The 57,671-nt window shown below is 36.5% G+C and carries 58 protein-coding genes (2 of these 58 running past the window's edge); 39 read left to right on the plus strand and 19 right to left on the minus strand.

Features of this window, described 5'->3' with window-relative positions; all coding sequences use genetic code 11:
* Together ACZ47B_RS00615 and ACZ47B_RS00620 are read right to left on the minus strand one after the other, a co-directional pair.
* On the minus strand, positions 1-145 hold the beginning of the coding sequence (locus tag ACZ47B_RS00615) for a cation:proton antiporter (RefSeq protein WP_464894742.1). The gene continues 1,130 nt to the left of window position 1, outside the view; 145 of the gene's 1,275 nt are visible here — the first part of the coding sequence; it begins with the start codon at positions 143-145; its stop codon lies beyond the left edge, outside the window.
* Between the two features lie 30 nt (positions 146-175).
* A complete protein-coding gene (locus ACZ47B_RS00620; protein ID WP_464894743.1) occupies positions 176-1,090 on the minus strand; it encodes an EI24 domain-containing protein in 915 nt (304 codons plus the stop codon).
* Positions 1,091-1,300: 210 nt separating this feature from the next.
* Here ACZ47B_RS00620 and ACZ47B_RS00625 point away from each other — a divergent pair, with 210 nt between their 5' ends.
* From ACZ47B_RS00625 to ACZ47B_RS00695, 15 genes are all read left to right on the plus strand, one after another.
* Positions 1,301-1,501, plus strand: a complete 201-nt coding sequence (locus ACZ47B_RS00625; protein WP_464894744.1) for a hypothetical protein — start codon at positions 1,301-1,303, stop codon at positions 1,499-1,501.
* Between the two features lie 30 nt (positions 1,502-1,531).
* A complete protein-coding gene (locus ACZ47B_RS00630) occupies positions 1,532-2,101 on the plus strand; it encodes a DedA family protein (RefSeq protein WP_464894745.1) in 570 nt (189 codons plus the stop codon).
* A gap of 150 nt (positions 2,102-2,251) precedes the next feature.
* Positions 2,252-3,388 (plus strand): YfdX family protein, encoded by a 1,137-nt coding sequence (locus ACZ47B_RS00635; protein WP_464894746.1) that lies wholly within the window; start codon positions 2,252-2,254, stop codon positions 3,386-3,388.
* A 123-nt stretch (positions 3,389-3,511) separates the two neighbouring features.
* Positions 3,512-4,909, plus strand: a complete 1,398-nt coding sequence (locus ACZ47B_RS00640) for an MBL fold metallo-hydrolase RNA specificity domain-containing protein (RefSeq protein ID WP_464894747.1) — start codon at positions 3,512-3,514, stop codon at positions 4,907-4,909.
* A 19-nt stretch (positions 4,910-4,928) separates the two neighbouring features.
* Entirely contained in the window at positions 4,929-7,577 is a 2,649-nt protein-coding gene (locus ACZ47B_RS00645) for a plasma-membrane proton-efflux P-type ATPase (RefSeq protein WP_464894748.1), read from the plus strand.
* 11 nt (positions 7,578-7,588) lie between these two features.
* Complete coding sequence (gene ppk2, locus ACZ47B_RS00650) at positions 7,589-8,347, plus strand: polyphosphate kinase 2 (RefSeq protein ID WP_464894749.1); 759 nt, start codon at positions 7,589-7,591, stop codon at positions 8,345-8,347.
* Between the two features lie 97 nt (positions 8,348-8,444).
* Complete coding sequence (locus ACZ47B_RS00655; protein ID WP_464894750.1) at positions 8,445-9,386, plus strand: tripartite tricarboxylate transporter substrate binding protein; 942 nt, start codon at positions 8,445-8,447, stop codon at positions 9,384-9,386.
* 21 nt (positions 9,387-9,407) lie between these two features.
* Positions 9,408-9,866: a tripartite tricarboxylate transporter TctB family protein gene (locus tag ACZ47B_RS00660; protein WP_464894751.1), complete on the plus strand. Its 459-nt coding sequence runs from the start codon at positions 9,408-9,410 to the stop codon at positions 9,864-9,866.
* On the plus strand, positions 9,863-11,344 hold the full coding sequence (locus ACZ47B_RS00665; RefSeq protein ID WP_464894752.1) for a tripartite tricarboxylate transporter permease: 1,482 nt from the start codon (positions 9,863-9,865) through the stop codon (positions 11,342-11,344). The genes ACZ47B_RS00660 and ACZ47B_RS00665 overlap by 4 nt, the downstream gene beginning before the upstream one ends.
* An 11-nt stretch (positions 11,345-11,355) precedes the next feature.
* On the plus strand, positions 11,356-12,594 hold the full coding sequence (locus ACZ47B_RS00670; protein WP_464894753.1) for an MgtC/SapB family protein: 1,239 nt from the start codon (positions 11,356-11,358) through the stop codon (positions 12,592-12,594).
* 19 nt (positions 12,595-12,613) lie between these two features.
* Complete coding sequence (locus ACZ47B_RS00675; RefSeq protein WP_464894754.1) at positions 12,614-13,573, plus strand: LOG family protein; 960 nt, start codon at positions 12,614-12,616, stop codon at positions 13,571-13,573.
* Entirely contained in the window at positions 13,570-14,358 is a 789-nt protein-coding gene (locus ACZ47B_RS00680; RefSeq protein ID WP_464894755.1) for a sensor histidine kinase, read from the plus strand. The genes ACZ47B_RS00675 and ACZ47B_RS00680 overlap by 4 nt, the downstream gene beginning before the upstream one ends.
* Before the next feature lies 1 nt (position 14,359).
* Positions 14,360-15,034, plus strand: a complete 675-nt coding sequence (locus ACZ47B_RS00685) for a response regulator transcription factor (RefSeq protein WP_464894756.1) — start codon at positions 14,360-14,362, stop codon at positions 15,032-15,034.
* Positions 15,035-15,054: 20 nt separating this feature from the next.
* Positions 15,055-15,516, plus strand: coding sequence for an NfeD family protein (locus ACZ47B_RS00690; RefSeq protein ID WP_464894757.1), 462 nt, complete (start codon positions 15,055-15,057; stop codon positions 15,514-15,516).
* Positions 15,506-16,372 (plus strand): SPFH domain-containing protein, encoded by an 867-nt coding sequence (locus tag ACZ47B_RS00695; protein WP_464894758.1) that lies wholly within the window; start codon positions 15,506-15,508, stop codon positions 16,370-16,372. The genes ACZ47B_RS00690 and ACZ47B_RS00695 overlap by 11 nt, the downstream gene beginning before the upstream one ends.
* A 3-nt stretch (positions 16,373-16,375) precedes the next feature.
* Here the strand turns inward: ACZ47B_RS00695 and ACZ47B_RS00700 are convergent, their stop codons facing one another.
* Genes ACZ47B_RS00700 through sufB form a run of 5 tightly spaced genes read right to left on the minus strand, consistent with a single transcriptional unit; the run spans position 16,376 to position 20,547 of the window.
* Positions 16,376-16,729 carry a metal-sulfur cluster assembly factor gene (locus ACZ47B_RS00700; RefSeq protein ID WP_464894759.1) on the minus strand — a complete coding sequence of 118 codons (354 nt, stop codon included), beginning with the start codon at positions 16,727-16,729 and terminating at the stop codon, positions 16,376-16,378.
* The gene (locus ACZ47B_RS00705; protein ID WP_464894760.1) at positions 16,726-17,145 is read right to left on the minus strand and encodes a SufE family protein; all 420 of its coding nucleotides are present in this window, start codon (positions 17,143-17,145) and stop codon (positions 16,726-16,728) included. The genes ACZ47B_RS00700 and ACZ47B_RS00705 overlap by 4 nt, the downstream gene beginning before the upstream one ends.
* Entirely contained in the window at positions 17,145-18,359 is a 1,215-nt protein-coding gene (locus ACZ47B_RS00710) for a SufD family Fe-S cluster assembly protein (RefSeq protein ID WP_464894761.1), read from the minus strand. Before ACZ47B_RS00710 ends, ACZ47B_RS00705 begins: the two co-directional genes overlap by 1 nt.
* Positions 18,359-19,117, minus strand: a complete 759-nt coding sequence (gene sufC / locus ACZ47B_RS00715) for a Fe-S cluster assembly ATPase SufC (protein ID WP_464894762.1) — start codon at positions 19,115-19,117, stop codon at positions 18,359-18,361. The genes ACZ47B_RS00710 and sufC overlap by 1 nt, the downstream gene beginning before the upstream one ends.
* Positions 19,114-20,547 (minus strand): Fe-S cluster assembly protein SufB, encoded by a 1,434-nt coding sequence (gene sufB / locus ACZ47B_RS00720; protein WP_464894763.1) that lies wholly within the window; start codon positions 20,545-20,547, stop codon positions 19,114-19,116. The genes sufC and sufB overlap by 4 nt, the downstream gene beginning before the upstream one ends.
* A 148-nt stretch (positions 20,548-20,695) precedes the next feature.
* On the opposite strand from sufB, the gene gcvT reads away from it, so the two are divergent.
* The 8 genes from gcvT to ACZ47B_RS00760 all read left to right on the plus strand — a co-directional run bounded on the left by gcvT (position 20,696) and on the right by ACZ47B_RS00760 (position 28,595).
* Positions 20,696-21,766: a glycine cleavage system aminomethyltransferase GcvT gene (gcvT, locus tag ACZ47B_RS00725; protein ID WP_464894764.1), complete on the plus strand. Its 1,071-nt coding sequence runs from the start codon at positions 20,696-20,698 to the stop codon at positions 21,764-21,766.
* Positions 21,767-21,820: 54 nt separating this feature from the next.
* Complete coding sequence (gene gcvH / locus ACZ47B_RS00730) at positions 21,821-22,189, plus strand: glycine cleavage system protein GcvH (RefSeq protein WP_464894765.1); 369 nt, start codon at positions 21,821-21,823, stop codon at positions 22,187-22,189.
* On the plus strand, positions 22,189-23,520 hold the full coding sequence (gene gcvPA, locus ACZ47B_RS00735; protein ID WP_464894766.1) for an aminomethyl-transferring glycine dehydrogenase subunit GcvPA: 1,332 nt from the start codon (positions 22,189-22,191) through the stop codon (positions 23,518-23,520). Before gcvH ends, gcvPA begins: the two co-directional genes overlap by 1 nt.
* The gene (gene gcvPB, locus ACZ47B_RS00740; protein ID WP_464894767.1) at positions 23,517-24,959 is read left to right on the plus strand and encodes an aminomethyl-transferring glycine dehydrogenase subunit GcvPB; all 1,443 of its coding nucleotides are present in this window, start codon (positions 23,517-23,519) and stop codon (positions 24,957-24,959) included. The genes gcvPA and gcvPB overlap by 4 nt, the downstream gene beginning before the upstream one ends.
* A complete protein-coding gene (locus ACZ47B_RS00745) occupies positions 24,947-25,606 on the plus strand; it encodes a lipoate--protein ligase family protein (protein WP_464894768.1) in 660 nt (219 codons plus the stop codon). Before gcvPB ends, ACZ47B_RS00745 begins: the two co-directional genes overlap by 13 nt.
* Positions 25,578-26,423, plus strand: coding sequence for a lipoyl synthase (gene lipA / locus ACZ47B_RS00750; protein WP_464894769.1), 846 nt, complete (start codon positions 25,578-25,580; stop codon positions 26,421-26,423). The genes ACZ47B_RS00745 and lipA overlap by 29 nt, the downstream gene beginning before the upstream one ends.
* 9 nt (positions 26,424-26,432) lie before the next feature.
* Positions 26,433-27,785 (plus strand): dihydrolipoyl dehydrogenase, encoded by a 1,353-nt coding sequence (gene lpdA / locus ACZ47B_RS00755; protein WP_464894770.1) that lies wholly within the window; start codon positions 26,433-26,435, stop codon positions 27,783-27,785.
* 159 nt (positions 27,786-27,944) lie between these two features.
* Positions 27,945-28,595 carry a hypothetical protein gene (locus ACZ47B_RS00760; RefSeq protein WP_464894771.1) on the plus strand — a complete coding sequence of 217 codons (651 nt, stop codon included), beginning with the start codon at positions 27,945-27,947 and terminating at the stop codon, positions 28,593-28,595.
* A gap of 3 nt (positions 28,596-28,598) precedes the next feature.
* Here the strand turns inward: ACZ47B_RS00760 and ACZ47B_RS00765 are convergent, their stop codons facing one another.
* Both ACZ47B_RS00765 and ACZ47B_RS00770 read right to left on the minus strand, forming a co-directional pair.
* Positions 28,599-29,477 (minus strand): DMT family transporter, encoded by an 879-nt coding sequence (locus ACZ47B_RS00765; RefSeq protein WP_464894772.1) that lies wholly within the window; start codon positions 29,475-29,477, stop codon positions 28,599-28,601.
* Positions 29,470-30,279, minus strand: coding sequence for an AraC family transcriptional regulator (locus ACZ47B_RS00770; protein WP_464894773.1), 810 nt, complete (start codon positions 30,277-30,279; stop codon positions 29,470-29,472). Before ACZ47B_RS00770 ends, ACZ47B_RS00765 begins: the two co-directional genes overlap by 8 nt.
* A gap of 133 nt (positions 30,280-30,412) precedes the next feature.
* Between ACZ47B_RS00770 and ACZ47B_RS00775 the strand changes: the two genes are divergently transcribed.
* Entirely contained in the window at positions 30,413-31,360 is a 948-nt protein-coding gene (locus ACZ47B_RS00775) for a permease (RefSeq protein ID WP_464894774.1), read from the plus strand.
* Between the two features lie 16 nt (positions 31,361-31,376).
* The gene (locus tag ACZ47B_RS00780; RefSeq protein WP_464894775.1) at positions 31,377-31,616 is read left to right on the plus strand and encodes a thioredoxin family protein; all 240 of its coding nucleotides are present in this window, start codon (positions 31,377-31,379) and stop codon (positions 31,614-31,616) included.
* Between the two features lie 2 nt (positions 31,617-31,618).
* On the opposite strand, the gene ACZ47B_RS00785 is transcribed toward ACZ47B_RS00780, so the two are convergent.
* The 3 genes from ACZ47B_RS00785 to ACZ47B_RS00795 all read right to left on the minus strand — a co-directional run bounded on the left by ACZ47B_RS00785 (position 31,619) and on the right by ACZ47B_RS00795 (position 34,743).
* Positions 31,619-32,413, minus strand: coding sequence for an ABC transporter ATP-binding protein (locus ACZ47B_RS00785; protein ID WP_464894776.1), 795 nt, complete (start codon positions 32,411-32,413; stop codon positions 31,619-31,621).
* Positions 32,413-33,228: a nitrate ABC transporter permease gene (gene ntrB / locus ACZ47B_RS00790; RefSeq protein ID WP_464894777.1), complete on the minus strand. Its 816-nt coding sequence runs from the start codon at positions 33,226-33,228 to the stop codon at positions 32,413-32,415. Before ntrB ends, ACZ47B_RS00785 begins: the two co-directional genes overlap by 1 nt.
* 129 nt (positions 33,229-33,357) lie before the next feature.
* Positions 33,358-34,743, minus strand: coding sequence for a CmpA/NrtA family ABC transporter substrate-binding protein (locus ACZ47B_RS00795; RefSeq protein ID WP_464894778.1), 1,386 nt, complete (start codon positions 34,741-34,743; stop codon positions 33,358-33,360).
* 150 nt (positions 34,744-34,893) lie between these two features.
* Here ACZ47B_RS00795 and ACZ47B_RS00800 point away from each other — a divergent pair, with 150 nt between their 5' ends.
* Entirely contained in the window at positions 34,894-36,873 is a 1,980-nt protein-coding gene (locus tag ACZ47B_RS00800) for a molybdopterin oxidoreductase family protein (RefSeq protein ID WP_464894779.1), read from the plus strand.
* Between the two features lie 100 nt (positions 36,874-36,973).
* Here ACZ47B_RS00800 and ACZ47B_RS00805 read toward each other — a convergent pair whose 3' ends face one another.
* The 3 genes from ACZ47B_RS00805 to ACZ47B_RS00815 all read right to left on the minus strand — a co-directional run bounded on the left by ACZ47B_RS00805 (position 36,974) and on the right by ACZ47B_RS00815 (position 39,492).
* Entirely contained in the window at positions 36,974-37,243 is a 270-nt protein-coding gene (locus ACZ47B_RS00805) for a Txe/YoeB family addiction module toxin (protein WP_464894780.1), read from the minus strand.
* Positions 37,237-37,482, minus strand: a complete 246-nt coding sequence (locus tag ACZ47B_RS00810) for a type II toxin-antitoxin system Phd/YefM family antitoxin (protein WP_464894781.1) — start codon at positions 37,480-37,482, stop codon at positions 37,237-37,239. Before ACZ47B_RS00810 ends, ACZ47B_RS00805 begins: the two co-directional genes overlap by 7 nt.
* Positions 37,483-37,575: 93 nt before the next feature.
* A complete protein-coding gene (locus ACZ47B_RS00815; RefSeq protein ID WP_464894782.1) occupies positions 37,576-39,492 on the minus strand; it encodes a nitrite/sulfite reductase in 1,917 nt (638 codons plus the stop codon).
* Positions 39,493-39,643: 151 nt separating this feature from the next.
* Here ACZ47B_RS00815 and ACZ47B_RS00820 point away from each other — a divergent pair, with 151 nt between their 5' ends.
* Positions 39,644-40,432 (plus strand): formate/nitrite transporter family protein, encoded by a 789-nt coding sequence (locus ACZ47B_RS00820; protein WP_464894783.1) that lies wholly within the window; start codon positions 39,644-39,646, stop codon positions 40,430-40,432.
* A 32-nt stretch (positions 40,433-40,464) separates the two neighbouring features.
* On the opposite strand, the gene ACZ47B_RS00825 is transcribed toward ACZ47B_RS00820, so the two are convergent.
* Genes ACZ47B_RS00825 through ACZ47B_RS00835 form a run of 3 tightly spaced genes read right to left on the minus strand, consistent with a single transcriptional unit; the run spans position 40,465 to position 42,981 of the window.
* On the minus strand, positions 40,465-41,061 hold the full coding sequence (locus ACZ47B_RS00825) for a SpoIIAA family protein (RefSeq protein WP_464894784.1): 597 nt from the start codon (positions 41,059-41,061) through the stop codon (positions 40,465-40,467).
* On the minus strand, positions 41,058-42,380 hold the full coding sequence (locus ACZ47B_RS00830) for an APC family permease (RefSeq protein WP_464894785.1): 1,323 nt from the start codon (positions 42,378-42,380) through the stop codon (positions 41,058-41,060). The genes ACZ47B_RS00825 and ACZ47B_RS00830 overlap by 4 nt, the downstream gene beginning before the upstream one ends.
* A 40-nt stretch (positions 42,381-42,420) precedes the next feature.
* Entirely contained in the window at positions 42,421-42,981 is a 561-nt protein-coding gene (locus tag ACZ47B_RS00835; RefSeq protein WP_464894786.1) for an HdeD family acid-resistance protein, read from the minus strand.
* Between the two features lie 137 nt (positions 42,982-43,118).
* On the opposite strand from ACZ47B_RS00835, the gene ACZ47B_RS00840 reads away from it, so the two are divergent.
* Positions 43,119-44,417 (plus strand): APC family permease, encoded by a 1,299-nt coding sequence (locus ACZ47B_RS00840; RefSeq protein ID WP_464894787.1) that lies wholly within the window; start codon positions 43,119-43,121, stop codon positions 44,415-44,417.
* Entirely contained in the window at positions 44,407-44,940 is a 534-nt protein-coding gene (locus ACZ47B_RS00845) for a DedA family protein (RefSeq protein WP_464894788.1), read from the plus strand. Before ACZ47B_RS00840 ends, ACZ47B_RS00845 begins: the two co-directional genes overlap by 11 nt.
* A 1-nt stretch (position 44,941) precedes the next feature.
* Here the strand turns inward: ACZ47B_RS00845 and ACZ47B_RS00850 are convergent, their stop codons facing one another.
* Positions 44,942-45,649, minus strand: a complete 708-nt coding sequence (locus tag ACZ47B_RS00850) for a Crp/Fnr family transcriptional regulator (RefSeq protein WP_464894789.1) — start codon at positions 45,647-45,649, stop codon at positions 44,942-44,944.
* Between the two features lie 200 nt (positions 45,650-45,849).
* Here ACZ47B_RS00850 and ppsA point away from each other — a divergent pair, with 200 nt between their 5' ends.
* The 10 genes in view from ppsA to ACZ47B_RS00900 are tightly spaced (at most 10 nt apart) and all read left to right on the plus strand, a layout consistent with a single transcriptional unit that may run on beyond the window.
* Positions 45,850-48,264, plus strand: a complete 2,415-nt coding sequence (gene ppsA / locus ACZ47B_RS00855; RefSeq protein ID WP_464894790.1) for a phosphoenolpyruvate synthase — start codon at positions 45,850-45,852, stop codon at positions 48,262-48,264.
* Positions 48,261-49,172 (plus strand): aldolase, encoded by a 912-nt coding sequence (locus ACZ47B_RS00860; protein WP_464894791.1) that lies wholly within the window; start codon positions 48,261-48,263, stop codon positions 49,170-49,172. The genes ppsA and ACZ47B_RS00860 overlap by 4 nt, the downstream gene beginning before the upstream one ends.
* On the plus strand, positions 49,172-50,554 hold the full coding sequence (locus ACZ47B_RS00865) for a dihydrolipoyl dehydrogenase family protein (protein WP_464894792.1): 1,383 nt from the start codon (positions 49,172-49,174) through the stop codon (positions 50,552-50,554). Before ACZ47B_RS00860 ends, ACZ47B_RS00865 begins: the two co-directional genes overlap by 1 nt.
* Before the next feature lie 10 nt (positions 50,555-50,564).
* A complete protein-coding gene (gene eno / locus ACZ47B_RS00870; RefSeq protein WP_464894793.1) occupies positions 50,565-51,839 on the plus strand; it encodes a phosphopyruvate hydratase in 1,275 nt (424 codons plus the stop codon).
* Positions 51,840-51,841: 2 nt separating this feature from the next.
* A complete protein-coding gene (gene glgP / locus ACZ47B_RS00875; RefSeq protein WP_464894794.1) occupies positions 51,842-53,968 on the plus strand; it encodes an alpha-glucan family phosphorylase in 2,127 nt (708 codons plus the stop codon).
* A complete protein-coding gene (gap, locus tag ACZ47B_RS00880; RefSeq protein ID WP_464894795.1) occupies positions 53,965-54,975 on the plus strand; it encodes a type I glyceraldehyde-3-phosphate dehydrogenase in 1,011 nt (336 codons plus the stop codon). Before glgP ends, gap begins: the two co-directional genes overlap by 4 nt.
* A 2-nt stretch (positions 54,976-54,977) precedes the next feature.
* On the plus strand, positions 54,978-55,676 hold the full coding sequence (locus ACZ47B_RS00885) for a 2,3-bisphosphoglycerate-dependent phosphoglycerate mutase (RefSeq protein ID WP_464894796.1): 699 nt from the start codon (positions 54,978-54,980) through the stop codon (positions 55,674-55,676).
* Positions 55,673-55,909, plus strand: a complete 237-nt coding sequence (locus tag ACZ47B_RS00890; protein WP_464894797.1) for a hypothetical protein — start codon at positions 55,673-55,675, stop codon at positions 55,907-55,909. Before ACZ47B_RS00885 ends, ACZ47B_RS00890 begins: the two co-directional genes overlap by 4 nt.
* A gap of 9 nt (positions 55,910-55,918) precedes the next feature.
* Positions 55,919-57,559 carry a phosphoglucomutase (alpha-D-glucose-1,6-bisphosphate-dependent) gene (pgm, locus tag ACZ47B_RS00895; RefSeq protein WP_464894798.1) on the plus strand — a complete coding sequence of 547 codons (1,641 nt, stop codon included), beginning with the start codon at positions 55,919-55,921 and terminating at the stop codon, positions 57,557-57,559.
* Positions 57,556-57,671 carry the beginning of a glucose-6-phosphate isomerase gene (locus ACZ47B_RS00900; protein ID WP_464894799.1) on the plus strand. Its footprint extends 1,153 nt past the window's final position, so 116 of the gene's 1,269 nt are visible here — the first part of the coding sequence; it begins with the start codon at positions 57,556-57,558; its stop codon lies beyond the right edge, outside the window. Before pgm ends, ACZ47B_RS00900 begins: the two co-directional genes overlap by 4 nt.

Here is a 57,671-nt window from a genome sequence, read left to right on the forward strand (position 1 = left end):
GGGTATAGTATATGCCCATAGCGACAAATAAAGCAGATATGATCCCTGGGATTTTTACTCTCTCTAGAAATCCAGTTAAAAAGTAACTCAAGCCGAAAAGTAACGCTATAAGGAGTAAAAATTCTCCAAGGAGTTGATCATTCATAAAAATCCTTTTGGTTAGGAAGTTTACATTTTAGAGATGCCCTTTATTTTTATAAGCCTCCAGATAATAATATGTTGCAAATTCTCCAAAATATGGACCAAAGATATTTAGTACCGGCACAAGGTTGAACAGTGATGCTACGAAAGTTATCGTCCATATGGGAAATCTGTGCTCTTTTTGCATCTCTTTCAATTCATCTTTATCATAAAAAATAGTGCCCATATCATAAGAAAAAGTATTTTTACCAAGCCACATCCAAACACCTATCTGTATAAAAAAGTTTAAAATAGGGATAAAAAGCAGAGGAAAAAACAGTAGCGAAAGTATCAGATATATAGCGCCGTCTTTTAGTGTATAGGTTATGATTTTTATCTCGGAAACTTTTTTTAAAGAGTAGCCAAGGGCGCTATCAAGGATATTTTCACTAAACATACCGACAAAAAGTAAAAGTGAAACTATAAAAAGACTGTACAAAAGATATATAGCAAAAAGGTATGCCATCGACTGTTCAACCGTTTCAAAAGGAAGCCATGTCAAAAGTCTTGCAAGTGCGTTATGAATGGCAGTATGGTTAAGATACCATATTAAAGTCCAAAAAAGTATGACGGCAAATGCCGTAGTTATGATATAAAGTGGATACTTTTTGACCTTTGATTCTTCCATGATAAAAATACCAAAAACTATGATGATAAATGCAAACGATATAAATATAGCTTGTATAAATATAACAGAAGAGAGCATCCATGCTCCGTTTGACTTGATAAGAGCAAAAGGAACGAAGTCTAAAAGTGAAGCAGTGAAGCTAACAAGTGGGTGCCAAAGTATATATCCTATACCGAACCAAACAACCATAAGACCTATACCGCTTAAAAGTGCAAATTTTGCAACATTCCATTTTATTATGGTTTTAAAACCTTCCATTAAAGCATATAAAAGCTCATTCATCTGCATATCTCCTAAATCTATATTTCGTGAGTAGTGAGTAGTGAGTAGTTAGAGGATAGGGTAATTATTCTCCTTTTCACTCTTCACCACTCATCACTCGCTCTTCACCACTCACTAATTATACCACTTTTTAACTTTTATACCTGTTTTTGAGTTAACATCAGTTAAAATGTGATAAAATGTTGTTTAAAATTATTGGAGGTGATTTAAATGAAAGCAAAACTTGAAAGATTAAAAGAAGAAGTCAAAAAAAGCGACAAGATAAAAGAGGAAGAAAAAGAACAGGCTCTTAGCAAGATACATGAGTGGTATTTGGAAGACCAGGCGGAAGCAAAAGGTGTCATAAGTAAAGAACTTTTGAAGATTTCAAGTGAACTATCTCCCATCTTGGAAGAATTGGGTTTGATGTAGCATCAACACTAAAAAGATATAGATACTTTCATGGATATACTTTTAAACCTGCTGCTTCAATTTGTCGACAAGATAGGGTATACGGGTTTGTATGTATATATGTTCCTTGTCGGAACTTTCGTACCGGTTCCAAGTGAACTGGTACTGATACCAAACGGTTATCTCGCATCTATCGGGGATAAAAATTACTTATCTCTTTTGATGGTAGGATCACTAGGCAGTTTAAGCGGTGCAATGTTCAATTACTATTTTGCTTTGTATGTCGCTAAAAAATTCTTAAAAGGCAAAAGAGTACTTGGTAAAGTAACGAGGTTTTTTAGAAAACATGGTAAGATATCTGTTTTTTTAGCACCTTTGACCCCCGGAATGGGGCAGTACATCTCCATACCCGCCGGTCTTTCGAGACTTAAACTAAAGTACTTCATACCCTTGACATTTTCAGCAAATCTTATATGGGTAAACTTCATGCTTCTTATAGGATACATCTTCGGCAATACCAACGACAATCATCAAAAAGTCGTCTATGTCACACTTGGGCTGTTATGCTTGGTCATACTGATTTCAACCATCTATGTATATAGAAATATAAAACAAAAATAAAATATCAATATACTTTAGCTTATAACTATCAAGATAGCTTATAAAATAAGTTAAAAATCATAAAATTTCATACTAAACTAAGTTTGAGTTTACTTTTGTTTACCTTATATATTTTATAATTACAACATATAAATTTTTAAGGAGTAGAAGATGAAAAAAAGATATATACTATCTACAGTTTTGGCGGGATTATTGTTTGGTGCGAGCGGGCTTTATGCAAGTAGTGGAATGAAAGACAGTGTTTCTAAGCAAGAACAACAAGCTTTATCAAACCCAAGTTATGTACAAGGGCATAAAAAAGCGGATGCAAAAGTTGAAGAAACCATATCTAAAGATGAGTTTATGGCAAAATTAAAAACCAATGCTTTCAATAGTGAAGTTTCAAAAGATGAAGCCCAAAGAATCAGAAATGTCATAAACAAAGAAGCTGCTCATAGCAGAGCCATGTTTAAAAAGGCTCCAAAAGAGGTAACCGAGGGTTTGGCTCAAACAGTTGTGGCATTGGAAGCTTTGGGGCATAAGGATACTAAAACAGCAGCAAAAGCTTTGCAAAAAGCTACAAAATATTTTGATAAAGCTTTAAAAGCTGATCCTAATTTAGGACTTGTTCCGATAGAGCAAGATGTGGTTGCTTATGAGTTCTTGGGTTCAGCCAAAAGTGTTTTGGTAGCGGAAGATATCGCTAGAAGTGCCATAAAAAAATATGATGTTCAACTTGCTGTTGATATGTTGGCGCCTTTAAAAGATGAAGTGGATATCACTGTTCACTACTTGCCTATGGATTTATACCCAAGTTCTACTAAAATCGCTCAAAGATTGTTAAAACAAGGAAAGATAAAAGAAGCTGCAAGAGAGCTGATTTTGGGATTTAGTACTGTGGTCGCAGATGAGGTTGTAGTGCCTATACCTCTTATTTCCGCTCAAGATTTGGTTATAAAGGCTTCTAAACTTAACAAGAAAAATAAAAAAGAGGCAAGAGCTTTACTTGAAGAAGCAAAAGATGAACTCTTAAAAGCAAAATATCTTGGCTATACAAAAGGTTATGAAACTGCATATAAAGAGTTAAGAAGCAAGATAAACAACATTGAAACAGAAATCAAAGGTAAAAACAGAGTTGAAGCACTGTATGAAGATATAAAACATAAATTTGACTCACTTTTACACAAAAACAGAAAAAATAAAAAAAGTATAGGCAGTTCTTTGGCAAAAGAGCACAGAAGTGCCAAAAAAGAGGAAAATCAAGATGTAGTCAACTTTGTAAACAAAGAAAGACTTGACGCATTTTAATGTGAAACACTTAGAGGGTTTATATCCTCTAAGTGATAAAGTGGTATAATGCCGTGAAGGTCAGTTGACTAACAGACAAATTCAGGAGAGTTATTGGATAATATAAGTTAAAAAGGATATACCATGGCACTTGTCCAATCATTTGGGGCGGCGGAAGTAGTTACAGGGTCTTGTCATCTTTTGCAGATAGAAAATGAACCAAAGATTATGGTTGACTGCGGGATGTTTCAAGGAAGAAATGAAGAGAAAAATTTCGAGCCGTTTGGGTTTGAGCCAAGAGATGTTGATATACTTCTTATAACTCATGCTCATTTGGATCATGTTGGGAGGATTCCTAAACTTGTAAAAGAGGGGTTTAAAGGTCGTATTATATCTTTGCGTTCTACCATAGACTTGGCTGAAGTCGTTCTTTTGGACAGTGCTCATTTGATGGAAGAAGAGTTTAAAACTAGATACAAAAAGGCTCAAAGAAGAGGTGAAGAGGAGAAGGTTAGAAAACCTTTATATACCGTTGAGGATGTAGAGGATGCTTTAAGCCTTCCTATAGAGTATATAAGTTATGATGAAGAGATAAAACTCTCCCCCAGTATCACGGCAATTTTTAGAAACGCGGGTCACATACTCGATTCTGCCATCATAGAGATAAATTACAAAGAAAACGATGCGGATAAAAAGATAGTATTTAGTGGAGACCTTGGCAATCACAATGACCTCGTGATGCCGGACCCTGTAAAGATAAAAGATGCCGATACACTCTATATCGAATCAACCTATGGCGATAGAAATCACAAAGGTATCAAAGACAGCCTCGAAGAGTTCAAGCAAGTTATAACAAGCACTCTTTTAAATGAGGGTAATGTTCTTATCCCCTCTTTTGCGATAGAGCGAACCCAGGAAATTCTTTGTATATTGAAACAAATGTATGACAAAAAAGAGTTGCCTCTTTGTGAGATATATATAGACTCTCCTATGGCTATAAGGGCAACTAAACTTTATGACCTCTACCATGAAGAGCTTAGTAAAACCTGCAATGACTACCTAAAAAGAGACGGCAATATCTTTGAATTTTCTTATGTAAGATATACTCTAAATCCTGATGAATCAAAAAAGATCAATGAAAAAAGAAGCGGTTGTATCATCATAGCAGGAAGTGGGATGTGTACGGGAGGACGGATACTTCACCACTTCAAACACAGACTTTGGAATGATAGAAATGCACTATTGTTTGTCGGCTATCAGGCGGAAGGAACACTTGGTAGAAAGATAGTTGACGGGGCAAGAACTATAAAAGTATATCATGAAGAGATAGCGGTAAAGGCAAGCATATATACGATAAACGGTTTTTCAGCTCATGCGGATCAAAATGACTTGATAGAGTGGATGAAAAGTTATGAAAAATTGGGTAAAGTTTATCTTATCCATGGAGAAAAAGATAAGCAACTTGTTTTTAAAGATGTGATAAAAGAGAAACTTGGCAAAAAAGCCCATATAGTAAAACAGGCTGAAAAGATATGGATATGAGAATATAGGAGGAGATGCAATGAGTGATGAAAAAAAGAGTGAAACTCAAGATGTGGATAATTTAAAAGGTTTAAGTGAAAAAGAGGTCAAAGAGAGGCTTCAAAAGTTTGGATATAACGAAATAAATGAAAAAGAAGAAACATGGCTGCATCGTCTCTTTAAAAAGTTTTGGGGTCCGATTCCCTGGATGATTGAGATAGCAGCTATTCTTTCTGCAGCAGCACAGAGATGGGAAGATTTTTCCGTTATTGTGTTTATGCTTTTAGTTAATGCTTTTGTTGATTTTTATCAGGAGTCAAAAGCTTTGAGTGCCATAGCAGTACTGAAAAAAAAGCTTGCAAGAAAAGCCATTGTACTGCGTGATGGAGAATGGAAAACTATTGACGCAAGAGAAATTGTTCCTGATGATATTATAAAGGTCAAAATCGGAGATGTTGTTTCTGCAGATTGTATTTTACTCGGCGGTGGGGATTTCTTACAAGTCGACCAGTCTGCATTAACAGGAGAATCCCTTCCTGTAGATAAACAAGCCGGAGAAACGCTTTATGCGAATGCAATTGTAAAACAGGGTGAAATGATAGCCCGTGTTACTGCAACAGCACTCAATACTTACTTTGGAAAAACAGTAGGACTTGTTGCAAAAGCAGAAAAAGAAGAAAATGGACATTTTCAGAAGATGGTCATAAAAGTAGGGGATTACCTCATTATTATGACACTCTTTTTTATCGCAATAATAGTTTTACATGGAGTGGCATATCATGAACCTCTTGTAGATTTACTCATATTTGCACTTATCTTAACTGTTTCTGCCATTCCGGTAGCTATGCCGGCAGTCTTAACGGTTACTATGGCTTTAGGCGCCAGGGTTCTTGCTAAAAAAGAGGCAATTGTCACCAAACTTTCAGCTATTGAAGAAGCTGCGGGTATGGACATTTTGTGTTCAGATAAAACGGGAACACTTACGCAAAATATAATGAGCCTTTCAGACCCTTATCTTGCAGCCAATCATACAGAAGATGAGCTTATGCTCTATGCTGCGTTTGCAAGTAAAAAGGAAAATCAAGATCCTATAGAAAAGCCTATATTTGATTATCTTGATGCACATAAGCTTACAGATAAATTAACAGCAAAGAAAATGAAAAAATATGTGCCTTTTGACCCTGTAAGTAAAAAAACAGAGGGTATTTTTGAAGATGATCTGATTTATACAAAAGGCGCACCTCAGGTCATCATTGAACTGTGTGATGAAAATGAGTTTGACAAAAAAGAGGCCTATGCAACGGTTGAAGATTTTGCCAACAAAGGTTTTAGGGCTCTTGGTGTAGGCTATAAAAAAGAGGGCGAAGATAAGTATCATTTTGTTGGATTGATACCTCTATTTGACCCTCCACGTGAAGATTCTAAAGAGGCTATTGAAGAGGCAAATGCAAAAGGCGTTGCAGTTAAGATGGTTACAGGTGATAACATTGCTGTTGCTAAATATATTGCAGGAATCTTAAATATTGGTCAGGATATAGAAAATATTAAAGAGTTAAAAGGGCAAAGCACAAAAGAGTATGTCTATCTTGCTGATGTCATCTCCCGTGCAATTGTAAAAACAGTTGAAAAAGATGCAGATGAAGCACAGATAAAAAGAGATGTAGAGCAGATCGTAAACAGTGTACAAAAAGAGCTAGAATCAAAACCTCTACCTGAAGGCAGTGTCAGACAGCATGAATCTGAGATCATTAAGATCATAGAAAAAGCAAATGGTTTTGCACAGGTTTTCCCTGAAGATAAGTATTTCATTGTCGATAAATTGCAAAAAGCAAACCATATCGTCGGTATGACAGGTGACGGTGTTAATGATGCACCGGCACTTAAAAAAGCGGACTGTGGAATCGCCGTTAGTGGTGCAACAGATGCGGCTCGTGCGGCTGCAGATATTGTTCTTATGGCTCCGGGACTACGTGTTATCGTCGATGCAATCAAGCAGGCCAGAATTGTTTTTGAGAGAATGAAAAGCTATGTTGTTTACAGAATCGCTGAAACCGTAAGAATTATTATCTTTATGACGCTCTCTATTGTAATTTTTGACTTCTATCCGATTACGGCTATTATGATTATCCTTTTGGCACTGTTAAATGATATCCCAATCATGACGATTGCGTATGACAATACAAAAGTGGAGAAAAAGCCGGTTCGTTGGGATATGAAAGTTGTTTTCGTCCTCTCTACATGGTTAGGTGTTGCCGGAGTTTTAAGTTCGTTTACTATTTTCTATATCGTTATGATCTATTTAAAATCACATCCCGATACGGCAATGTTTTTACCGCAAGTGCCTGCATGGGTAGATATGAAAGATGACAAATCATTTTTAGGTTTTGTGCAGACACTCTTTTTTGTGAAGTTGATTATTGCAGGGCACTATACGATTTTTAATACACGTATTGCAGACTGGTTCTTCAAAAAACCATATCCGTCATGGCCGCTTGTCACGGCATCACTTGTAACTGCTTTGGCAGGAACTGCTATTGGATTATATAGTTTTGGTTTAATTCCAAGAATCAACTGGCAATGGGCACTCTTCTTATGGGGATATGTTACATCTTGGTTTATTTTTAATGATGTTGTTAAGATGGCTGTTATCAAATACTATAAAAAACGTTATGGCGAAGACGCTTTATAAAAGGTTTTATTATGAAGAAAAAAGAGTATAAAAAAGAGCTTTATGAGCTTCAAGTGGAGCTTGTGAAGTTTCAGAAGGAAGTTATAAAGAAAGACTTGAAAGTCTGTGTTGTCTTTGAGGGACGTGATACCGCAGGCAAGGATGGGACTATCAAAAGATTTACCGAGCATTTAAGTCCAAGAGAAGCAAGAGTTGTAGCTCTTGGAAAACCAAGCGATGAAGATAAAAAGTCTTGGTATTTTCAGAGATATGTACCACATTTGCCAAGAGGAGGTGAGATAGTATTTTTTAACCGAAGCTGGTATAACAGGGCAGGAGTTGAAAAAGTGATGGGCTTTTGTACAAAAAAAGAGTATAAAGACTTTATGGCTGAAGTTGAAAGTTTTGAGCATTTACTGGTTCATTCAGGCATCATTTTCATAAAATACTATCTTGATATCAGTAAAGATGAGCAGCAAGAAAGACTTAAAGCTAGAAAAACCGACCCGCTAAAACAGTGGAAGATAAGCCCCATAGATGAACAAGCCCAAAAGTACTGGGATGCCTACTCGAAAGCGAGAAATGATATGTTCGATAAGACATCCTTTGCCTTTGCCCCATGGTGTATAGTTCATACCGATGAAAAAAAAGAGGCAAGGATAAATGCGATGAAACATTTTCTCTCATCAGTGGATTATCCCGATAAAAAAGAGGATTTGTTAGTCTATGACCATGATATATTGTGTAGGTTTGATTCAAGTTGTTATAAGAGGGGATTGATATTTCCATAATATTAAAACAAACATTTTATTTTTTTTACATTTATTTTTGATAAAGTTTTATAGTATTTATGGTAACATAATAAAAACTTTCCCCAAAGGAGAAAATATGAGAAAACTTATCTCAGTTGTACTGTTTATAGTGACAGTCATGGCAGCCAGTAGTTTTGCGGCTTATCCCTCAAGAACCGTGAAGCTTATCGTTCCTTCAAAAGCCGGTGGATCAACCGATACCACAGCCAGACTTTTTGCGCAAACCGCAAAAAAATACTGGAAAGGCATAGACTTTATCATAGTTGACAAACCAGGTTCAGGCGGTCTTATGGGCTTTGAAGCGGAAGCAAGGAGCAGAGCTGACGGTTATACTCTTGGCTTGATGTTCACCCCTCAGATAGTAGCTCACATAGTAGCTAAAAGAGCTCACTACACACTTGACAGTTTCAAGATAGTAGGCAACATAGCCGAAGATCCCGAGATCGTTGTAGTTCCCGCACAAAGCAGTGTAAAAAATCTTGATGATTTGGTAAAATTGGCAAAATCAAAAAAGATAACCGCTGCGGTAAACGGTATAGGAAGTGATGACTTTTTAGCAGCAAAGAATTTTGAAGCGCTAACCGGTGTCAAGTTCAACCTTATGCCTACAAAAGGATCAACCGAAGAAAAAGCTGCGATTCTTGGAAACCACATAGAAGTAGCTTTTATGAACCTCTCTCAAATGTTAGCCCAGCATAAAGCTGGAAAAGCGAGGATCATCGCCATAATGGCTGATAAAAGAGCGGATGTGGCACAAGATATCAAAACTGCGGCAGAGCAGGGTTATAAAACCTATATGACCGCAACAAGAGGTATGATAGTCAGTGCAAAGGTAAAAAAACCTATCTTTGACAAGATCGAGGATCTATTTAAAAAAGTCGTAAACGACAAAGACTTTAAAGCAAAATGTAAAAAAGCTTTTATCTTTTTGAAACCTATGTATTCAAAAGAGTACAGAGCGTATCTTGAGCAGTTGCAAAAAGATACACAAAAGGTATATGACTCTTCTCCATGGTAAGAGAAGGGATAAAGAAACAATATGAGTAAAAAATATATAGATATATCGATCAGTATATTTTTTATCGTTTTAGCGGTACTTCTTTACAGGAGTACCGCCACATTTCCAAAATCGGCACTTTTTACAACAGCCGTTTACGTTAAATTTTTAGCTTATGCTTTGGGTATTGCCGCAACTATTCAACTCTTTTTTTCTTTTTCCATAGACTCCAATCAAAAAATAATATTTGCAAAAGAACCTAAAAAATTCTTCATACTTATAGTATTGCTGATATTATATGTATGGATAATGAGATATATCGGATTTATCATTTCAACTTTGATATTTTTACCTTATACTATGAGATTCATGGGATATAAGAAAGTGATAAAATCGATCATCATCTCGGTAGGTGTCACCCTTTTTGTTTATATACTATTCGTTAAAATGTTCGAGATACAACTTCCTGAAGCCACTATATTTTTTGGAGCTTCGTTATGATATTGCTTGATGCTTTGCATGCGGTATTTACATTTGATGTTTTAAGCGCGGTTACTATCGGCTCCATTGCCGGTATCATCATAGGCGGTATGCCTGGACTTACGGCTACTATGGCTGTTGCACTTTTGATACCTATAACCTTTTCTTTCTCTCCTCTTATAGGGCTTTCCTTGATGGGTGGAGTGTATGCCGGGGCAATGTATGGAGGCTCCATCGCGGCCATACTTCTCTCTACTCCAGGAACTCCGGCAGCAGCAGCAACCGCTATAGAAGGATATCCTCTTACAAAACAGGGAAAAGGAGGTTTGGCTCTTAAGGTCTCAGTTGTAGCAAGTTTTATAGGCGGAACATTTTCTGTCATAGTTTTACTTTTAGTGTCACCTCTTCTTGCCAAATTTGCTTTGAAGTTCGGACCACCTGAGTATTTTTTGCTTGCTTTGATGGGTTTGACGGGTGTTGTATCTGTTTCAAGCGGAGGACTAGTGAAGGGTATCATTTCCGGACTTATAGGGCTTATCATAGCATTGATAGGCACAGATGCCATGAGTGGGATGCTCAGATACACTTTCGGTCAGGTAGAACTTTATGAGGGTGTATCTTTTATGCCGGCACTTATAGGTATGTTTTCCATAGCCCAAATGCTAGAGCTTACAGGTGAAAAAAGGATAGCCAATGATGACATAGATCTCTCTACTATAAAAAGAGAAAAGATGCCAAAAGGGATGGCTCCTTTCATAGCTTTGGGAACGGCAGTAGGTACGCTTGTGGGTATCATACCCGGTGAAGGTGCTACCATAGCGGCATTCGTATCTTATAACATGGCAAAACAAAAATCAAAACTAAAACACCTTTTCGGAAAAGGAAACCCTGAGGGCATAGCAGCGGCAGAAAGCGGGAATAACGCCTGTGTGGGAGGCTCACTCGTACCTCTTTTGACTCTTGGAATCCCCGGCAATACAGTTTCAGCAGCACTCATGGGAGGCTTGATGATACAAGGTCTCATACCAGGTCCGGAGCTTTTTACAAAATATGGACAGATAACTTACGGATTTATACTATCACTTTTTATAGCGAATATCGTCTTTTTGATCGTAGGTCTGTTTTTCGCTCCATATTTTGCAAGGATCGCTCTTATACCGGCACCCATTCTCATAGCTGCTATCAGTGTTTTTTCAGTTGTAGGCTCATATGCCATCAACAACAGTATGTTTGATGTGGGTATTATGCTTGTTTTTGCTATAGGCGGTTTCTTTTTGAACAAACTGAACTTTTCTCTGAGTGCTATCATACTCGGTATGATCTTGGGACCTATCGCTGAGTCGGGATTTGCCCAGGCTCTTACTATCTCAGGAGGCGGGTACGGGATATTTTTTGCTTCGGTGCCGGCTAAAATACTATGGGTTATCATTATCGTACTTTTGGTGCAGCCACTCATAGGACACTATAGAAGCAAAAAGATAAAAAATACGGCGTCGTAAGAAGGGAAAATATGCATATTGAAAAAAGTTTGATAGACTTTGCTATAACTATCGTATTTAGCTTTTTGATAGGTTTGGAAGTAAAAACCTATAAACTTCATTTTCATGAAAAATCATCCAATTACTTTTTTGGAAGTGCCAGGACTTTTGCATTTGTGGGAATACTTGGTTTTTTATTTTATCATGTAAGTATATATGCGTATCTCATGGTTTTGGCGTCTTTGAGTGTTTTGTATGCTATGTTTTACTATCAAAGACTTTTAAAAAACAAACAAAGTATCATACTTTTTCTTGTTTTGTTGATAGTTTACAGTTTTGGACCCATCAGTATAAACAATCCCATATGGATGACATCGCTTGTTTTTGTTTTGGTGATCTTTATACTAAATGCGAAAGTCGGTATCCAAAACTTCAGCAGTTATGTAAATAAACAGGAATTTGAAACTTTTGGAAAGATGGTTTTGCTTTCCGCTGTCATACTTCCTTTATTGCCAAATAAAGATGTGATACCTTATATACCGATATCGCCTTTTAAAATATGGCTGGTAGTGGTCGTTGTTTCAGCTATAAGTTACGGCGGATATATCGCTCAAAAGTATTTTTTCCCATCAAAAGGCTACTTTTTAACAGGACTCATCGGAGGAGTTTACTCTTCTACGGCAACTACGGTAGTGTTGGCAAGAAAAGCGAAACTATCAGAGTATAATCCGGTTATAAATGGAGCCATTATCATCTCTACTTCCGTTATGTATCTAAGACTGATAGTCGTGGCATTTATCTTCAATGCACAAATGGCAAAGTCTATCATGATACCTTTTTTGGTTTTTTCTGTTATAGGTACCGCTATATCAATTTTTTATCTATATGCAAAAAAAAGTAGAGATGTAACACACGACTTTGTAGATGATAACCCTTTAGAACTTAGAACGGCATTTATCTTTGCCATACTCTTTATAGCCATGATGGCTTTGACAAAGTATATCACGAGTGAGTTTGGCTCCATTGGGCTTCAGATATTTTCTTTCGTTGCCGGTTTTACAGATATAGATCCTTTTATCTTGTCACTGTTAACAGGAAAATATGCCATAACTTCGCATGAAGTATTCAATGCCATACTCATAGCCGCAGGCAGCAACAATCTTTTAAAAGCTGCATATGCTCTATGGTTTGGAGGCTGGAGAAATACCCATAAGGCTGCTCTTTGGATATCACTTCTTGGTATCGGAACGATAACATGGAGCTTTATATAAACAGAAAAAAGGATAAAAAATGCAAAATAAATCACAAGAAAAAGACAATAATTCCACTCGCGACTTACGACTTATGACTAACAATTCAGAGCTTCCTTGGGAGCATCCAAAACTAAAAGACGAAGACCCGAATGCTTTAAAGCTCATCAAAAAGATAATGAGTAATCCAAGTTACAAACTTGCCGAAGAGGATGAGGATTTTATATACGGTGATGATGCAAGAGCCATAAGACTTGAGCTTGATTATCTAAAAGCTGATGTTGCTATGAGAAAGTACGGTATAGAGCATACTATAGTAGTTTTTGGAAGTGCCAGGATAGTTGAGAGGAAAACTGCCCTTAAAAGGTTGAAAAATATCCAGGAAATGGTTGAGAAAAAACCGGATGACAGAGAGCTTTTAAGAGAATTGTATGTGGCTGAGAGGATGGTTGGAAAAAGTATATACTATGAAGATGCCAGAAGGTTCGGACAATTGGTTGGAAAAAGTGGAAAAGGAGTGGATGACTGTAAAGTCACACTTATGACAGGCGGAGGTCCCGGTATCATGGAGGCTGCAAACAGAGGAGCGTATGATGTGGGAGCAAAAACCATAGGGCTCAATATAAAGCTTCCCCACGAACAGTATCCAAATCCTTATATAACACCTGATCTTTGTTTTCAGTTTCATTACTTCGCTATAAGAAAGATGCACTTTTTAAGCAAGGCAAAGGCTTTGGTGGTATATCCGGGAGGTTTTGGAACATTTGATGAACTTTTTGAGACATTGACTCTCATTCAAACCGGCAAATCAGATGATATCCCAGTAGTATTGGTTGGAAAAAGTTACTGGGAAAAAGCCATAGACTTTGACTTTTTAAAAGATGAGGGAGTGATAGCTCCAAACGATACAGATATATTCAAATTTGCCGACAATGCGGCTGAGGCGTGGGAGCATATACTCTCATGGCACAAACAAAAAGGCAATCCTCTTTTTCAATGACGTTGTGCTATATCATTATCGCCGTAGCTATAACTGCGGCAGTATACTTTTTTTTAAAGTATACCGGTTTGAAAAAAGTTGTTGCCAACAAAGACAAGCTTCTCATACGCCAGGCAAAACTGGCTTCTATCGGAGAAATGCTTGAACATATAGCTCATCAGTGGAAGCAGCCCCTGGCACAGATAAATTCTGTAGTTTTAAATATCGAATCAAACTATGAAGATGGCAAGTTGAGTAGAAAAATACTCGATGATGAGTTATCGCAGATAGAAAATTTGACTCTTTTCATGTCTCAAACCATAGAGAGTTTTAGAAATTATCTGCACCCCGATAAAGAAAAAACGACTTTTAGCATAAAAGAGGTGACGAATGAAACACTCTCTTTGATAAAACCTCTTTTAAAACATAAAAAGATAGAGTGCAATGTAGATATAAAAGATAATGAAACGATAAAGGGGTATAAAAAAGAGTTCGTTCAAACACTTTTAGTGCTTTTGAACAATTCAAAAGATGCTCTGCTTGAAAACAGTGTCAAAGAGCCTTTTATAAAAATCAGTTCATATAAAAAAGATGCACATACGGTTATATCCGTTTGTGATAACGGTGGAGGGATAGATGCAAAGATAATGGACAGGATATTTGATCCCTATTTCACGACAAAACAAAAAAGCAAAGGTACCGGGCATGGTCTTTCTATGGCAAAAATGATCATCGAAGAGAGTTTTAAAGGCAGTATAGAAGCTAAAAATACAAAAGACGGTGTCTGTTTCGAGATAGAGATATAAGATGGATATACTTTACGCTGAAGACGAAGAGGTAACCAGGAAAAACTACGCCAATTATCTAAGCAGGTTTTTTGATAATGTATATGAAGCAAAAGATGGAAAAGAGGCTTTGGAAGTTTATGAAGCCAAAAAACCGGATATTTTGTTGCTTGATATAGATATGCCTTGTGTTGACGGGCTTGAAGTAGCCAAAAAGATAAGAAACAAAGATAAAAGATGCCGCATTATAATGCTTACAGCCATAAAAGATGTGGATAAACTTATAACGGCAACAGAGCTAAATCTTACAAAGTACCTACCAAAACCCATAAACAGAAAAGAGCTCAAAGAGGCGTTATCTTTGGCACAAAATCAGCTTGGGGAGTATGAGCGGGTATCAAGAAAAATCCTTATCTCAAAAGATTTATGGTGGGATATGCTCGGTTTTGAACTATTTTATAAAGATAAAAGAATAAAACTGACCAGATATGAGACGGTATTTTTTAAACTTTTAACAAGCAGACCAAACCATACCTTTGGACAGGAAGAGATCATAACTTATGTGTGGGGAGAAGATGCTTTGCTTGATTATAATCCCACAAAATTAAAAGATTTGGTCAAAAGAGTAAGAAAGAAGCTTCCAGTCAACTGTATAGAAAATATATATTCACAAGGCTATAGGATTGTTGTGATATAATATATAAAAGGGTTGAATAAATGGATAATCTAATTTTATGGTGGCACTGGATAATTTTTGGTATATTGCTATTATTGGGTGAACTTCTTACGGGTACTTTTTTCATACTTGGTCTTGGAGTTGCCGCACTTTTAGTGGGTATTATCAGCTTACTGTTTGTCATTACTTTCAATACGGCATTTTTTTTATGGATTATTTTATGTATTGTTGCTATCTTTTTATGGTTCAAATACGTAAAAGACAAAACCGTATCTCATGCCGGCCAGTCAAACTACAGGTTGGATACTTTGGGCGTAGTTACAAAAGATATAGAGCCTGGCAACATGGGAGAAGTACTTTTTGAATTCCCTGTACTTGGCAATACGAAATGGAAAGCGCTATCAAAAGAGCCGATAAAAAAAGGCGAAAAAGTAAAAATAGTCCAAGTGGACGGCGAACTTGTAGAGGTGCAAAAGATAAAGGAGGATCAACATGGTAGGTGAATACGCAGCACTTAATATCCTTATAATTCTTGCGGTATTGGTACTTGTAACTTTATATAAAGGTATCAATATAGTTCCGCAGGGTGAAGAGTGGGTTGTCGAAAGACTTGGAAAGTATAAAAAAGTTTTAACTCCCGGACTTAATATAATCATACCCTATATAGAAAAAGTAAGAGCGAAGATCTCTACCAGAGATATCATTTTGGATGTTCCTCAGCAAGAGGTGATCACAAGAGACAATGCTGTGATTCTTACAAATGCCATAACATTTATAAGAGTTACAAATCCTGCAAATGCTCTTTATGGAGTGGAGGATTTTAAGTTGGCTATCATCAATCTTGTCATGACCACCCTTCGTTCCATCATAGGAGAGATGAAGCTTGATGAAGCACTTTCAAACAGAGAGAGTATAAAAGCAAAACTAAAAGAGCAGATACTTGATGATGTAGCTGACTGGGGAGTTACCGTAAAATCAGTCGAAATTCAAGATATCAGTCCGAGCAAATCAATGCAAGCTTCCATGGAAAGGCAAGCAGCGGCAGAACGGGAAAGAAGGGCTATAGAGACAACAGCCGAGGGCAATAAAAATGCGACGATTTTGAAGGCTGAAGGAAAACTTGAAGCCGCAAAAAAAGAAGCGCAGGCCCAAGTTGCTTTGGCAAAAGCTTCATCTGAAGCCATTGAGATGATAAGTAGGCAAATTCAAGATAAAGAGTTGCCTGCTATGTTTTTACTCGGTGATAGATATATAAATTCCATTGAAAAACTAAGCAGTTCAAACAATTCAAAATTTGTCATTTATCCAGCCGATATACAAGCCTCTATAAAAGGTCTTTTGGGGACGGTATTTAAGTAGAGATTACAGTAGTCCCATTTGTAACTTTGCTTCATCACTCATCTTCTCCTGAGTCCAGGGCGGATCGAAAACAACTTCAACATCTACCGATTCTATGGAGTTGTCTTGTATCCTGCTTGGGATGGTTCTAACAAGATCTACTAAAGTTTCAGACATAGAACAAGTCGGGGAAGTCAAAGTCATCGTAACTTTGCAATTATTTAACTTGCTTATTTCATCTTTTTCACATTTAACCCCGTATATAAGTCCGAGATTGTATATGTCAACGGGAATCTCGGGGTCATATATGTTTTTCAACTCTTCTATGATTCTCTCTTCACTCTCTTTTGGTGTTACTTCTCTTGGATCTTTACTCATTTAGCTTCCTTGCATTTTTTAGCGTAGGTATAAACTTTTTCCAAAAATGCTTCAAGACTTTTTTGTCTAACAGGAGATAAAAGTTCAACGATACCAAGTTGATGCAGTTCTTGAGGATTGAAGTTTAAAATCTCATCAGGAGTTCTATTGCTAAATATATCCAACAGCAGTGTTAGCATACCTTTTGCCATCTCTGAAGTTCCCTCACCCTTAAGTATGAGTTTGCCGTCTTTACACTCATAATCCAGCCATGCCGGAGATGCACACCCCTCTATGAAAGTATCGTCATTTTTTCTCTCTTCGGGCAAAGTAGTATGTTTTTTGCCAAGGTCAAATATATACTCCAACTTTTCATTTGCACCTTCAAAAAGGTCAAAATCCTCTTTATATTCTTTTAGTGTTTCCTGTATTGACATTATTTCTCCTTAAATACCATCTCTTCACAATTGTGACAGGTTGATAAACACTCTAACTGGATTTCATCATAATAAGCCCTGTCAAACGATTGGTGAAGGTACTCTTTTATCTTGTCATTCTCCAGATTGTCTATCATTTCATTGGCAAATGCCAAGATGAGAAGTTTTTTTGCTTCGGTCTCCTGGATGCCTCTGCTTCTTAGATAAAACAACTGGTCTTTGTCAAGTTCTCCTATGGTTGAGCCATGACTTGCCTCAACATCATCTATATATATCTCAAGCTGAGGTTTGCTTGCCATGAAAGCCCCGTCATTTAGCAAGATTGCTTGAGAGTTTTGATGAGTGATACTTCCTTTTGCACTGTTTTGTATATTTATAAGTGCGTCAAATATACCTTTTGCTTTGTCTTGAAGTATATTTTTAGCTTTTTGGGTACTTTTTGAGTTTTTTCCCTGATGTACTATCTTTGAAATCGTACCGATGTTTGCCTCTTCTTTGGCAAAAAGTAAATGATAAGAGTTGATGTTTGCCTCTTCTTTGGCTTTTGCATTTATAAGTTGAAGGCTTCTTCCCTCTCCAAAGTCAAATGTATGTAGATTGAAAGTGCCAAAAGGCTCTACATTTGCATCATGGGAAAATATATAAGTTGAGCCGTTTTCATAAGTGGTTTTTTCCTGGATGAGAGTAAAAGTCGCATCTTTGCCAACTGATATATCATAGCCAGAACTAACAAATATACCTTTTGTATCCATATCTTCAAGTATATCAAACAGCTTTACATAGATATTTTCTGCGATATTTAAAGATATCCTGTATGGTATCATTTTTTCTTCTGTGCTAAAAACATGTCTTAAAGTAACACTGCAGTCACTTTTGAAGTTGATATGGAGATTTTTTTCACTTAATGTATGCCCTAGATAATACATAGAATCAAAATGTTCTTCATCTATTACCGCTTCTTCGCTGTAAAAAATCTCGAAGCCCAAATCGCTTGGATATGAGTAGAGTTTTCCATCTACGATGATGATCTCTTTACTTTGTGTAGGTTTTATATCATTATCTTCAACAAGATCCCACTCTTTTTTCAGCAAATCCCTTGTATCGAAGTATCTGTACTCTTCGGTTTTTTTTGTGGGCAGTCCCATGGTTTCAAGTTTTTCAAGAGCTATCTGTCGGGTACTGCTAAGTTTGCCAGTTTTTATTAAATGTTTCATTACTCTTCCTCGATAGCTTCATATCCTGACTCTTCAAGCTCTTTGACCAGGCTTGGATCACCGGTTTTGATAACTTTACCGTCTTTTAATACATGGATGATATCAGGCTTGATATAATCAAGGATTCTGCTGTAGTGAGTGATGACCAAAAAGCTTCTTTTGCCATCTTTCATCTTGTTTATACCTTCACTTACATCTCTTAAAGCATCTATATCAAGTCCTGAGTCTATCTCATCCAAGATAACAAAGTCAGGTTTTAAAACCATCATTTGAAGTATCTCGTTTCTTTTTTTCTCACCGCCGCTAAAGCCTTGGTTGAGTGATCTTTGTATCATTTCAGGCTTCATCCCAAGCTCTTTTATGAGTTTTTTCACTTCTCTTAAAAATTCAGCTGCATTAAGCTCATCAAGTCCTTCATATCTTCTTTTTGCATTTAGTGCCGTTCTTAAAAAGTAAGCGTTATTGACCCCGGGAACTTCAACAGGATTTTGAAAACTCATAAATATACCTCTTAAAGCTCTCTCTTCGGGAGTTAACTCTATGATACTTTCATCCTTGTAGAGTATATCACCGCTTTGAATGTTCGTATCATAGTGACCTACTATCGTTTTTGACAGAGTTGATTTACCGGCACCGTTTGGTCCCATTATGACATGTACTTTTCCCTCTTCGATTTGAAGGTTCAACCCTTTTAGTATATTTTTTTCACCTATGCTTGCATGCAAATCTTTTATATCCAAAATTATATTTTTACTCATCCTACACTTCCTTCCAATGTTAAATCTAATAATGCTTTCGCTTCTACGGCATACTCCATGGGAAGTTTGTTAAATACTTCCTTGCAAAATCCATGAACTATCATGCCGACTGCATTTTCTTCATCTATACCTCTTTGTCTAAGGTAAAAAAGCTGCTCATCACTTATCTTTGTAGTGGTCGCTTCATGTTCGACTTTTGCTTCTTTGTTTTTGCTCTCTAGATATGGAAAAGTATGAGCACCACACCTGTTTCCTATAAGCAAAGAGTCACATTCGCTGTAATTGTGTGCATTTTTTGCTTTTGAAGCGATTTTGACCAAGCCTCTGTATGTGTTTTGCCCTTTCATGGCAGATATACCTTTTGAGATAATAGTGGAGCGTGTATTTTTGCCCAGATGTATCATCTTTGTTCCGGTATCTGCCTGTTGAGCCAAAGTGGTAACTGCTACTGAGTAAAATTCTCCTACACTGTTATCGCCTTCTAATATACAGCTTGGATACTTCCAAGTTATAGATGAGCCGGTTTCAACTTGAGCCCATGATACTTTTGCATTTTTACCTTTACATATAGCTCTTTTTGTTACAAAGTTATAAATACCGCCTTTACCGTTTTCATCTCCTGGATACCAGTTTTGGATGGTTGAGTACTTTATCTGAGCGTTCTTTAAGATGACAAGCTCTACAACCGCTGCATGAAGTTGATTTTCATCCCTCATTGGAGCCGAACACCCCTCATTATAGCTGACATAACTTCCTTCATCGGCTACTATCAAAGTTCTTTCAAATTGACCTGTATTTAGAGCATTGATACGAAAGTAAGTGCTAAGCTCCATAGGACATTTCACGCCTTTTGGTATATAAGCAAAAGTTCCATCTGTAAATACTGCCGAATTTAGTGCGGCAAAAAAGTTGTCATTCATGGGAACTACGCTGAACATATACTTTTTAACCAGTTCAGGATAATCTCTTATAGCTTCAGAAATCGAACAAAATATAATGCCTTGTTTTTTAAGCTCCTCGGAAAATGTGGTCTTAACCGAAACAGAGTCCACTACCGCATCCACCGCAATGCCCTGAAGCTGTTTTTGCTCTTCAAGAGGGATACCAAGCTTTTTGTAAGCCTCTAAAATCTTAGGATCGACTTCATCAAGAGAGTCTGCTCCTTTTTTCGGAGCTGAAAAGTAAGATATGGATTGATAATCTATAGGCTTATACTCCAAATGCCCCCAATGAGGCTCTTTCATGCTTTTCCACTTTTTAAAAGCTTTGAGTCTAAGATCAAGCATCCATTTTGGTTCATCTTTTTTCTTAGAGATATAAGCTATGACATCTTCATTAAGCCCCGGCGGGACGGTATCTTGGTCTATATCTATCTCAAATCCGAGTGCATACTCACCCGAAACTGCTTTGTCAAGTTCTTGTTGTGACATATATTTTTCCTTTCGGATATAATTAATCGCAATTATAGCACTAAAATATTAAATAGGACTTAAATTGTCTTATTTAAAAATTGATACTTTTTTGCCACTTTTGTAAGGTATAATTATATCATTGATCGTAAAATAGAAAAGGATAACCATGAGCGATTTACAAAGAACATCACTTTATGATGTACATAAAGAGTTAAATGCAAGAAATGTCAGTTTCTGCGGTTGGGAAATGCCTGTGCAGTATGAAAGTATCATAAAAGAGCATGATGCTTGTAGAAACGATGCGGCACTATTTGATATATCCCATATGGGAGAATTTTTCTTCAAGGGTGATATAAAAAACAGCGGTGTCAATGAAAGTGTAACCCATGATCTCATAAAACTTCCAGTAGGCAAATGCAAGTATGGCTTTTTGTTAAATGAAAAAGGCGGCATTATAGATGATCTTATCATTTACAAGCTTGGTGAGGATGAGTTGATGTTCGTGGTAAATGCCGCCAGGAGCGATATAGACTTTAAAACTATAAAAAGCCGTATCAAAGAGGGGGATTTTGTAAACAAATCCAAGGAAATTTCAAAGATAGATATCCAGGGACCAAACTCAAAAGAGAAGCTAAGAGAGTTTGTCGGGGTTGATTTGGACGGTTTAGGATATTTTTCATTTGAGCAAAGCAGTTTTGATGATTTTGAGTGCTTGGTAAGTAGAACAGGATATACCGGTGAACTTGGATATGAGCTATATATGTCAAATGACAAAGCCCCTGTAGTTTGGAAAAAACTTATGGATAAAGGTGCAACTCCCGCGGGGCTTGGCGCAAGGGATCTTTTAAGACTTGAGATGGGATACAGTTTATATGGCAATGAACTAAATGAAGATACAACCCCTCTTGAAGCCAATCTTTCCATGTTCGTAAAGTTCGATACGGATTTTATCGGAAAAGATGCACTTTTAAAACAAAAAGAAGAGGGTATAAAAAGGTTGATACTTCCTTTTAAAAGCAAAAACAGAAGAGCCCCGAAGCATGGCGATAAAATTTATCAAGATAACAAACTTGTAGGTGAAGTCACAAGTGGGGCATACTCGCCTTCTCTTGGGTACGGTATAGGGCTCGGGCTTTTTGACTTGGAAGTTTTTGACAAAAACAGAGAATATGAAGTAAGAGACAAAAGGGGAAGTTTAAAAGTAGAAAATGATACACTTCCTTTTTTAAAAAGATAACTTCGAAGTCCGACTTCGAACAAAAATAAAAATAAAAATAATAAGGAGGATATGATGGTAAGATATACAAAAGATCATGAATGGATCAAGATTGTGGGTGATGAGGCAAATGTTGGTATTTCTGAGCATGCTGTCAGTGAGCTTGGTGATATAACTTATATAGAAACTCCGGAAGTCGGAGTTGAGTTTAAAGCGGGTGATGCCATAGGATTTGTCGAGTCTGTAAAAGCGGCAAGCGATATCTACGCTCCTGCAAGCGGAGAAGTTATAGCTGTAAATAGTGCTCTTGAAGAAGAGCCTGAGATCGTCAACAAAGACCCTATGGGTGAAGGCTGGATATGCAAGATAAAATTAAAAGACAAAAGTGAACTCGATAAACTTATGAGTTACGAAGAGTATGAAAAATATCTAGGTGAAGAGTGATGCCTTATACTCCGCATACAAAAGAGGATATCTCTTTGATGCTAAAAGAGATAGGTTTAAAGAATGAAGAGAAGCTTTTTGACGCTATACCAAAAGAGTTAAGAGCAAAAAGTTTTGATTTGCCTGAGGGTATGAGTGAATTTGAAGCATATGAAAAGCTAAAGAGTATCGCTTCAAAAAACAACACCGATAAAGTTCTGTTTATGGGCGGGGGTTACTATGACCATGTGATACCTGCCTGCGTGGATGCTTTATCTACAAGAAGTGAGTTTTATACGGCTTATACCCCTTATCAAGCCGAAGCTTCTCAGGGTACTCTGCAGGCACTTTATGAGTATCAGACACTCATTTGCAGACTTTTTGAAATGGATGTAACCAACGCTTCCATGTATGACGGCGGTACCGCTTTGGCTGAAGCTGCTTTGATGAGTATAAGAGTTAGAAGAAGGAACAAAGTCCTCCTTGATTACAGAGTCAATCCAATATATAAAGATATCGTAAAAACATATCTGAAAACACGGGGATTTGAAGTAGTTGAAGTAGAAAAAGAGGGAGTGGAGTTCGATAAAGAGTCCATTTTAAACGAGATAGATGAAAAAACAGCTTCATATATCTTTCAAAATCCTAACTTTTTTGGTTCGGTTGAGGACTATGAAGAGATCATCCAGGCTTTGCACGATAAAAAAGCACTTGCTATCGGGCTTTTTTATCCTATATCTTTGGGAGTTTTGAAAACTCCGGGCGAAATGGATGTGGATATCGCATGTGCAGACGGGCAGAGTCTTGGCAATTATCTTGGTTTTGGCGGACCGTCATTTGGGATAATGACTGCAAAAAAAGAGTTCATCAGGCAATTGCCCGGAAGAATCGTCGGAAAGACAGTTGATAGAAACGGCAAAGAAGCATTCGTTTTGACTTTACAAGCAAGAGAGCAGCACATAAGAAGAGAAAAAGCGACTTCCAATATCTGCTCAAACCAAAACCTAATGGCACTAAGAGCCACTATATTTTTAACTTCTATAGGAAAAGAAGGCTTAAAAGAGTTGGCAGAATTGAATTTGCAAAAAGCAAACTACCTAAAAGAGAAATTGTTCGGTATTGATGGTATAAAAGTGGTAAATGACGCTTTTACTTTCAACGAATTTGTTATAAAACTTCCCAAAAACAGTTTGGAAATAGTGAAAAAATTCAAACAACAAGGTGTCTATGCGGGGATTGAACTTGGCAATATAGATAAAAGATATGAAAATCATTTGCTCATTGCAGTTACCGAAAAGAGAACAAAAGAAGAGATGGATGAGTTTGTAAAGCTTTTAGGAGAGATAATATGACTATATTTGATATGTCAAAAGAGGGAAGAAAAGGAGTAAGACTTCCAAAAAACGATATAAATAAAAAAGTACAAATCCCGGATAATTTAAAAAGAAAAAATGATGCCAGGATGCCGGAACTTAGTGAGCTTGATACGGTAAGGCATTTTACAAGACTATCTTCTAAAAACTTCTCTATCGATAAAAACTTTTATCCTCTAGGCTCATGTACGATGAAGTACAACCCAAAAATAGAAGAAAAAGTAGCCTCACTTGAAAAATTTGCCGATGTTCATCCTATGACTCTTTTAAACGAAGAGACCGTAAAAGATATACAAGGCTCTTTGGAAGTAGTTGATATGAGTGAAAAGCTTCTTTGTGAGATAACAGGCATGGATGCTTTTACCCTCATGCCACAAGCCGGAGCTCACGGAGAGATGACAGGTATCATGCTCATAAATGCTTATCATAAAAACAAAGGCAACAAAAAAAGATATGTCATAGTTCCTGACTCTTCTCACGGTACCAATCCCGCAACAGCAGCCATGGTAGGGTATGAAGTCATAACCATAAAAAGTGATGAAGAGGGGGTTATGAATCTTGAAGAGTTTAAAAAAGCCATGAATGATGAGGTAGCTGCCGTGATGCTGACAGTACCGAATACTTTGGGGATTTTCAATCCATATATAAAAGAAGTCTGCAACATAGCACACTCTTATGATGCGTTGATGTATTATGACGGGGCAAATCTAAATGCTATACTTGGAGTTGTAAGACCCGGAGATTTGGGATTTGATGTGACTCATTTAAATCTACATAAAACTTTTGCTACTCCTCATGGCGGTGGAGGTCCGGGAAGCGGTCCGGTCGGGGTAAAAGAGTTCTTAAAACCGTTTTTACCAAACCTTCAAGTAGAAAAAAAAGATGGAGCTTACAGGCTAAAAGAGCCTTTAAAGACATCCATAGGTAGAATTTCTCCCTTTTTTGGAAATTATATGGTAACTCTAAGAGCTCTTGCTTATATCCTTATAGAGGGGCAAGAGGGGCTTGAAAATGTCAGTAAAAAAGCTGTTTTGAACGCAAATTATATAAGAGTGAAGTTAAAAGAGTATTATGATGTGCCTTATGACAAGCCCTGTATGCATGAGTGCGTACTAAGTGCCAAGACTTTGGCAAAAGAGTATGGTGTAAGAGCGCTTGATATCGCAAAATATCTGCTTGATTTTGATCTTCATGCACCAACTATCTACTTTCCGTTGATAGTTAAGGAAGCCATGATGATAGAGCCTACCGAAACAGAAAGTAAAGAGAGTATCGATTACTTTTGCAAAAAGATGATAGATGCCGCGATATTGGCAAAAGAAGACCCTGAAAGTTTTCATAATTTTCCAAAAACAACACCGGTTAGCAGACCCGATGAAACAAAAGCGGCAAGAGAACTTGATATATGCCAGAAATAAATAAGTTTGAACTTATTGTTGATACAGAGTATTTAAGTGCCAAAGAAAATATGGATATAGACAAAGAGCTTTTTTTCAATTTTAAAAAAGATGATAAAACCATACTTAGGATTTATAATTGGGAAGATTCCTTTACCTACGGAGTTTCCCAAAAATTGGAAGAGCTTGATTTTGAGTACGGAAAAAGCAGTGCAAAAAGGATTACCGGAGGCGGTATACTTCTTCATGGTAATGATATATCATACTGCATCATAACGCCTTCAAAAACTTTAAAAAGTGTAAGTGTCAAAAAAAGTTATGAACTTCTTTGCGGGTTTATACTTGAGTTTTACAGAAGTTTGGGGCTAAAGCCTGCTTTTGCCAAAGACTTGGAAGATATAAAGCTTAGTAAAAGTTCATTTTGTCAAGTGGGCTTTGAGCCGTATGATATCATCATAGAGGGTAAAAAGATAGGCGGCAATGCACAAAAAAGAAGTAGAGACAAGATACTTCAGCACGGCTCCATCCCGTATAAAAAACTTGAACATCCAAAAGGAGGTTATTCTTTGGATGACTTTGGTATAAGATTGAGTGAAAAAGAAGTAATTGACGGATTGATTGATAGTTTTAGGAGAATATATGTTGACAAGAAAGCCCGAGTGGCTTAGAAAGAAAGTCTCTTTTCAGGCAAAAAGAGATACAGATGAGCTTTTGAAAGATATTGGCATTGCAACCATATGTCAAGAGGCAAGTTGCCCCAATATCTCGGAATGTTTCAGTAAAAAGCAGGCAACTTTTTTGATCCTTGGAACTATCTGTACAAGAGCCTGTACATTTTGTGATGTCAGTAGAGGCAAGCCAAAGCCCGTCGATGAAGCTGAGATACAAAGAGTTGTAGAGGCAGTCAGGAGAATGGGGCTTGAAAATGTAGTTATAACAAGTGTTACAAGAGATGACCTTGATGACGGCGGGGCTGAGCATTTTGTAAAGTGTGTAAAAGCTTTAAAAGATATGAAGCCGGATATCAAGATAGAGCTTCTAATACCTGATCTTAATGAAGATAAAAATGCCATATCTAAAGTATCCAACTGTGGAGCCGAGATAGTAGGGCACAATATAGAAACAATCCCAAGAAGATATGATGTAAGAGGCGGGTCGGATTATCAAAAGTCCTTAAGGGTTTTAAAGCTTATAAAAGAAACCAACCCCTCCATAAAAACCAAAAGCGCCATCATGCTTGGTCTTGGGGAAAAAGAAGATGAGGTGGTTGAAGTTTTTAAAGATTTAAGGGAGGTAGGGTGTGATTTTCTAAGCCTCGGGCAGTATCTCTCACCTTCAAAAAAGCATACACCTGTTTTGGAGTATATTCATCCAAATCAGTTTGACAGATACAAAGAGTTGGCTCTAAATCTTGGATTTGATTTTGTAATGAGTTCACCATATACAAGGAGTTCATATATGGCTCATGAGTATTTAAAAGTTTAGGATATAGGTATGGATAGATTTGATATTTGCATCATAGGGGCGGGACCTGCGGGGTATAAGGCTGCATTGATACTTGCCAAAAATGGAAAAAATGTACTCTTGATAGATAAGGATGAAAGAAGAGTAGGTGGAACTTGTCTAAATGAGGGGTGTATTCCAGCTAAAAATTATCTTGAGAGTGCGAATTATATGGGAAAATTTTCATATTTTACCAAAAGAGGTTTAAAAGGAAGTATCGAGAGTTTTGAAATATCCGCTTTAAAAACAAAAACAGATGAACTTCTTGATACCCTAAGGAGCGGACTTCAAAAAAAATTATCCTCAAAAGGTGTAAGTTTTGAGTATGGCAAAGCTTCCTTTATCTCTAAAGATGAGGTAAAAGTAAATGACAAAATCATACAAGCGGATAAATTTATCATAGCAACCGGCTCTATTCACAAAGAGCATCCTGTTTTGAAAGTCGATGGTAAGTATGTTGTATCAAGCAAAGAGGTTTTTGAGTTGGAGAGCATTCCTAAAGATATACTTATCATAGGAGCGGGAGCCATTGGGTGCGAATTTGCAAACTTTTTTAATTTTTCAGGCTCAAACGTACATCTTTGTGAATTTACACCTTCGATTTTACCGCTTGAGGATAGTGATGTATCAAATACCGTCCAAAGAGAGTATAGAAAACAGGGCATCAAAGTAGATGTAAGTATAAATGCCAAGGCTTATGAGATAAAAGATGGAAAGATAACCGTAACATTTGAAAAAAACGGTAAAACTTTCGATCAAGCTTACGATAAAGTTCTTATCTCCATAGGAAGAGCACCAAATACAAAAGAGATAGGATTGGAAAAAGCAGGAGTCAAAACCAATGAGAGAGGTTTTATAGACATAGACTCTAAATACCAGACAACAAATGAACATATATATGCCATTGGCGATACCATAACAACTCCGGCATTGGCACATGTGGCTTCCTATGAGGCTAAAAAAGTAGCTTTTGATATACTAGGACTCACACCTTTAAAAGATTCTGTCGTGCCAAACGTTGTTTTTACCACCCCTCAGGTCGGCAGTGTAGGAGAGAATGAAAAAAGCCTGAAAAAGAAAGATATGCCATACAGTACAAAAAAGCTTTTTTTAAAATCCCTTGGAATGCCTAAGATAAAAGGAGATGACAGTGGTTTTGTAAAGCTTTTGTTTGATTCAGATGAGAGACTCATTGGAGCTTCGATGGTAGGATACGATATGACCGAGATCATAAATCAAGTGGCGATTTGCATAAATTCCAAGCTAAATATAAACGATATCAAATCCATGATATTCGCTCATCCTACAATGAGTGAAAGCTTTTATAAAACTTTGGAGATATAACCCTACACAAAACAAATAAAAAATTATGCTATACTTTTTTACTGTGAAACCCTTATGTATGGTTTTGTCTAAAACCATACATAAAGACAAAAGGTTTGATAGCTGCATCTTTACCAAAAAAGGATAAGTCTAAAGGTATGTACAAAAGGAGATATGCGGGTGAAAAAAGTATTTTGGGTATTTTTATGGTTTTCAATCATACTTTTAAGTGGATGCACCTACTCCAAGCAAGAAGAAAGGCTAAAAATCCTTCCAGGTTTTTCATATATAGACAATACACGTTTTTATGTGATTGTCTATAAGAAAATCTATCAAAGGCCAACAGGCATAAGCACTTTTCCCAACGGAGGAGTACAAAAAGTAAACAATCAGATTTTATACTTTTTTATGTGTGATATTGATAAAAAAAGTTGTGTTGAAACGGGTAAATTTTCTAAAAATGATCTTATAGATGCAGGGATATTGGAAGCAAAATACAACCTACATCTTATGGGAAGTGACCCTATAGATATATATGTGCCAAAAAGTGATGAACTGCAAAAAATTTATACCATTTTTACCGCCGATATAGATAAAGGCACCCTGCATTTTGTCGTTGAAAATAATTTGAAAAACAAAACAGTGTCATTTGGCAGATATACTGTTTTGCCTAAAAACATCAGGAAAAGTATAAAAGTAAATTATAAATTGAGTATTTATAGCGATATAATCAAAATCGCTCCTAAAAGTTCAAGTTACAAGAGTTATAAAACAATATTTGAGTTGGATCATAATAGCAGTAAAATAGATTTGAAGTATGTTTTAAACTAAATGCTAAAAATTTTTCTTATTGGCGGTATACAAGCCTATAAGTATCAAAACTCCCCCGATCATCATTTTAAAAGTCAACTTTTCGTTTAGTACTATGATCCCGGTCAAGGCAGTGAGAAGGGGTACAAGGTAGATATAATTTGTTGATTTTACCGAGCCTATGATCTCTACTCCTCTTTTGTAAAAAACAAATGCTAACGAAGAGGCAAAAAGCCCTAGAAATATGATATTTAGATAAACTTTCGGCAAAAGAAGAGCTTTTAAGTGAAGAGGCTCTTTAAAAATCACATGATATAAAAGCATTAAAATTATAGCGTAAAAGAAACTTTTTCTGGTTATCGCTATAAAATGGTAACCTTTTGGGGCAAGCTTTAATATAGTGGAATATAGTGCAAAAGTAGCGGCAGCCAAGATCGCTATGATATCACCTTTTACTCTTATAGAAAATCCTTTTCCATCCAAAAGTATCAATGCCATACCTACGATCGCCAAACAAAACCCTATGATTACATTGAGGGTCAGTTTTTCATCTTTGAGTATAAAGTGAGCCAGAATTGCCGTAAAGATAGGAATGGCACCCATGTAAAGACCTACATTGGTAGCTTGAGTGTATTTTAAAGCAAAATTTTCAAGCAAAAAGTACAAAAAGATACCAAGAAATCCTATGGTAAAGAAGTAAATTTCATCTTTTATGGATTTTACGGTATTAAAATGAGGATACAGCAGACAAAGTACTATGTAAGCCAGTATAAATCTATACAGCATTACTTCGATAGGAGTTATATAAAAGAGCAAAACTTTGTTTCCTACAAATGCCACACTCCATATAAAGATAGTTATAAATACCAGCAAATGACCTTTGAAAGCAGCGGTTTTAAGCATAAAAGTTTTCCTGATACTCTTTTGGAGTGATTAAAACGACGGCTTTAAACTGCTTTTGAAAATGACTCTGATCATAAAACCCACATTTTAAAGCAACTTCACTTATATCAAGTCCCTCTTGGAGGAGTTTTTTTGAGAGTTCTATCTTTAAATTTAATCTGAAAGAAAATGGTGTGATACCGATCTCTTTTTTAAAATTTCTTATGAGAGTATATGGGTTTAGAGATAATGTTTTAGATATTTGACTTAGTGTTATCTCATCTTCAAGATTATTTGAGAGCATCTCTTTGGCTAAAGATATATCTTTTGAAAGTGTTTTGGCTTTTAAATTTTTTGGAGTAATTCTCAAAAACAGTTTTTCTAAAAATTCGATAAACCTTTGCTCTTTTTCAAGCAAAAAGTTATCTTGAAAAAACAAATCCATCATTTGTATATACTCTTTATAGATAGATTTGTCTTGTAAATGTATAGTATCTATTTGTACAAAATCATCATTGTCAAAAAGCGCACTATGGAAATTTGATAAAAATTTCATATCTATATAGAGCATATAATAACTTCTTTTATCACAGTTTACAGGGTTGCACGAGTGTAGTGTATGAGCCGGTATGATGGCAAGTTCATCCTTTTTGAGTAAAGCTTTTTCGTTGCCTACTGTGTATGAAACTTTCCCTTTGTTGATAGCACCGATGCTAAAAGTATCGTGTAAATGCTTTTTGTAATGTTTGGAGCTATTGTTAGAGTATCGACACTCGATATATGGTAACGTTTCATCTTTGAAGAATATCTCTTTGTTTTTCATGGTGATATTTTACTAAAAAGTAAAAAAATAGTATAGTAAAAAATTGACTTTTTTGATAAATATATCTAAATATCTTGATATATTATATATTTTATGATATACTTCTTGGAACGATTTGATTTGAGGAGTTATTATGTGGAAAGAGAGTGTTGATTATCTTGTGTATAACCTGTTTGGACTTAGCGGAAAGATAGGGGATGCGATACATTTTTTTATATATGATTCGGTTAAGATACTGGCACTGGTGCTTTTTATAGTATATGTCATATCATTTATACAGACTTATATAAGTTCTGAAACCATCAGGGGCTTTATACAGGGTAAGTCAAAATTGGTAGGCAATTTTTTGGCTGCCGTGTTTGGTGTATTGACCCCATTTTGTTCTTGTTCTTCCATTCCTCTTTTTTTGGGATTTACTCAAGCTAGGATACCAAGAAGTGCAACTTTTTCTTATCTTATAAGTAGCCCCATGAACAATGAGATAGCTATAGCTATACTTTTGGCTACTTTTGGATGGAAAATAGCTCTTTTATATACCGCATTCGGTCTGTTTACGGCGGTCATTGGAGGATTTATAGTAGATAAAGTCAGCAAAGACGATGATATACTTATAAAGATACCGTATATGGAGCAGTTACACGAAGCACATTTTGTTAAAATGATATTTAAAAAAAGATTATACAATGCCTGGAAAAATGCTATGGAAGTTATGAAAGAGATATATCTTTATGTATTTTTGGGTATTGCGGTCGGAGCGTTGATACATGGTTTTGTCCCGGCTGATCTTATCACGAAATATACCGGTAAAGACAACCCTTTTGCGGTATTGGTAGCTGTTGTGGCAGGTATACCTATGTATGCGGGAGCTTCTACGGTAGCACCTCTTATAGAACCGCTTGTTGAAAAAGGTATGCAAATGGGAACGGCTTTGTCTTTTATGATGGCGATAGTGGCTTTGTCTCTTCCTGAAGCTATGATACTTAAAAAAGTGCTAAGTTGGAGACTTATCATACTGTTTTTCAGTATAGTCGGTACCGGTATAGTCATAGACGGTTACCTTTTTAATACAATATTATCTTAAATACCAAGGAGAAAAAATGGATATCAAAATTTTAGGAAGCGAGTGCTGTGCAAACTGTGATGCACAAATGCAGATAGTAAAAAGTGCTTTAGAAAAAACCGGTCAAAGTGCCAATCTTGAAAAGATAGAGGATATGATGGAAGTTATGAAATACGGAGTCATGAGTACTCCTGCCATCGTCATAAACGGTGAAGTAAAATCACGCGGCAGGATTTTAAATGAACATGATGTAATGGAGCTTTTAAAAGAGTATTGATACTATTCGTCATCCTTGGCAAACTTTTTATATAAAAACTCCAGTATTGCTTCACGACATCTGATATACTCGGGATCTTCTTGGAGAGCGACTCTGTCTCTTGGTCTTTCAAGATTTACTTCAAGTATTTCTCCTATGGTTGCAGCAGGTCCGTTTGTCATCATGATAACTCTATCGCTAAGAAGTACGGCTTCATCCACATCGTGAGTAATGATGACAACTGTATTTTTGACATTTTGCTGGATTCTCATCAAATGGTTTTGCAGATTTGCTCTGGTTAAGCTATCAAGTGCTCCAAAAGGCTCATCCATCAGTAAAACATCAGGCTTGACAGCCAATGCTCTTGCAATTCCGACTCTTTGCTTCATTCCGCCGGAGATTTCTCCCGGGTATTTATCCTTTGCCTGTTCAAGATTTACCATGTTGATAAATTTTTCAACTCTTGCTTTAAGCTCTGTTGAGGAGAGTTCAGGCATAACTTTTTTTACAGCCATCTCTATATTTTGATAAACACTAAGCCAAGGAAGCAGTGAGTGGTTTTGAAAAACAACGGCTCTATCAGGTCCCGGACCTGTTACCTCTTTTTCTTTAAGTATAACATGACCGGATGTTTGCATATCAAGTCCAGAAATGATGTTAAGAAGTGTACTTTTTCCACATCCGCTATGTCCTATGATAGAGATGATTTCATCTTTTTTTATATCGAGATTTATGTCTGTTACCGCTATGTAATCCTCTTTTTTGGGTACTTTAAATCTTTTTTCTATACCTTCAAGCAATAAAAATTTTTTACTCATTATGCTCTTCCCCTTTTTCTATAATCAAAATAATCCGCAATTTTTCCCATAATCAAATCTAAAATATATCCTATGATACCAACTATTATGATACCTATGATGATATTTGGATAGTTTAGGTTGTTGTATTCATCCCAAATCCAAAAGCCTATGCCAATTCCTCCTGTTAACATTTCAGCTGCAACTATAACAAGCCATGCTATACCAAGAGAGAGTCTCATCCCGGTAAATATATAAGGAATTGCAACCGGTAAAATGATTTTTGTTACATTTTCAAGAGGTGAAAACCGTAAAACCCTTGCTACATTGATATAATCTTGACTTACACTTTTTACTCCAAGAGAAGTGTTGATGATAATTGGCCAAATAGATGTAACAAATATAGTTGATATTGCCGTCATATTGATATCTTGAAATATATAAAGAAGCAGCGGTAGCCAAGCAAGTGGTGAAACCGGTTTGAAAATTTGTATAAATGGATCAAAAGCATAGCCGGCATTTTTGCTCATACCGATTAACAATCCAAGAGGAATTCCCACAAGAGCCGCAAGTAAAAAACCTGCAAATACCCTCTCCAATGAGTTGACGATTTGCCAAAATATCCCTTTGTCATCCTCATTTGCTACATAAAAAGGATCACTTAAAACGCCTTTGACTTCATCTCCATCTTTATTTACGCCTCCAAAAGCTGATATATAAACATCTTTTGGTGTTGGAAAATCTTCAATATGGCGAGATATTTCAACCCAAACTATCATTACTCCTATCAATACCAAAAGAGGTAAGACAATCTTTTTTAAAAGTTCGTTATTCACAATTTCTCCTTAGTTGTGTTTAAATGTGCATAGACTTGACAAATCTGTTGTGACAGGAAGGAGGTATTTGAAAGGTAGTCGTATGCACATTTAAACACAAAGCCATTTTTTGACTTTGTGTTTATGTTTTTATTTTATTACATATTTGGGATCAGCACATCCTGCCGGTCCATATGGGCAAATATATTTTGGTTGAGCAGTTTTTAAACTACCTTCCCATTTATTTGCTGCTTTTAATGCCGCTTCACTTACTTTTGGATGACCTGATTTGAAACTGTATATATATTCGACTGCTTTGTTTGGATCATACACTTTTCCATCCATAAATTTGTTGTATTTATCGATTCCATCTATCTTCCAAGGGCTTGGAGGTAAGCTATATCCAACCTCTTTTGCAACTTCTTCGTAAAGTTTTGGTTGATAAACAGATTCGATTACTTTTTTCATATCAACCGGATGATCGATTTGTCCCCATCTGTACATTTGAGTGATAAACCACATGCCATGACTGTAAAACGGATATGATGCATAGTAGTTTGCAAATACATTAAACATCGGATTTGGCTCAGATTTTTGACCTTTTAAGTATTGAAATGTTCCAGTCATAGACTTTTCAAGCACTTTTACCGGAGCATTTACATACTGTCTTTTGCTTAAGATTTTAGCTGCTTCTTTTCTATGCTTCCAACTCTCATCAAGCCACATTTGAGCTTTTATGATAGCTCTCATTACAGCTTTTGTAGTTTCTGGATATTTTTTTACAAAATCAGCTCTTGTTTGAAGCACTTTTTCTGGGTTGTTGTTCCAAATATCATAGTTTGTAACAAGGGTTGAGCCCTTTTTCTTCATAACAATTCTCTCATTCCAAGGCTCACCAACACAATACCCTTCAATATTTCCGGCGATTAGATTTTGAGGCATTGTAGGAGGTGGGAATGGTTTGATAGTACAGTCTTCATCAGGCTTAATCCCTGAAGTTCCCATCCAATACCTTAACTCATAGTTATGCGTTGATACAGGATGTACCATTCCAAATACCAATGGTTTATATTTTTTCCCCTCAGTTTTATGCTTATAATCTATATATTTTTTAAGTGATTCTGAACCAACCGGTCTTTTTTTCTTATCAAGACCAAATTTCACCATTTTTTTAATGATTTTATTGCCGAATGTGATACCGTTTCCGTTAAAGTCAAGTGAAAGTAGTGCTACTAAGTGTGCATTACCGTTTATGCCAAGAGTTGCAGCTATTGGCATGCCGGCAAGTGCGTGTGAAAAGTCATATTGACCATTTATCACTTTTTGCTGAATTCCTGGCCATCCGCCACCCTCTTTTATAACATGGACTTTAAGCCCCTCTTTTTTAAAAAAACCTTTCTCTTTTGCTATTACGATTGGTGCACAATCTGTAAGAGCGATAAAACCGATGTTAAGATGGGTCTTTTCAGGTTTTGCTACAAGAAGAGTAGCCAATACAGATAATCCCAATACCATCTTTGGCAGTTGCTTAATCATATTTACTCCTTAAAATTTCATTTACGATGAAAGTATATCATATAATATTATCTTTTTAATCAATAAAATGATTAAATATTAGACAATTTATAGCTTAATATTTCATAAAATAATACTATAATTTCGTATTTAATGTAGAAAGGTATAGATATGATAAAGTCAGTATGTGGTTACTGCGGTGTAGGATGTGGACTTGAATATGATGAAAAAAAACTTATAGGAGATGTAACTTACCCTATAAATTATGGAAATGTTTGTTCAAAAGGTATTTCAGAGTTAGTGAGTATGCAAAGTGATACAAGGCTTTTAAGACCTATGTTTCGTGTAAGTATAGATAGTGAGTATAAGATAGTAAAATGGGACAAAGCATTGGAAGTTATTGCCAATGCTATCAAAAACAGTTCTGCCCAAAAGGTTGGGTTTTACTTATCAGGTCAAATGCTTACAGAAGATTATTATGTGGCAAATAAACTTGGTAAGGGTTTTGTGGGAACATCAAATGTAGATACAAATTCAAGAACTTGTATGTCAAGTGCTGTTGTTGCTTATAAAAAATCAATAGGTGCAGACTTTGTTCCTCTTAGAATGGATGATATATATCATGCTGATTTGCTCATACTTGCAGGATCAAATACAGCTGAAGCTCATGTGGTCTTTCACAATAAAATTAAAAAAGCAAAGAAGAGGGGATTGCAAGTTGTAGTAATAGATCCAAGATTTACTGAAACCTCTAAGATAGCAGACTTGTATCTTCCAATCAATCCCGGAAGCGATATAGACTTTTTCAATCTTGTTAGCAAAAGATTGATTGACGAGGGTTTGTATGATGAGGATTTTGTAGAAAAAAATGTAAATAATTTTGAATTGCTTAAAAACAAGCTTAAAAGAGTTCCTGTAAAAAAGATGCTAAAAAGAACTGGTTTGTCAAATGAAGAGTTTGAAACTTTTTTTAAGCTTTTTATAGAGTCAGATAACATCATATCCACTTGGACTATGGGGCTAAATCAATCCTCTCAGGGAGTTGATAAAAATTTAGCTCTTATCAATCTACACCTACTAACCGGCAAAATATTTAAAAAAGGAAACGGACCTCTTAGTTTAACCGGTCAGCCAAATGCTATGGGTGGCAGAGAAGTCGGTGGACTTTCTACTACTTTGGCAGTTCATCTTGATTTTTCTAAAGAGAGTATAAAAAAAGTAAAAAAATTTTGGAAGAGTGAAAATGTTGCAACCAAGCCCGGACTTTGTGCTACCCAAATGATAGATGCAAATCTTGAAGTACTGATTATCTGCCACACTGATCCTGTTTATCATTTGCCAAATAGAAACAAAGTTGAAGAGATGATAAAAAAGATCCCGTTAGTTGTGGAGATAAATGCTTATGAAAATTCTGAAACTTCAAAATTTGCTCATATAAGATTGCCGGCATCTCCTTGGGGAGAAAAAGAGGGAACACAGACAAATTTGGATAGAACTATCACAAGGCAGGAAAAATTAACCAGACGCTCTATCGATTCAAAACCTGATTGGCAGATATTTACTCTTTTGGCTCAAAAGTTGGGATTTAAAGAGAGTTTTTCTTATAATAGCCCCAAAGAGATATTTGATGAGTATAAAGAGATGACAAAATTAAACGGATATATGGATATGTACAAAGTTGATTATGAGAAGTTGTATAACTCTTCTTATATTTGGGGAGAAGAGATAAATAGTTTTTTAACATTAGATAAAAAGGGTAATCTTTTCTTTGTAGAAAATAGACTTTTAAGCGAAAAACGATCGCTCAAATACCCATTTTTATTGCTCACCGGTAGAACAAGAGACCAATGGCACAGTGGAACAAAAACCAATCTCCCTCATACACTTTTAAAGTATAAACCACTTGATTTTTGTGAGATAAATAGCGAAGATGCAAAAGAGCTTGGGATAAAAAGCGGTGATAAGATAAGAGTGACATCAAAAAGAGGTGAGATTCATACAACTGCACTTGTTACAAAAAATATAAAAAGAAAAACTCTCTTTATACCTATAAGCAATAGGGATGTAAACTATCTTACAAATGATTTGCTCGATAAAGAGTCATTTGAACCGGATTACAATCACTGTGCGGTAAAAATCGAAAAAGTTTAGTCCAAAATATCAATACATATGGGCGTTAGGTTTTGACTTTTTAGCTTTTTTTAAAATCAAATAGGAAGAGATATAGACATTTTAGTCTATCTAACACATGTTATTCACCGTAATGTGACCACATTCTTAATATTCTAACTACTTTATCTTTTTGCCTTACTTCATAAACTATTCTATGCTGTATATTTATGCGTCTTGAATATGCTCCTTGCAAATTTCCAACTAACTTTTCATATGGTGGAGGGACTTGAAAAGGATTGTCCTTCAAAATTTCTATAAGTTTTTGTGCTTTTTTTGCCAAGCCTGCACTTGATAAATTTTTTGCATCTTTTAAGGCATTTTTACTATAAAGTATCTTATATTTTACCATTCGATATTTTCACTGAACTCACTATCTGGTGCATTCATTGCCTCTTTAATTGATGATACCATTCCAGCAATAGAGTTAAGATAAAGCGTTTCTTCTATCGCCTTCCAATCTTCTTGTGAAATCATAACGACATTGTTTCTCTTGCCTGTGATAAGTATGGGCTCATGTGTTTGTGAAGCTTCATCCATAAGGTTATAAATATCTGCTCTTGCTTTGCTTACCGGTATAACTTTTGGCATAATAAATCCCTCTTTTTTATCATATTGTACTTGATTACGTACGATTTGTCAAGAGATTTGACTGTATTATTAGTTTTTATGCACAAATACCTTTTAGTCCAAAATATCAAAGACCATCTGTTCAAAGTGAAATTCACTGAAAGTTTCAACTCTTTTTTCAACTCTTAGCATATCATTTATCATTTGTATAAACTCTTTATCATGCCCGTTTATATCTTTTAGCTCATTTAGTTTTGTAGGAAAAGCAGGTGTGAAGTGAGTGTAAATCTCATATGGTTCATATCCTGCTATATTTTTATATAAAACTCTACCTATCTCAAAGATTTCAAAGATTTCATTTTTTCCGGTTTTTATATTTTCTTTGAAGCCGATCTCAATATCAAGTCTCAAAACTCTAATGTAAGTTAAAAGCATAAGCATAAAGCCGATACCGGCTTTTGAGTAATTGTCTATGACTCTTGAGTAAAAATGCTCAAAACTCTCACCTTTGTTTCTCAACCTTTTATATTCTAACATCAATGACTCTACAAAGTGCTTGGCAAATCTTAATGGAATGGATTTTAAGATACTTTTTGCTATGGTTGCATCTCTTGTGTTTCTACCTCCTAAAAATATATGAACTCCATACTCATTTTGTCCGTTATATTTTGTTTTGCATCCCTCAAATCCCACATCACCTAAATCATGCAAACCGCACCCTTTTACGCAAGCTGACCAGTAAAGCCTTACTTTTGCATCATTTTCAAGAGGCACTTTCTCCTCAAGATATTTTGCAAGCTCTATAGCATCAGGTTTGTTTGGTATGACACCAAATTGACAATGCTCTAACCCGGCGCAAGCTATTAGGTGATTGGCATATGGTGAAGCCAGGCTTTTATATTTATTAAAGAATTTCTCTTTTAAAGCATCATTCAAACTCTCTTTTTTGATATTTAAAAGGTAGAGGTTTTGTTCTATGTCTATCCTGATATCTCCGCTTCCATATCTTTTACATACATTAGCAGCTTCTATCATATCACTTCCACTAAATACCCCTGCCATTACAACTGCATGCAAAGCAAAAGTCCCGTCTTTAAGTTGGCTTTTACCCTGATCGCTATCTATAGAATCCATCTTGGTTAAAGTAGTACCCGCAGTTTGAAAGTTTATGCCTGCTTCTTTTCTGATGGCATCAGTTATAGTATCCATACCGACACTTTCGATAAGAAAGTAAAATCTGTTTTTATTTCTATTGTCTCTAAAACCATACTTTACAAAAAGTTTCATGATGGCTTCATAGGCACTTAAAACTTCGCTCTCATTTTGTAAAAATATATCTGCACTTTGAGCGATTTTGCCGACTTTTCCACCAAGATAGAGGTTATATCCGTACAAACCGTCTTTTTGAGCAAGTACAAAACAGCAGTCATGACCGTAAGCATTGCATCTATTTGAGATAGAGCCTGTTATGGAAGTATTGAATTTTCTTGGAAGAGAACCTATAAAATCAGGATTTTTTAAAAATTTATCTTCTATCTTTTTGAGAAGATTATTTGAAGGTAGTACATTGTCATATCCCAAACTATCAACCGGATCAGCTACTATACCTCTAAAGTTATCAACTCCGGTTTGATAAGATGTCAAGCCGACACTCTCAAGCTTTTTTAGAATTGTCGGCAAATTCTCAACTCTTATATATCTAAGCTCTATCTGAGATCTGGTTGTAAAATCCATATAATCTTTACCAAAGTCTCTTGCTACCTCGCCGACTGCTATAGCTTGATCATAGTTTAACTGACCGCCTCTTACTCTTAGTCTCATCATAAATTGATTTGGAGTGGCAGGCTTATCAAATATACCAAAACATTTTAAAAAAAACCCTTTATCCTCTTTTGGGATACTTTCATAACCGTTTTTCGCATACTCTTCAAGTTTTTCATAAGCCTCTTGCGGATCTTTTAACTCTTTTATCTTTTCTATTTTATTTAATTTTGCACTTCTTTTGGTTTTAGCTTGTTCTAATAGTTTCATCATCATATCCTTTTATTGGTTGATGTGAAATTATATCAATAAAATTTTATAAAATAATCAAATAATTGATGAAAAATTAATCAATAAAATAGTCAATAAATATTTTTTACTTGCTATAATTTCATTAAATTTATTAATTTGAGGAGTTTAAATGAGTTATGTAAAACCTGAAGCTGTAGTGGATCAAATGATAACAGCAGGTACATATAAAGCAAGCCTTGGAGTAAAAGATTTACTTATAAGAGGTTCACTTTCAGGAGCACTTTTGGGATTTGCCACTACTTTGGCTATAACGGCGGCAGCCCAAACGCATACACCTATTGTCGGGGCTTTGATATTTCCCGTCGGATTTGTGATGATAGTTCTTTTAGGTCTCGAGTTGGTCACTGGAAGTTTTGCGCTTTTGCCTACATCTTTGGCAGAAGGTAAGATAAATTTTTCAAAGATGTTTGTAAATTGGAGTTGGGTGTTTGTTGGCAACCTTATAGGAAGTTTGATATATGCCATCCTTTTTTATGTGGCTATAACCAAAATGGGACATATAGATAGTTCACCTGTTATAAATATCATAAAAAAAGTTGCCGAAGCTAAGACTTTGGGTTATGAAAAACTTGGAGGCAGCGGTCTAATTGTAGTGTTTACAAAAGCGATACTTTGTAACTGGATGGTGACTTTGGGAGTTGTCATGGCACTGACCGCAACAACAACCATAGGAAAGATATTTGCTATGTGGCTTCCTATACTTACATTTTTTGCACAAGGGTTCGAGCACGCCGTGGTAAATATGTTTGTTATACCTGCCGGTATGATGCTTGGAGCAAATGTAAGCTTCAGTGATTGGTGGTTATGGAATGAAATCCCTGTAACTTTGGGAAATATATTTGGTGGGATGGTATTTACCGGTTTGGCACTGTATTTAACTCATAGAAAAGCAAAATAAGTTTAGTATACTAATGAGTCTTAAATGACTCATTAGTAATTGTCAAATTTGCCCTCTTGTATATCTTTTTTTATAAGATCAAGTTTTTCCTGCATGAAATTTAGCACTATATTTGCCGCTTCTTTGTCGTTGGCTTCGGGGATGTTGTAGTCTGATATTCTTATATTTTTTTTAAATATTTTTTCTACTTCCTTTTGGATATCCTCTTTTCTTTCATACAAGTCTTTGTGGACTATATCTTTTTCCTCATTTTTCAGCCACTCTAAGGCATTATTTATATCCTCAAAAAATTTCATATCCGAAATGAGGTAAAACCAGTTGCTTACCTTTACCATATATTCTTCCCATTTTTTATTGCCGACAAAAGCGATTTTGGTAAATTTGCCCATATGTGTGATGCCAAATTTCAAATCATCCCAAGCGGCTCTTGCTTCCCAACCTTCAAACTCTCTTGCGTCAAACAAGACTTTTATCTTGGGATGTTTTATGCCTTGTATCGCATTGTCCACCATGGGTACCATCAACTCATAATCTTCATGGGTTAGTTTTCCGACAGCTTTTAGTGTCAAAAGTACCTCGTCGCCGTTTTTTGTGACATTGACGCTAAGTCCGTGTTCTTTGTAGCTCATAATTTTCTCCTTGTATCGTCAAATAGATCTATTATCTGTTTGCTTATCGTTCTGTGTGTTGTTATCCTCAAGCCAAGTTCTATAAAAATCGCGAGAGCAAAAGCTCCCATCATATAGTATCCTATCTGTGGGTCATGTTTGTATGTATAAAAAAGCGTAAGAGCTATGATGCTAAAAATTGCTATGATGGATAATATAATTATAAAACTGTTAGCCCCGGTTTGTTTTATCTTTAAAAAATGGCCTATATGTGTAAAACCCTGGACTATCAAAACTACCAAAGTCGCTACGGTTGTGATTTCAGTTAAGTTAAAAAATATAATCATAGGTATGATTAGAAGAGTACTAACGATAAGTCCTTCGTTTGAGTGAAATATATTGTACTCATAAATCTTTGGAAGATTACCTTCTTTTGCCATGGTGTAGCCTATCTCAGTCGTTGCATACAGTGATGCGTTTATGGCTGAAGCAGTCGCCAAAAGTGCAGTAGCCGCTATGATCTTGAAGCCATACTCACCAAATACAGGCTTTGCCGCTTGGGCCAAAGCATAATCTTTTGTTTTTATAACTTCACTTAACGGTAGATTGCCAAGCACGGCAAGACTGACAAGTATATAAAGAATAGCTACCAAAGATATGGCTATGACCATTGCTTTTAGCATATTTTTAGCAGGATTTTTCATATCTTCTACCGTATTTGTTATGACACTAAATCCTTGATATGCAAAAAATGTCAAACCTATGGCAAAAAGCATATCTTTAACGGGTGGCATATCCTTTACACTTAAAAGGGTGGGGTTTATGTTAAAAAGTGCAGCTATGGTAAAAGCTACAAGGATAGTCAGCTTTATAACTACTATGAGATTTTCTGACTTTGCCACAAGGGAAGCTCCGATAAGGTTTATGATACCAAAAAGCACTACTATGCCTATAGCATATATATTGGTCCAAAACCCGGAGTAGCCATGCATGAAAGTTGCTGCATATACTCCAAATGATTTGGCAACTGCGGCTATGGCGATAAGACCTGAGATATAAAACAAAACCCCCATGGAACCGGAGAATACCCCCTCACCGTAACATTGCACCAAAAATTCCACTATACCGCCACGAGAAGGGTATCTAAGAGATAATTTCGCCAAAGAGTATCCGCTAAGAAGTGCAGCGATACCGCCAAATACAAAAGATATCCACACGATATTGCCCGCAATCGCTCCGGCTTGACCGATGATGATAAATATACCGGCCCCTACCATAGAGCCTATACCAAGCATCACTGCACTTGCGACTCCAAAAGCTTTTTTATCTTGTACACCCATTCACTCGTCCACCCATCTACTCATCTATCCATTCACCCATCTACTGTCCTATTTTCTTGATATTACTTCCCATAAAAAGTAGTGTAAAGCCGTCAAAAAAGAGACTGATGCCTACATATATACCTATAAGCCAAGCTTCTTCTGCGATAGATGGCCAAGAGATTAAAAATATAACACCAAGACCTATGGAAATGAAACCGTTAAGCGACCAAAGCCACCACCCTTTGTTAGGTCTCATGGATGAGCCAAGAGCAAATCCCGCAAAACCGTCAAGAAAAAAGTATATGGCAAAAAGTAGACCAACGGCAGCTATACCACTAACCGGATCGAACAGTACGAAAAGTCCGGTACCTACAAGTAAAAGAGTTTTAAGCCATCCAAGCCAATCCTCCTTGTTGCTTATAAATGTAAAGTAACCGGTGGAAATACCGGCAAATATCATGACCCATGCAACGAATGCAACTGTGACAAGCGATGCATACATAGGGTACACGAATGCTACTATACCCAATATTGTCATTATGATACCGGCAATTGTTGAGTATTTGCCAAATTTTGCTAGTATATCCTGTTCTTTTGGAAACGATTTAAAATCCCACATTTTTGACTCCTTTTGTCAATAAAATTTCTTGAGTGGAATTATACTCTAAAAAAGTAAACAAATAGTATCACTAAAGTGACAAAAAATCAATTAAAAAAATGGTATAATCATAAAAAGTTGTATTTGTAAGGAATAATATGAGAAGTATTGGAATTTTCGGTGCTATATCCATAGGTATAGGTGGAATGGTAGGTGGAGGGATATTCGCCGTTTTGGGTGAAGCTGTTTCTCTGGCTCATGGCGCAACTGCTGTTGCTTTTGCTATAGGAGGTTTGGTTGCATTGCTTACAACTTACTCTTATGTCAAACTCTCCTTAAAATATCAAAGCGAAGGAGGAACTGTCACTTTTATAGATAATGCTTTTAAAGACAATATTTTATCAGGAAGTTTGAACTTGATGATGTGGCTAAGCTACTTGGTTACTATATCTTTATATGCAACCGCGTTTGCATTTTACGGTGAGACATTTTTCTCCAAAGATTCGATACTTTTGCATCATATACTTATAAGTGTAGCTATCATCATTCCTGCTATTATCAATTTTATCAGTGCCTCGTTTGTCGGAAAGAGTGAAAGCGTGATAGTTTTTATAAAAGTTTCCATACTTATTTTGGTTATAGTCGCAGGATTTTTTTATATAGAACCATCGAGAATGAGTCCTGCAGATTGGTCTTCACCTATATCGATTATATCTGCTGCTATGATTATATTTGTTGCCTATGAGGGGTTTGAACTTATAGCAAATGCCAGTGAAGATATAAAAAACCCGGATAAAAATCTGCCTATCGCCTTTTATGCTTCTGTTATCATAGTTATAGCTCTTTATGTTTTGATAGCTATCATAACAGTCGGTGGTGTGCCTGAGGATAAATTGTTGCAAGCAAAAGATTATGCTCTTGCTATTGCAGCAGAGCCTTCTTTGGGGCACGTAGGATTTGTTCTTGTTGCCTCAGCGGCGCTTTTATCTACTTTTTCTGCCATTAATGCAACCATATATGGCAATGCAAGACTTGGTTATATCATAGCAAAAGAGGGAGATTTGCCAAAAGAATTGCAGTATGCAAAAAATAATGTTCCTTTAAATGGTGTGCTTTACACTACGATATTAAGTTTGATACTGGCAAATAGTATTAACTTAACCCAGATAGCTATCATAGGGAGTGCAAGTTTTTTACTTATATTTTTTCTTGTAAATATTTCTGCTTATAAACTTAAAGATGAGATAAAGGCCAATCCAAAAATTTTGATAACATCTATACTTTTAAGTTTTTTTGCATTATCCACCCTTTTATATCATACTTACACTTCAAATCCAAAAGCTATCATGATATTTATGGCCTTTATCATCATCTCTACTCTGTTTGAATTGATATATGGCAGATACGTTAGAGGGCAATTATTTAAGAGGAGTTACAAAAAGTATAATGATATATAACTTCTTAGAGCACTATTTTAACTACTATGTTCTTTTTGGATGGAGTATCTTGGAGGGTGAGGTTGGACTTGCCCTTGGAGGTACTTTTGCCAAAATAGGTCAAATGAACTTTTTATATGTTGTATTGACTGCGGTTTGTGGAGCATATATAAGCGATGTTACGGTATTTTTTATAGGTAGGTATTATAAAAACAAATCCGATATCTGGTTTAAAAATTATAGAGATAACATTGTAAAAATCAAATCACTTTTTAAAAAGTACGGCTCTTGGGTTATAGTTTTTGAGAGGTATATATATGGTTCGCATATCCCCTCGCTGTTGGTTGTAGGAGCTTCAGGATATTCGTGGATAAAGTTTCTTTTTTTGGATTTATTGGCGGTAACTTTATGGGCTTTGGTTTTTGTAACTTTGGGGTATCATTTTGGACACAGTATCATAGAGCTTATCAATCTCATATCCAAATATTTCAGTGTGATAGTGTTTTTTATCATTTTTATCATTATTGTGAAAAATACAGGGTAATTTAGCTTTTGAAAAAATCATCACATTTTTTTATAAGTTTCTCCAAGTCTTTTACAGCTAGATAACCTCTTTTATTGATAATGATATCCTCTTTTTTTAGTTTTTGGATTTGGGTTGTTATGACTGATCTTACCGAGCCTACCATTTCAGCTAAGGATTCATGTGAAAGTTTGCTTATGAGTTTAACAGGATGATGATCATTGTCATCTTGATGTGGTAAAGCATGTCTAAGTATAAGTTTTGAGAGTCTTGTTGCCGTATCGTCAAATACCATGGACTCCCCAAAATTTTCAAGCTCTCTTATCTTTTCTCCCAAATATGACAAAAATCTGGCATTTAAATCCTCATTTTTTTCTATAATTTCCCTCAAGTCGTTTATGGGGATTTTTATAGCTGTGGTATTTTCCATAGGCACAGGAAATACTATATGCTCCTTACCGTCAAGCAGAGTAAAAAAGTCATATATATCTCCATATTCAAGTATATATGTAGTGATACTTCTTCCGGTTTTAGGATCTACTTTTGTGATCTTTAAGTGTCCTCGCAAAATGATATAGGAGTATTTTAGGCTATCGGAATTATCTATGGATTGATTTTTTGTCCAAGTTGTGATTTGACAATTTATCATAATGGCATCAAGTATATCATCATTTGTATCTTCGAAAATATAACTTTTTTGTAAAATATTGAAAATCTCTCTTTTCTCCATTTATATCCTTTTGCAGAAAGAAATAGTCACAAGTTTAACATTTGTTAACTAAGAAACAAATTTAACCTTTGAATTTATGATAAAATTACATAAGTTACAAATAAAATTAGATAAAAAATTAAGTAATTTTTAAAAATTAAATCAATAGTAAACAGAATTTGGAGTATAATTTCAGTAGAGAAATAATTAAAGGATGTCAAATGAGTGAGTATATAAAATGGTTCAATGAGATAGGTATAGAAGATGTTCCTGAAGTCGGAGGCAAAAATGCTTCTTTGGGAGAGATGTATCAAAATTTAACAAGTGAAGGTGTTAGAGTGCCAAACGGGTTTGCCGTGACGGCTAGTGCTTATAGGTATATACTTGATTTTAATGATGCCTGGAAAAAACTTCACAAAGAGTTGGATGACTTGGATCCAAATAACTTAAAAGAGTTGCAAAAAAGAGGAAAGGCTTGCAGAGAAATTATCTGGGAGTGTGAATTGCCAAGTGATTTAAAAGATGAGATATTGCATGGTTATGAAAAATTAAAAGAAGAGTACGGAGATGATTTGTCCATGGCGGTAAGATCTTCTGCGACTGCGGAGGATTCGCCTGAGGCTTCTTTTGCTGGACAAAACGATACTTACTTAAATATCGAAACAGAAGATGAACTTCTTGATGCCTACAAAAGATGTCTTGCTTCAAACTTTACAGACCGCTCCATCCACTACAAATTTGACAATCATTTTGACTACTTTAAAGTATATCTTAGTGTGGTTGTCATGAAAATGGTCAGAAGTGACAAGGGTGCAAGCGGGGTGATGTTCAGTCTTGATACTGAGACAGGTTTTAGGGATGTTGTATTTATCAATGCTGCTTTGGGGCTTGGGGAAAATGTCGTACAAGGTACTATAGATCCAGATAGTTTTTATGTTCACAAACCGACTTTCAACAAAGGTTTTAGAGCGGTTTTAAAAAGAAGACTTGGTAGCAAAAAGTTAAAGATGATATTTACCGATAAGTTAAATACACAAAATATAGCCGTAGAATACACCAAAAATATCCCCACTACCGAAGAAGAGAGATCAAAATTTGCCATAAGTGATGATGATGTAATGGTGTTGGCTGATTATGCCATAAAAGTGGAAAATCACTACTCAAAAAAAGCCGGCTTTAGAAAACCAATGGATATGGAGTGGGCAAAAGACGGTATAGACGGCCATCTTTATATGGTGCAGGCTAGACCTGAGACCGTGCAGTCTCAAAAGAAAGGTACTATCTTAAAGATTTATCATCTTTTGGAGCGAGGCAAAGTACTTGTTAAAGGAAGAGCCGTAGGAACCAAGATAGGTGAGGGTGCTGTGCATGTGATAAAGGATGTAAAACATTTAAGCGATTTTAAAGCAGGTGAAGTTTTGGTAGCGGACACTACTACTCCTGATTGGGAACCTATCATGAAAACTGCTTCTGCGATTATAACTAACAAAGGCGGCAGGACATGCCACGCGGCAATAGTTAGTAGAGAGCTTGGTATCCCTGCAGTCGTAGGTTGCGATGATGCTACGGAAGTTTTAAAAGACAGGACTATGGTAACTGTTAGTTGTGCCGAGGGTGAAACAGGCTATGTTTACGAGGGCAAAATGCGATACAAGATAGATAAAACTGACTTAAGCACACTTCCTACACCAAAAACAGAAGTGATGATGAACCTTGGTAATCCTGACCAAGCTTTTAGCTTAAGTTCACTGCCTGTTCAAGGTATAGGTTTGGCAAGGATGGAGTTTATCATAAACGAATACATCAAAGCTCACCCGATGGCACTAAGACATCCTGATAAGGTTGATGATGAAACAAGAAAAAAACTCGATGAGCTAAGCCAAGCTTATGAGAATTATGAAGAATTTTTTGTAAAAACTCTTAGCGAGGGTGTAGCTACCATAGCATCTTGTGTATATCCAAACACTTGTGTAGTTAGGATGAGTGACTTCAAATCAAACGAATATGCGACTTTACTTGGAGGTAAATTTTTTGAGCCCAAAGAGGATAACCCTATGATAGGTTTCAGAGGTGCGGCAAGATACTCCCATCCTGCTTACGAAGACGGTTTTGCGTTGGAGTGTAAAGCCATGAAAAGAGTAAGGGATGAGATGGGTTTTGATAATGTCATACTTATGATACCATTTTGTAGAAGAGTGGGTGAGGGCGAGAAAGTGTTACAGACTATGGCAAAATATGGTCTCAAAAAAGGTGAAAATGGCTTAAAGATATATGTAATGTGCGAAATACCGAATAATGTCATACAAATTGATGAATTTAGCAAGATTTATGACGGTTTTAGCATAGGAAGCAATGATCTGACCCAACTAACTCTCGGGGTTGACAGAGATAGTGAGATAGTTGCGTTTGATTATGATGAAAGAGATCCTGGGGTCATGAAAATGATAGAGCTTGCGGTCAAAGGATGCCAAAGAAATCAAAGACACAGCGGCATCTGCGGTCAAGCACCCTCAGACTATCCAGAAGTTGCAGAGTATCTTGTAAAACTTGGCATAGACTCCATCAGTTTAAATCCAGATAGTGTCTTAAAGACCATAGAGCATATAGATAAGATTGAAAAGGAGATGGAAAAATGAAATTGACAGATTATCTTCCGGCTGATGTTCCGGTAAAAAAAGAGAAAGAGTTTTTGAAAAATTTTAAAAAAGCAACAGGTGGAAGCGGTAGGCTTATGCTATTTGCCGGAGATCAAAAAGTTGAACACTTGAACAATGACTTTTACGGTAAAGGTATACCCAAAGAAGATAACGATCCGGAGCATCTTTTTAAAATAGCTTCAAAGGCAAAGATAGGAGTATTCGCTACCCAATTTGGGCTTATAAGCAGGTATGCAAGGGATTATGAGGATATATCCTATCTAGTAAAGTTAAACTCCAAAACCAATCTCATACCTTATAGTGACAAAGACCCATACTCAAAACAGTGGCTTGGCGTGGATGAGATAATCAAGTTTAAAAAAGAGAGCAAATTAAATATACTTGGTGTGGGATATACTGTATATCTTGGAAGTGAGTATGAACATAATATGTTAAAAGAAGCTGCCGAGATAATCCATCAAGCTCATCAAAATGGACTTATTGCCGTACTTTGGATATATCCTAAAGGAAATTATGTAAAAGATGAGCATGATGGACATCTTATAGCCGGAGCTGCCGGAGTAGGAGCATGTTTGGGAGCTGATTTTATAAAGCTTAAAGTCCCTTATGAGAATGGCAAATTCAAACCCGAACTTTTAAAAGAGGTAACAACCGCGGCAGGCAGAAGCGGTGTGCTTTGTGAGGGTGGAAACAAGATAGACGAAAAAGAGTTTTTAGATGAGCTTTATGCACAAATCCATACAGGAAAAAGCAGAGGCAACGGAACAGGAAGAAATATCCATCAAAGAGAGTTAAAAGAAGCTGTTAAAATGGCAAATGCTATATTTGCCATAACGGTAGAGAATAAAACAGTAAAAGAAGCTTTAAAAATTTTAAAGGATAAGTGATGCAGTACGATTTGGTTGTGATTGGAGCGGGACCTGCCGGGACTCCGGCGGCAACGGCGGCCTCAATGTTTGGGAAAAAAGTGTTGCTTGTAGACAAAAGAGAAAGACCGGGTGGTGAGTGTCTGTTTGAAGGGTGTATTCCGTCAAAAGTTTTGGAAAATGCGGCAAACAGATATAAAATGCTAAAAGATGCTTCCAAATTTCATGTAGCACTTAAAAGTGAGCCTCAGATACACTGGGAAGAAGTTTTAAAAGATAAAGAAGCGATCTTAAAAAGAAGAAGCGAAGCGGTTTTTATACAAATGGATAAGAATCCTAACTTAGAGTATGTACAGGGTGAGGCAAAGTTCGAGGATGAGCATACTTTAAATGTAGGTGGCAAAAATATAAGCTTTCAAAAGGCTCTCATAGCAACAGGCGGCAAAGTAAACTTACCTCCTTTTAAAGGAAACGGGGTCGATAAAGCTTGGACAAACAGAGATGTCTTTTTTGAAAAAGAGTTACCAAAAGAGATACTCTTTATAGGTGCCGGAGCTATAAGCTGTGAGTTAGCAGGGATGTTCAACGAGCTTGGTGTAAAAACACATATTCTTGAAAGAGGAGAGAGAATCCTAAAAAGAGTTGATGAAGATGCCGCACTTGCGGTACAAGAAAGGATGATGGAAAACGGGGTCACAATGGACTTTAATGTCGATATAGAAAGTATTGATTTTGAAAATGAGAAATTTAGTGTCAAATTCAAACAAGAAGGTAAAGAAAAAGCCATAACTTCACAAAGAGTCCTTTTAGCAACCGGAAGAGTGGCAAATGTGGATGGATTGAACCTTGAGAGTGCGGGTGTAGAGTATGACAGACACGGAGTAAAAGTAGATAAAACCCTAAAAACCACAAAAGAACATATATATGCTTGCGGGGATTGCATCAATGCACCCAAATTTGCTCATACCGCATCGTATGAAGCGAGTATAGTTGTACACAACATGTATGCTCCTCATCCACATTTTGTGGATTTTAGTAAAAACTCATGGGTGCTTTTCACTTCTCCCCAGATAGCATCGGTCGGTATCAGTGAAGTTGAAGCCAAAAAAGAGGGATTGGAAGTTGATATAGAAAAATATGATTACAAGATAGATGCAAAAGCTCAAATCGATAAAGAAGAGCTTGGTTTCTTAAAGTTTATAATGGATAAACAAGGTATAATTATAGGCATAGAGATACTAAGTGAAGATGCCGCTTCATTGATAGGAGAAGCCTCTTTGATGGTTGCAAAGAAGATGAGCGTGATGGATTTACTGGGTGTCATACATCCTCATCCGACTTTGACGGAGAGTTTTGGCAAATTAGCTCAGCAGGTATTTTTTAAAATGATGATGAAACGATAAGGAGAAGATCATGGGCAGTAAAATCAAAAGTATAAGAGGTTTGGAGATACTTGACAGCAGAGGAAATCCTACTGTTAGAGTCTTTATGGAGCTCGAGGATGGAACGAAAGTAAGATCATCCGTTCCAAGCGGAGCAAGTACCGGAGAGTATGAAGCTTGTGAACTTAGAGATGAAGATAAGACAAGATACGGCGGCAAAGGAGTTTTAAGGGCGGTTGAAAATGTCAACGAGATCATAGCTCCCGCTTTAAAAGGCATGGATGCAACAAATCAGCTTGAGATAGATAAAAGATTGATAGAGCTTGACGGTACCGCAAACAAAGAAAAACTTGGAGCGAATGCCATACTTGGAGTTTCCATGGCTGCTGTAAAAGCGGCTGCTGTTAGTCATGATCTTGAGATATATGAATACCTCGGAGGCTCAAACGCCAACAGAATCCCGGTTCCTTGTATGAATATCCTAAACGGAGGAGAGCATGCCGATAACAGTGTGGATATACAAGAGTTCATGGCGGTACCTTTTGGAGCACCGACTTTCAAAGAGGGTTTGAGATATGTGGCTGAGACTTTTCATACTTTAAAAAAGATCCTAAAGATAAGAGGCTTGGCAACTTCAGTCGGAGACGAGGGTGGTTTTGCACCAAATTTAAAAAGTAACGAAGAAGCCATAGAGATCATTATAGAAGCCATAGAAAAAGCAGGCTATAAACCGGGAGTCGATATATCCATAGCGCTTGACAGTGCGGCTACATCTTTTGCCATAGGAAAGAAAGACAATTATGATTTGAAGTGGTCAGGGCTTGGTAAAAAAAGCAGTGATGATCTCATAGAGATGGCAAAAGAGTGGATTAAAAAGTATCCTATCATTTTATGGGAAGATCCTTTGGCTGAAGAGGATTGGGCCGGATTCAAAAAATTTACCAAAGAATTAGGTGATAAGATAGAAGTGGTAGGTGATGATATATTTGTAACCAATACCAAGTTTATCGAAAGAGGTATCAAAGAACACACCGCAAACGCTTCACTTATAAAACTAAACCAAATCGGGACAGTAAGTGAAACCATAGATGCGGTAAGACTTTGTTATGAACACAACTGGAGAGCTTTTGTTTCTCACAGATCAGGTGAAACTTGTGACACATTTTTAGCAGATTTTACGGTAGCTATGGGTACGGGACACTTAAAAACCGGCTCAGCTTCAAGAAGTGAGAGGCTTGCAAAATACAACAGGCTTCTTGAGATAGAAGACAAGCTCGGTGACAGAGCTAAATACTACTGGAAATAAAGATGTTAGGCAAAGACCCTTCAAAAAATATAGCCCTTCCGAAACTTCCAAAAGAGATAGAGGGACTTGAAAAAATATCACTAAACATTTGGTGGACATGGAACCCAAGGGGAAAAGATCTTTTTAGACTTATAAGTCCGTATCTATGGAAAGAAAGCGGTCACAATCCCATAAAACTTTTAAAAAGTTTGAGTGAAAATGACCTTCAATCCCTGGTTAAAAGTAGGCATTTTATGAAAGAGTATAAGTTCGTTCTCGCTCTTTTTGAAAGTTATATGAGTGAAGTCAAAGAGGAAAAATCTTTGCCTGTTGCATACTTTTGCGCGGAGTACGGTTTGCATCACTCCGTTCCCATATACTCGGGCGGTTTGGGATTTTTAGCGGGAGACATACTAAAAGAGTCAAGCGATATGAATATCCCGATGGTCGGTATAGGTTTTATGTATCCAAAAGGTTATATAAGACAAGTTATAGGAAGTGACGGTTGGCAAAACGGGACAAACGAAACGATAGATAAGGATATAGCTCCTATAGAAAGGGTTTTGGATAAAAACGGTGATCATTTTACCATACAAGTACCTTTTATAGACCCGCCTATTTTTGCTTCGGTTTGGAAGATAAATGTTGGAAGAGTTACGTTGTATCTGCTTGATACTGATATAGATAAAAATGATCCGTGGGATAGGCAGATAAGTTCACATTTGTATGTCCCAGATCTTAATCAACGACTTAGACAACAGATAGTTCTTGGCATCGGTGGATATAAAGTGCTTGAAGAGTTGGGGGTTGAGTACTCTATACTTCACTTAAACGAAGGACATCCGGCATTTGCTCTTTTTGAAAGAGTAAGAAGCTTCATGGAAAAAGATAATATGAGTTTTAAAGATGCTTTGCAAAAAGTAAGAGAAAGCTCCATATTTACAACACATACACCTTTGCAAGCTGCAACGGATGTGTACGGTTTTGATATGATGAGTAACTATTTTGCAGACTATTGGAAGAGACTTGGAATTTCAAAAGAGGATTTTTTAAATCTCGGTATCAATCCCGATGCTCCAAACAGCGGTTTTAACATGACGGTGTTCGGACTTAAAATGTGCGAGCATAGAAATGCCGTAAGCAAAAAGCACTCAGAAGTTACAAAGGAAATATGGAAAAATGTTTTTTCAAAAGATACTAAAGACGATGTGCCTATCGATTATGTTACAAACGGGGTTCATCTACCGACTTGGATAGGCGATGAGCTTTTTGATAATCTGGATAAGATTTTTTCCGAGGATTGGCTTAATTTGCAGGACAATCCAGACATTTGGGAAAAGATATATGACATAGACGATCAAACTTTTTGGGATATACATTATGCCAATAAAGTGAGGATGGTAAACTTCATAAGAGAAAGAGTTAGGCAAAAATGGTCAAATGAAGGCATAGACCCACTCGTGGCAATGGCTGAAGGAGTTATGCTTGATCCAGATATTTTAACTATAGGTTTTGCAAGAAGAATGACAAGCTATAAAAGACCCGACTTGATTTTAAAAGATTTGAACACTTTGGAAAAAATCCTGTGTGATAGTGAAAAACCGGTCCAGATCATCTTTGCCGGAAAAGCTCACCCTTCAGATAATCCCGGTAAAAAAATGATACAAAATATTTTTAAGGTAGCACAAAATCCGAGATTTAAAGGAAGGATAGCTTTTGTGGAGGATTATGGCGAAGAAGTCGCCAAATATCTTGTAAAAGGGGTAGATGTATGGCTCAATAATCCACGGATTCCTCTTGAAGCATGCGGCACGAGCGGGATGAAAGCCGCCGTAAACGGTACTTTGCATTTTTCCGCGATGGATGGATGGTGGATAGAGGGATATAACCAAAAAAACGGATGGAGCATAGGGGGCGATGTGTCTAACGATGAAGCTGATGCTAAATCGATCTATGATACTTTGACAAATGAGATCATACCTCTTTTTTACGGATTTAATGATGAGGGCATATCGCCTTTGTGGATAAAAAAGATGAAAGAGTCGATTTTAAGTATCGCACCCAAATTTAGCGCAAGAAGAATGATGAATGAATATCTTGAAAAATTCTACTTACCGATAGGAAATAAAACCAAGGAGGTTATAAAATGAAAAGAGTAGCTATAAACGGACTTGGAAGGATAGGTAACCAAGTCTTAAGACACTATATGGCAAATTTGCCAAAAAATTGTGAGATAGTTGCGGCAAACACTTCAAGTGTGGAAGATGCCGCTTATCTTTTGAAGTATGATTCGGTTCACGGAAGAGCGGATTTCGATATAAAAACCGAGGGAAATGAAAAGCTTACCATAGACGGTAAAGAGATCACCATAGTAAGTTCACACAATGCTTTGGAGCTTCCGTGGAAAGAACTTGATATAGATATAGTTTTGGAGTGTACGGGTCACTATACCGACGGCAACTTGGCAAAGCAACATTTACAGGCGGGAGCGAAAAAAGTCATCATCTCGGCTCCCAGTAAAAATATAGATAAAACCATAGTTCTAGGGGTAAATCAAAACGAATACGATCCAAAAAATCATTATCTTTTATCAAACGCATCCTGTACCACCAACTCATTAGCACCTGCTATGAAGGTTTTAGAAGAGAACTTTGGAGTGAAAAATGCGATGATAACTACAACTCATGCATATACTTCAACTCAGACTACAGTAGATAAAAGAGCTAAAAAAAGAAGAAGAGGAAGAGCGGCGGCTGTAAACATCATCCCCACTACAACAGGAGCAGCGATAGCAACTACGGAAGTCATACCCGCACTAAAAGGCAAGATGGAAGCCATGGCACTAAGAGTACCTGTACCAGATGGCGCAATAACCGAGATAGTAGCTCTCTTGAATAAAACCGTAACGGTAGATGAAGTAAATGAAGCGTTTAAAAAAGCGTCACAAGGTGAGCTAAAAGGGATACTTGAAATCACTATGGATGAAGTGGTATCAAGTGATATCCTGGGCAATCTACACTCAAGCATCATCGACGGATTATCGACTTCGGTGGTAGGAGATAGAATGGTGAAAGTTTTGGCTTGGTATGATAATGAGTACGGATATTCGCAAAGACTACTTGAGCTTGCCGATTTCGTAGCTTCGAAAATGGAGTAAAAATGTCAAAGCTTATCCTTGTAAGACATGGTGAAAGTGTCTATAACAAACAAAATATATTTACCGGCTGGACTGATGTGGAGTTAAGCAAAGAAGGTAGAAAAGAAGCTAAAAATGCCGGGAAGCTTTTAAAAGAAAACTCTTTATATCCGGATGTCGCTTTTACTTCATGGCTCAAAAGGGCTATCCATACCACACAAATTCTTTTAAAGCAGATGGAGTGGGAACATATAGATATATATAAAAGTTGGAAATTAAATGAAAGACACTACGGAGCCTGGCAGGGAAAAGATAAAGACTTGATAAAAAAAGAGGTGGGGGATGAGATATTTTTAAGTATTAGAAGGGGATATGATACCCCGCCCCCTCCTTTGGAGGATGGAGACAATAGACTGCCGGAGTTTGAGAGGAAGTATAAAACCGTCGACAAATCCATACTGCCAAGAAGCGAATCGCTAAAAGATACGAAAGAAAGAGTGATAAATTACTATTATGAAAAGATAGTTCCCTTTTTGGCCAAAAACCATACCGTTCTTGTAAGTGCACATGGAAATTCTCTAAGGTCGCTTGTAATGCAGATAGAAAAAATGGATAAAAACGAGATAGTTAAGTTTGAAATTCCAACGGGTGAAGTTATAGTTTATGAATTTAATGAAACTCTTGATATAATTGGAAAAGATATTTTAAGGAATAAAAATTGACTCATAAAAAACATAAGAAAAAGTTTTCATGGAAAAGATATATAAAGATCTTTTTGACATATTTTGTACTTTTTGTCGCTCTACTTGGAATGGTGGACTACTACGCTGATATGGTGTATAACTTTTTATATTTTATCATCATAGCCGCTCTCATAGCCGTACCTATAGCATGGATACATGTAAAAAGTGGCAAAAGAGACCATGTCGATGAGGTTGCCAACGAGATTTTTTAAAGGATTAAAATGTTAAGTAAAATGGCTGGAAAACCGGTGCCAAGGGATATGCTTGAGGATATCCCCTTTTTGATAAGTGTATATTTTGCTCTTAAGCCAAATCCTGATGTAAAAGCCCAGACGGTATCTTTTGGAACTTCGGGTCACAGAGGAAACGCCTACAAAAAAAGCTTCAATGAAGATCATGTAAAAGCCATATCTCAGGCAATTTGCGAATATAGAAAAAAAGAGGACATAGATGGGATTTTGTATCTTGGAAAAGATACTCACGCTCTCTCGACTCCGGCTCAAATGACTGCTTTGGAAGTATTTGCGGCAAATGAAGTAGAAGTTGCCATCGCTAAAGATAACGGCTACACTCCGACTCCTCTTGTATCTTTTGCAATCTTGGAAGAAAATAAAAAAAATAGTAAAAAAAGTGACGGAGTGGTGATAACCCCTTCACACAATCCCCCAAGTGACGGTGGGTACAAGTACAATCCGCCAAACGGTGGTCCTGCTGATACGGATATAACTTCCAAGATACAAAACAGAGCGAATGAAATTTTAAAAAATTCACTTAAAGATGTAAAGAGTATCTCTTATGAAGAAGCCATAAATTCAAAATATATAAAAGAGTATGACTTTATAACTCCTTATGTAAACTCACTCTCAAGTATCATAGATATGGATGCTATAAAACAAGCCAATCTTAAAATAGGTGCAAATCCTCTTGGCGGGACTGCTCTTGGAGTTTATAAAAAAATCAAAGAAATATATGGGCTGGATATGGATATCATAGATCCTTATGTTGATCCTACATTCTCTTTTATGCACTTAGACCATGACGGAAAAATTAGGATGGATTGCTCTTCGCCTTATGCGATGAGAGGTCTAGTGGATTTGAAAGATAAGTACGATATAGCTTTTGGCAATGATGTGGATGCTGATAGACACGGCATAGTAACTCCAAAAGGCGGTCTTTTAAACCCAAATCACTATCTAAGTGTAGCCATATGGTATCTTTTTAAACATAGAGAGTGGGATAAGAGCCTGAAAGTCGGAAAAACTCTGGTGTCAAGCTCTATGATAGACAGAGTAGCAGCATCTTTGGATAGAAAAGTATATGAAGTGCCTGTAGGTTTTAAATGGTTCAGCGAAGGGCTGTTTGACGGTAAGCTTGGTTTTGGTGGTGAAGAGAGTGCCGGAGCTAGCTTTCTAAGGTTTGACGGAAGCGTTTGGACTACCGATAAGGACGGCATTATACTGACTCTTTTATCTGCTGAAATTTTGGCAAAAACAAAAAAAGATCTTAGTGACATTTATGACGATCTTGAAAAGGAGTTTGGAAGGTCATACTATGAGAGGATCGATGCTCCCGCTTCAAAGAAACAAAAAGAGATACTTAAAAATCTTGAACCTGAAGATATACAAGAAAAAACTTTAGGTAATGAGGAGATAGAGCATATATACACCAAAGCCAGTGGGAACGGTGCTGATATCGGGGGATTGAAGATAGTTGCAAAAAGTGGATGGATCGCTTTAAGACCTTCAGGAACAGAGGATATATACAAGATTTACGCCGAGAGTTTTATATCCAAAGAGCATTTGAAAAGTTTACAAAGTGAGGCACAAGAGATAATAGAAAAAATATTTAAGGATAAGTTATGATAGAGTTTGAAAAATACTTTGAAGTAGATTTGGATAATGATGCAGATAAAAACATAATGAATGCTTTTGGCTCTTTGGTATATGAAAAAGAGAGAGGAGTGAGTGGATACTA

The organism is Thiofractor thiocamini, from assembly GCF_055384375.1.

Bases quoted from the DNA above. Each gene is read 5' to 3' on its own strand.
- ACZ47B_RS00860 (WP_464894791.1), top strand. From the start codon at position 48,261: ATGAAATTGACAGATTATCTTCCGGCTGATGTTCCGGTAAAAAAAGAG.
- sufC (WP_464894762.1), bottom strand. From the start codon at position 19,117: ATGAGTAAAAATATAATTTTGGATATAAAAGATTTGCATGCAAGCATA.
- pgm (WP_464894798.1), top strand. From the start codon at position 55,919: ATGTTAAGTAAAATGGCTGGAAAACCGGTGCCAAGGGATATGCTTGAG.
- ACZ47B_RS00700 (WP_464894759.1), bottom strand. From the start codon at position 16,729: ATGAGTAAAGATCCAAGAGAAGTAACACCAAAAGAGAGTGAAGAGAGA.
- ACZ47B_RS00640 (WP_464894747.1), top strand. From the start codon at position 3,512: ATGGCACTTGTCCAATCATTTGGGGCGGCGGAAGTAGTTACAGGGTCT.
- ACZ47B_RS00745 (WP_464894768.1), top strand. From the start codon at position 24,947: ATGCCAGAAATAAATAAGTTTGAACTTATTGTTGATACAGAGTATTTA.
- ACZ47B_RS00685 (WP_464894756.1), top strand. From the start codon at position 14,360: ATGGATATACTTTACGCTGAAGACGAAGAGGTAACCAGGAAAAACTAC.
- ACZ47B_RS00795 (WP_464894778.1), bottom strand. From the start codon at position 34,743: ATGATTAAGCAACTGCCAAAGATGGTATTGGGATTATCTGTATTGGCT.
- ACZ47B_RS00825 (WP_464894784.1), bottom strand. From the start codon at position 41,061: ATGAGCTACAAAGAACACGGACTTAGCGTCAATGTCACAAAAAACGGC.
- ACZ47B_RS00655 (WP_464894750.1), top strand. From the start codon at position 8,445: ATGAGAAAACTTATCTCAGTTGTACTGTTTATAGTGACAGTCATGGCA.
- ACZ47B_RS00645 (WP_464894748.1), top strand. From the start codon at position 4,929: ATGAGTGATGAAAAAAAGAGTGAAACTCAAGATGTGGATAATTTAAAA.
- ACZ47B_RS00675 (WP_464894754.1), top strand. From the start codon at position 12,614: ATGCAAAATAAATCACAAGAAAAAGACAATAATTCCACTCGCGACTTA.
- ACZ47B_RS00800 (WP_464894779.1), top strand. From the start codon at position 34,894: ATGATAAAGTCAGTATGTGGTTACTGCGGTGTAGGATGTGGACTTGAA.
- ACZ47B_RS00865 (WP_464894792.1), top strand. From the start codon at position 49,172: ATGCAGTACGATTTGGTTGTGATTGGAGCGGGACCTGCCGGGACTCCG.
- ACZ47B_RS00815 (WP_464894782.1), bottom strand. From the start codon at position 39,492: ATGAAACTATTAGAACAAGCTAAAACCAAAAGAAGTGCAAAATTAAAT.
- gcvPB (WP_464894767.1), top strand. From the start codon at position 23,517: ATGACTATATTTGATATGTCAAAAGAGGGAAGAAAAGGAGTAAGACTT.
- ppsA (WP_464894790.1), top strand. From the start codon at position 45,850: ATGAGTGAGTATATAAAATGGTTCAATGAGATAGGTATAGAAGATGTT.
- ACZ47B_RS00620 (WP_464894743.1), bottom strand. From the start codon at position 1,090: ATGAATGAGCTTTTATATGCTTTAATGGAAGGTTTTAAAACCATAATA.
- gcvPA (WP_464894766.1), top strand. From the start codon at position 22,189: ATGCCTTATACTCCGCATACAAAAGAGGATATCTCTTTGATGCTAAAA.
- ACZ47B_RS00635 (WP_464894746.1), top strand. From the start codon at position 2,252: ATGAAAAAAAGATATATACTATCTACAGTTTTGGCGGGATTATTGTTT.
- ACZ47B_RS00830 (WP_464894785.1), bottom strand. From the start codon at position 42,380: ATGGGTGTACAAGATAAAAAAGCTTTTGGAGTCGCAAGTGCAGTGATG.
- ACZ47B_RS00625 (WP_464894744.1), top strand. From the start codon at position 1,301: ATGAAAGCAAAACTTGAAAGATTAAAAGAAGAAGTCAAAAAAAGCGAC.
- ACZ47B_RS00835 (WP_464894786.1), bottom strand. From the start codon at position 42,981: ATGTGGGATTTTAAATCGTTTCCAAAAGAACAGGATATACTAGCAAAA.
- lipA (WP_464894769.1), top strand. From the start codon at position 25,578: ATGTTGACAAGAAAGCCCGAGTGGCTTAGAAAGAAAGTCTCTTTTCAG.
- sufB (WP_464894763.1), bottom strand. From the start codon at position 20,547: ATGTCACAACAAGAACTTGACAAAGCAGTTTCGGGTGAGTATGCACTC.
- ACZ47B_RS00665 (WP_464894752.1), top strand. From the start codon at position 9,863: ATGATATTGCTTGATGCTTTGCATGCGGTATTTACATTTGATGTTTTA.
- ACZ47B_RS00820 (WP_464894783.1), top strand. From the start codon at position 39,644: ATGAGTTATGTAAAACCTGAAGCTGTAGTGGATCAAATGATAACAGCA.
- ACZ47B_RS00780 (WP_464894775.1), top strand. From the start codon at position 31,377: ATGGATATCAAAATTTTAGGAAGCGAGTGCTGTGCAAACTGTGATGCA.
- gap (WP_464894795.1), top strand. From the start codon at position 53,965: ATGAAAAGAGTAGCTATAAACGGACTTGGAAGGATAGGTAACCAAGTC.
- eno (WP_464894793.1), top strand. From the start codon at position 50,565: ATGGGCAGTAAAATCAAAAGTATAAGAGGTTTGGAGATACTTGACAGC.
- ACZ47B_RS00630 (WP_464894745.1), top strand. From the start codon at position 1,532: ATGGATATACTTTTAAACCTGCTGCTTCAATTTGTCGACAAGATAGGG.
- ACZ47B_RS00845 (WP_464894788.1), top strand. From the start codon at position 44,407: ATGATATATAACTTCTTAGAGCACTATTTTAACTACTATGTTCTTTTT.
- ACZ47B_RS00840 (WP_464894787.1), top strand. From the start codon at position 43,119: ATGAGAAGTATTGGAATTTTCGGTGCTATATCCATAGGTATAGGTGGA.
- ACZ47B_RS00695 (WP_464894758.1), top strand. From the start codon at position 15,506: ATGGTAGGTGAATACGCAGCACTTAATATCCTTATAATTCTTGCGGTA.
- ACZ47B_RS00680 (WP_464894755.1), top strand. From the start codon at position 13,570: ATGACGTTGTGCTATATCATTATCGCCGTAGCTATAACTGCGGCAGTA.
- ACZ47B_RS00670 (WP_464894753.1), top strand. From the start codon at position 11,356: ATGCATATTGAAAAAAGTTTGATAGACTTTGCTATAACTATCGTATTT.
- ACZ47B_RS00705 (WP_464894760.1), bottom strand. From the start codon at position 17,145: ATGTCAATACAGGAAACACTAAAAGAATATAAAGAGGATTTTGACCTT.
- ACZ47B_RS00770 (WP_464894773.1), bottom strand. From the start codon at position 30,279: ATGAAAAACAAAGAGATATTCTTCAAAGATGAAACGTTACCATATATC.
- ACZ47B_RS00810 (WP_464894781.1), bottom strand. From the start codon at position 37,482: ATGCCAAAAGTTATACCGGTAAGCAAAGCAAGAGCAGATATTTATAAC.
- ACZ47B_RS00660 (WP_464894751.1), top strand. From the start codon at position 9,408: ATGAGTAAAAAATATATAGATATATCGATCAGTATATTTTTTATCGTT.
- gcvT (WP_464894764.1), top strand. From the start codon at position 20,696: ATGAGCGATTTACAAAGAACATCACTTTATGATGTACATAAAGAGTTA.
- ACZ47B_RS00710 (WP_464894761.1), bottom strand. From the start codon at position 18,359: ATGAAACATTTAATAAAAACTGGCAAACTTAGCAGTACCCGACAGATA.
- lpdA (WP_464894770.1), top strand. From the start codon at position 26,433: ATGGATAGATTTGATATTTGCATCATAGGGGCGGGACCTGCGGGGTAT.
- ACZ47B_RS00765 (WP_464894772.1), bottom strand. From the start codon at position 29,477: ATGCTTAAAACCGCTGCTTTCAAAGGTCATTTGCTGGTATTTATAACT.
- ppk2 (WP_464894749.1), top strand. From the start codon at position 7,589: ATGAAGAAAAAAGAGTATAAAAAAGAGCTTTATGAGCTTCAAGTGGAG.
- ACZ47B_RS00850 (WP_464894789.1), bottom strand. From the start codon at position 45,649: ATGGAGAAAAGAGAGATTTTCAATATTTTACAAAAAAGTTATATTTTC.
- gcvH (WP_464894765.1), top strand. From the start codon at position 21,821: ATGGTAAGATATACAAAAGATCATGAATGGATCAAGATTGTGGGTGAT.
- ACZ47B_RS00775 (WP_464894774.1), top strand. From the start codon at position 30,413: ATGTGGAAAGAGAGTGTTGATTATCTTGTGTATAACCTGTTTGGACTT.
- ACZ47B_RS00885 (WP_464894796.1), top strand. From the start codon at position 54,978: ATGTCAAAGCTTATCCTTGTAAGACATGGTGAAAGTGTCTATAACAAA.
- ACZ47B_RS00805 (WP_464894780.1), bottom strand. From the start codon at position 37,243: ATGGTAAAATATAAGATACTTTATAGTAAAAATGCCTTAAAAGATGCA.
- ACZ47B_RS00690 (WP_464894757.1), top strand. From the start codon at position 15,055: ATGGATAATCTAATTTTATGGTGGCACTGGATAATTTTTGGTATATTG.
- ACZ47B_RS00785 (WP_464894776.1), bottom strand. From the start codon at position 32,413: ATGAGTAAAAAATTTTTATTGCTTGAAGGTATAGAAAAAAGATTTAAA.
- glgP (WP_464894794.1), top strand. From the start codon at position 51,842: ATGTTAGGCAAAGACCCTTCAAAAAATATAGCCCTTCCGAAACTTCCA.